Below are 56840 nucleotides of genomic sequence, written 5' to 3' on the forward strand. Positions count from 1 at the left end.
AACTCAAGGAGATCGATCTCTACGGCATGGAACAACACCGCTTCGTGCTGGAGCATCCACGCTGCCCGTATTGTTCGGGCTAAAACCTTCAGCTTGCTTGTTGTGTGCGCAAGCGCGCTTAACGCGTAGAAGCGATAATCTGCAAAACCTCCGCGCCGTAGCGCTCCAGTTTCGTCGGGCCTACGCCTGAGACATCAAGCAGTTCCGCTTCCGTGGCGGGAAGTGCTTCCGAGATAGCCTGCAAGGTGGCATCAGAAAAGACGACATAGGCAGGGACTTTAGAGTCCTTGGCCACCGAGGCGCGCCATGACCTCAGAGCGTTGAAGACGTCCTCGTCTCCTTCGTACTCGCACCATTCGTGGCGGCCCAATACCTTTTCCGCAGGGCTGGTGAGCTCGCTGGAGCAGACCCTGCAGCGCCGCGGGCGGTAACGGCGATTGCTCGACTCGCTTTCCTCAATGCCCGGCACGAGGCCGTCGAGGAAACGGGTCCGCTCGCGCGATGCCCGCGAACCGGTGGTCTTTGCTAGCGCCCACGACAGGGCCAGGTGCTCGCGGGCACGGGTAATGCCCACGTAGAACAGGCGGCGTTCCTCTTCCACCTGCTCATCGCCAGCCTTGATGGCATGGTTAATGGGAAGCAGCTTTTCGGTAAGACCGACGAGGAAGACCGCATCCCACTCCAAGCCCTTAGCAGCGTGAATGGTGGCCAAGGTAACCCCCTCCATGGTGGGGTTGTGCTTGTTTTCTGAGCGGCGGTGCAGCTCTCCCAGCACGCCGTTGAGATCAATGCCCTCGTGATCCTCCACGATTTGGGCAATGAGATCCACGAGTGCGCTCAGTGACTGCCACCTCTCTCGCGCCTGGGCACCCTGCGGTTCTGTAGCCGTCAGGCCCAGCTCTACAAAAGCTGCGCGGGCAACGGCAACCGGATCCGCCGGGAGGTCATCACGGCGCGACGCAGCAATAAGCACACGGATAGCTTCCAAGATTTCGGGGCGCCGGAAGAAACCCTCACCACCGCGCACTTGGTAGACAATTCCGGCGTCGGCAAGCGCCTGTTCAAACTGTTCCGACTGCGCATTGATGCGATAGAGGATGGCGATCTCGGAAGCTTTTACGCCCTGGTTAAGCAAGGTCAGTACCTGGCCCGCGACTTCCTTGGCTTCTACTTCCTCAGATTCATAAGCCTTGAAGGTGGGCTCCGGACCGGGCTCGCGCATACCCTGCAGCTCTAGCCGGGTGCCTGCGGCACGGCCGCTGGCCTTTGCAATGACCTCATTAGCCAACTGTGTAACCTGCGGCGTGGAGCGGTAGTCTCGCTGCAGTTTAATCATGGTGGCCTGCGGGTACGTGCGGGAGAAGTCCAACAAGTATTCCGGTGAGGCACCGTTAAAGGAGTAAATGGTCTGGTTGGCATCACCCACGACCGTGAGGTCATCACGGTCCCCCAGCCAGGCTTCAAGCACACGCTGCTGCAGTGGAGTGACATCCTGGTACTCATCCACGACAAACGTGCGGTACTGCTCACGGAATACTTCCGCTACCGATGGAACATTCTCAATAGCCCCGGCAATGTGCATGAGGAGGTCATCAAAGTCGAGGTACATGAGATCCGGGGTGGACTTCATGTCCTCATAGCGGCGGAAGACCTCGGCAACAGCCTGCGGATCCCCCGGGGCCTCGCGGTCTGTGCTTTCGATGACGCCCGGATAGCCCTCGGGGCCAATGAGCGATGATTTGGCCCACTCGATTTCGCCCAGGAAATCACGAATAGTGTCCTTGGTGTTGTCGAGCCCCAATGAGCGCACTGCGCGTCCGACAAGGCTGAATTTGTTATCTATGAGTTGCCACGGCAGGTCCCCCGCTACTTGCGGCCAAAAGTACTTCAGCTGCCGGCGGGCGGCGGCGTGGAAGGTTTGCGCCTGCACTCCCCCCACTCCCATCTGGTTAAGCCGCTCGCGCATCTCACTTGCTGCACGGGTGGTGAAGGTGACAGCGAGAACACGCTGGGGATTGACAAATCCTTGGTCCACCATGTGGGCAATGCGGTAGGTAATCGTGCGGGTTTTACCCGTACCTGCGCCCGCCAGGATGCATACCGGTCCGCGTGGCGCCGTAGCGGCGGCACGCTGGTCCTCATCGAGCAGGGACAGATCCGGTCTCATCACCGTGGAACCACTCCATAATCATCGTGTGTGCAATTGAGCCCTTGCGGGCAATGGTCATGCTCGGCAGGTCAGCGCGGGACACCCACCGTACTTCTGCGAGCTCTTCGTCAGTATCGCACACGGCCTCGACATCCTCCGTGACAGCGGAAAAGCCCACCATAAGGGACCCGCTGGGCGGCCACGGCTGGGAACCCCAGTACCGCACGGTATGCAGTCGGCGACCGGTTTCCTCGAGAGCTTCGCGCTCCATGGCAGCCTCAAGGGTTTCGCCTGGTTCGACGTAGCCTGCAATGAGTGAGAAGAATCCTGGCCGGTGGCGGTTGCGCGCCAGAAGAATACGCTCCGACTCTGCGTGGTGAATAATGCCGATCACCGCTGGGTCAAGACGGGGAAAGACATAGCGGTCACCAGCGCGCCCCACCACACCGGGAGCAGGGTACTGCAGTTCCTCACCCGTGCGCGGATCAAAGCGCGCTTCACGACGATTCCGGATCACATGCACGGCTTTGAGGATGTCACTCTGGCCGTTGAAGAACGCGGCATCCTGCAACGTGCCGAGTTTCTCGGCAGCTGCTGTATCCAGTAAGAAGGCGTCAACGTCGCCGGCTTCAACGAGAATGTCACCGGCAGGTTCTGCCACGAGGACTGGCTGGCCTTGGGCATCAACTGGGATGCGGCCGGTCTCGGTGACTGGCAGGTACATTACTTGTCGTCGTCCTCGTCCTCATCGGTATCATCGATGGCCTGCTGCATTTCGTGCTTGATATAGAGCAGGCGGTCACCTGGTTTGAGGGCATAGGCATCGGCGGTATCAACTCGGTGTAGCTCGTTATTGCGCAGGACCGCCAGCACAATATCCGCAAGGTGCCGCGGGTTAGAACCAACCTCAAACTCACGCACAGCGCGCTCGGCAACGGAGAAACCCTCGTTCGGGGAGAGCAAATCTTCCATCATCTCCACCACCGTCGGGGTGACGGTGGCAAGTCCAAGCAGACGGCCTGCAGTCTCCGCGGAGGTCACCACAGAGTCAGCACCCGATTGCAAGAGAAGGTGTCGGTTCTCGGATTCACGAACGGAAGCCACAACCTTAGCCTTGGGGTTGAGCTCGCGCACGGAAAGCGTACACAGCACCGCGGTATCGTCCGTGGATGGAGTCACGACGACGGACGAAGCATTTTGCACACCGGCAATGCGCAAAACATCCTGCTTGGTACCGGAACCATAGATGGTCACAAGACCGTGGTGCTCGGCGTTAGCCAATGCGGCGCGGTTGGTATCGACGACCACGATCTGGGAGGCAGGGACATCATCCGCAATAAGAGCGGCCACCGCACCGGCGCCCTTCGTGCCATAGCCGATAACGACAGTGTGGTTACGCAATTGCTTTCTCCAATTCTGGATTTCAAAAGTGCGACGTGCTCGGTCAGTAAGCACCGACAAGGTCGCTCCGACCAACAAGACAAGGAAGAGCAGGCGGGCCGGGGTAACAATGGCAAGGTTGATGAAACGCGCCTGCGGAGTAACGGGAACGATGTCACCATAGCCCACTGTGGTCAGCGAGACCGCCGAATAATACGCGGCATCGAGCAGCGACAGGTCCTCGCTGTAACCACCGCCGTCGAAGAAGACGACGATAGTGACGAAGACGAGAAGGCCAAAAGCCCACAGGACGCGGCGAGCCAGTTGCTTCCACGGGTTGGTGCTCTCCGTACGCGGGAGAGTAATGACGTCAATCAACGCATGATCAGGCTGCGAGGTTAACTCAATCTGCGGCAAGAAACGCGATGTCAAGCGTTTGCCTAAGTGCTTGGCCACTAAGCGCCAACCTCCCTTGAACGGACCGAATGTACCGTGAGACTACCTTAGACTTAACCCGGGCGGGGTGGAAACTGCAGAGTCCAGAAGCTCGGCAAGCCGAGCACCAGTAGGCAAGTCTTCCGGCTCCAGAAGGAAGTTCTCATGAACGTAGAAGAAGGCTGCGCGAACGGAGTCGACACCGTGGATACGGCGCCATGCTTCTGCGTAAACAGCAAGCTGGATCTGTGCTGAGGTCAGCGCAGCGCCCTGGGGACGCCGACCTGTCTTCCAGTCAACGATGAGCCAGGTTCCGTCAGGCTGCTGGAATACCGCGTCCATGCGCCCACGCACAACGGAATCACCGATGGTGATTTCAAAAGGTGCCTCAACGTGGGCTGGGGTGCGCTGTGCCCACTCGGAAGCCAAGAACGCTTCCTTGAGGGATTCGAGGTCATGATCTGGCTCATCGTGGGAGCCCGGTAGTTCATCCTCACCCAGGAGCGCCGGTGCGCCAAAGCGGTCTTCAAGCCAGGCGTGGAAGGCGGTACCGCGTTTGGCGTAGGAATTTGGTTTGAAGGGAATGGGGCGGCGCTGGCGACGCGCGAACTGAATTGGGTCAGCCGACATGGCCACCATGTCGGAGGCCGTCAACTCGCTCGGAAGCTCAACATCGACCACGGGAGCTTGCAGCGCCTTGTGCTCTTCAATAAGTGCGCTTGCCTCTTGTTCCCACAGCTCGAACGTCTCGCCATCACGCAATGCTGGAAGCTCCGCCAGTGCGGCGCGAACCGCAGCGGCAGCATCAACAGCCTGTGGTTGTGGAGTCAGCGACGGGAAGTGAGCTTCACGCTCCATGCCTTCTTCAGCCTCGACGGGAAGAGCCGGTACCTCCCAGTGGACAACAAGTTCTGGGTGCTTGTCTGCCAGTAACTGTAAATACGAGTACGGGCCCTTCTTGCTAGCACCTTTTGCTTTGTTTGTACCGGAGCCCGTCACCGTCAGCGTGGACTCTGTGCGCGTCATCGCTACGTAGAAAAGACGAGCTGCTTCCTCTGCTTGAAATTCTCGGTCAAGCTGCTTGAAGGCCTCACAGGCTTTACCGAATTCCGAGCGCTTCACCGCATCATCGGGCAGGTCAATGTAGTCATCATCGCCAGGTGCCTTCTCAATCTTCGTGAGGAAGGTCTCTGCCTGGGCTTTGTAGCTCGAGGAGTCTGCATGTGCCACGCATACGTGCTCCCATTCCAGTCCCTTGGCCTTGTGCACGGTCATAATCTGAACGCGGTTGCGCACAACCGGAACCTCGCCCAAGGCGAGCCCGTCCTCTTTTTCCTTGGCCAACTCGAAGTAATCCAGCAACGCGGCCAAACCATCTCCATGGAAGCCGGCCACGAGGTCAGCAAAGGCATCAAGGTGCGTTGTTCCTCCCGGCTTTCCGGCAGCGAGAACCTCAGTGCGCACACCAAAGACGAGCTCAATGTCAGCAAAAATGTCATTCAACGACTTGCCTAGCGAATATGTACGCAGGTAACGCAGCTTGGCGGCGACCTCCTCCATTCGCTCGAGGCCTTCTGCGCTGTAGCGTTCACGTTCGCCTAGATCAGCAAGGGCGTCCGCGAGTCCCAATACTTGGTCCGGCCCTTCAGCAGTGATGGACTCCACCTGAGCAGTGAGGTACTCCAGCGGGTCACCCCCTTCCCACCGAAGGCGGCCATCAGTAGTACCGGCCAAGTTCCGCTGACGTGAGTGGAGAGCCTGAATATCGGCGATGCCTAGGCCACACATCGGCCCCGTGAGCACGCGCAAAGCTGCGGTAGTGTCCTGGGGGCGAACCAGCAGCGTTGCAACTGCGACGAGGTCTTGAATCTCGGGGCGCCACAGAAGGCCACCGACTCCAAAAATCTCGTTTGGAACACCAACCTCATCGAGGGCTGCCGCGATGAGCGGTGATTGTTTGTTGGTGCGCACCAACACTGCCGCACTAAAATCTTCGCCCTCGGGAGTAGCTTCATAGAGCTCACGCAAGTGTTCCGCAATGAAGGTTCTTTCTTCTGTTTCCGTGGCAAAGTAGCCCAACTCGACGGTTCCTGCCGGTGCAGTCGGCTTGGGCGAAAGCTCATCGACGGGGCGCTCCCCTGGGCTTTCAGAGAAGAGCTTCGCAGCTACATCGTTGGCCAGCTCTAGTACCGAGGAGGGATTGCGCCACGAGGTGGTGAGCTGGTCTTTCGGTGCATCTGAACCATCCGGTTGTGGGAAGTCGGTGACAAAAGCCGCAAGGTTTTCCGCGGTAGCCCCACGCCAGCCATAAATCGACTGCATGGGATCACCCACTGCGGTCACCGACAGACCCTCGCGCGGCCCGCCGAAAAGAGAGCGCAGCAAGATGCGTTGTGCGTGAGAGGTGTCTTGATATTCGTCGAGCATTACAACGCGGTAGCGTGCGCTTTGCTGCTCGCCCAAGAGCGGGAAGTTCTTCGCCAAAGTCGCAGCAATAGACATCTGCTCACCAAAGGTGATGACTCCTCGCTCAGCTTGCTCCTTCTTGAGTGCTTTCACCAGAGGCAGGTATTCCAAGCGAAGACGCTGCGTGTCCAGGTAGCCCTGCACCTTGTCGCTGAATTCCTTGCCGTTCTTCTGAGTCTTCTCAAGGTCCTCCGCAGTCTTACGGAAAATCTCTTCGTGCTCACGCAAGGCATCAGGATCCTTGAGTTCGCCATCCATGGTTTGCGCGAGGTTCAACAAGGTGGCAGTCACCGTGGCCACTGAGTGATCAGTGCTCAAAGAACCGGCGTAGTTACTCACTACCTCATGAGCAATGGCGTAACGTTCAGCCTCCGTAATGATGCGAGCGCTCGGTTCCACCGGCATGAGTAGTCCGTATTCACGGACAAGGTCACCTGCGTAGGAGTCATAGGTGGACACCTTTGGCACAATATTTTCCACAGCTTCGGCAGCAGCGCTACCGGGGCTAAGGATGCCTGAAGAGCGCAAGGTCAACAATTGTCGGCGAATACGCTGCTCGAGCTGCTGTGCCGCTTTACGCGTAAAGGTCAATCCGAGGACCTGCTCAGGACGCACCAGTCCGTTGGCGACTAGGGACACGACGCGTGAGGCCATCGTCTCGGTCTTGCCCGCGCCAGCACCGGCAACGACGAGCTTGGGCCCAAGTGGGCCCTCGATGACGGCGGCTTGTTCCTCGGTAGGAGGGAAAGGCTTGCCTAGGGCAGTAGCCAGTTCCTCAGGACTGAAGTGGTGAGTGGGGTTCTGAGGGTGATTAGGCATTGGTCACCAGACCTCCTTCGTTCATGACAGGACAGATGGAGCGAATAGGACAACGATCGCAGCCGTCGTTCTCACGAGCAGTAAGTCCTGGCCCCCGCATTTCCGCGACGAGGGCTGGCAGCTGAGCTGCAAACTCCTCAAGTTCCTCCGGTGGCTTAGCCGTTTGTTCACGTACCGTCACGCTTGCTGCTGTAGTCCGTGGATACACCAACCGGCTCGTAGCGCGAGGTACACCTTCACCGGTGCGAATTGCCTTTACCTGTTCCTCATCAGCAGAGTCCTCCCTGACGAGTTCTCCGTGGGCAAGAGCTAACTGATAAGTCAGTAGCTGGGTGTTGTCTCGTGCGGCTTCCTTCGTTGCTGCCTGCGAACCAGTTTTGAGATCGACAACGGCGTACTCATCGCCTTCTTTCATGAGCCGGTCGATATACCCGCGGATAGTCACTTCCGGGGAAATGTCGACGGATACGGGGACCTCGACACCGACCGGTTCCAACGTGGTGGACAGCGACCAGCTATGGGTACGGTCGATGAGGCGCTCGAAATCAGCAAGCTCAGCATCGCGGCGCCACAACGGGCCATCGAGCATCGTCGCGAAGGCTTCTACCACGAGTTTCTTCGCTGTTCCTGGCTCAACACCGCGACCTAATGCTTCGAGGAAGGCATGGGCAAGGTTGCCGCGCACAAGGTTGATATTTGTTGTCTCTTCTTCAGCGAGATTGCCCAACACTGCGTTCAGTGGACAGGCCATGAGCGCCTCCACGCGGGAAGGCGACAAACTATTTGAACCGGTCAGCGGCTGTTCAGACGCCACCGAGCGCACATCCCACCATTGATCCGGATGGGCCCCGGGGACACCCGCCTCTGCGAGACGGGCAAGCTGCCGAACCGCCTGAGAACGCTCTGCCTCACCAGACTCTGGATCGGTAGCGCAGCGACGCAGCTGTGCCACGAAGGAAGAGACTGAGAGCACTGAGACCTCCAGCGGATCCAGTTCCTCATCAATGTCGGCACCACCTCGTAGGGTTACCAAACCTGTCTCCGGAAGGTCAAGGCCTAACTCGCGCGGCAATGCTTGCCGTGCCCAATGCTGACTGGTTTCCCGGCGCACTTGTGCACCGGGTACATCCACGCCACCGGCAGACAAGAACTCCTCAATGAAGCGGGACGGTTCTTCCACTTCATCGCTTTCTGGAGAATCCACCGCGACAACCAGCAAACGGTGGCGGTGACGAGTAGTAGCCACGTGGAAGAGGCGGCGTTCTTCTGCTAAACGACCAGATACATGGCTTACCGGTGTGCCCGGCGTGATGTCGCGGTCCAGCAGGTCAATGAGGTCCTCCTGTCCGAAGAGGGAGCCGGTCTCCCCCACTGAGGGCCACGCGCCTTCTTGGACACCCGCAACGATGACCGTGTCCCATTCCCGTCCAACAGCTCCATGCGCGGTGAGAATCTCCACGGCATCTGGCAGAGCCGAGCGGCGATCACGCACGCCGGTGGGGAGCTCTTGCTCGGTGATGTGGAGGATGAAGGACTCCAACGACGCAGAAGGGCGGCGTTCGGCGTAGTCACCAGCGGCATCGAAGAGAGCCATCATGGCATCTAGATCTCGGTCCGCTTGGGAACCGGCGGCGCCGCCGCGCAGGGCTGCGGCTTGGAGGCGGGTATCGAGCCCCGTAGCCTGCCACACCTCCCAGAGGATTTCCTCCACAGCAGCTCCTGCACGAAGAGCCTCGCGGCCAGCAGACAGGACGCCACGAATGCGGGCAAGAATGGCTTCCTCGCGTTCCGTAAGGAGGTTGTCGAAGTCAGGCACATCGCCCTCAAGCAACTCGCGCAAGGTGTCCATGCCACGCTGCTCCGGCTTCCATCGGCGCAAGCCGCGGATAAGGCGGCGCAGGGTCACTGGATCGGCACCACCCACGGGACCAGTAATAAGGTCCTCAAGTTCCACCGGATCTAGATCGGTTTCTAGTGCACGCAACGCCAGCAAGACGGCTTTGACCAAGCGCTGTTCTGCCAGAACCACATCTGTTGGGTTGATATGCACCGGAACTCCGGCGGCCAGCAAAGTCCGGCGGGCTGGACCAATGTCTCCCGTCGAACGCACAATGACTGCAATATCACGCCAGCTCACGCCGTCCTCGAGGTGGCGGCGACGGACAGTATTAGCCAGAACATCACGCAGGGTTCCACGGGAGTCAACAACGCTTACACAAGCAGGTGACGGCTTGCGGTGCGGTGCTTCTAAGTGCAGTTCATTTTCTGCTTCCCACGAGGTGAGAAATTCAGAATTGGCGCCGCGAAACGCAAATACTGCCTGATCTGGGTCACCGCCGATTACGGTCAGCCGGGCAGTTTTGGCTAGCTCAGAGATGAGCTGTCCGGAGGTAGGGTCGAGCAGCTGAGCATCATCCACCACGATGGTGTGCCATGGGTGATCCTGCAGCAATTCGGGGCGCAGGAGAACCTGGCTGACTAGTTCCGCTGCAGAGTAAGAATGAGAACCAGCAAGAGCCTGGGTGCGCTCGTACTCACGGAGGAAATCACCTGCGGCAGACCACATGGGACGTTGATAGCGGGAGCCAAGTTCTTCCAAGTCATTTGGACCAAGCCCGCGTTCAATCGCGCGCAGTAACAAGTCACGCAATTGCCGCGCGAAGCCGACGTACTCCAAAGCCGGGCGCACTTCCGCAGGCCACAAACCACGGCCATCCGCCGCATGGCCCGCCAGTAGCTCCCGGATGACAGCGTCCTGCTCCGCACCGGTAATCAGCCGCAGCTCCTCTTCACTGCCGCGGCGGAGCAACGCGAACGCCAACGAGTGCACAGAACGCACCATGGAAGCCTGTGCCGCATAATCATCGAGATGCTCAGCCAGTTCGCGGCGCAGCAATGAGCCGGATTCTTTCGACGGCGCGACAACGAGAATGCCGGAGGCATCAGCACCGCTGCTTAGCTGTCCCAAGACAACATCGATAAGCAAGCTCGATACCCCTGAACCCGCGGTACCCAAAACGCGCCACGTGCCTTCCTTCGGCAACGGCACGTCCCAGGAGCGTTGAGTGGCGCTCCGAGTTCGGGGAATAAGGCGGACGTCGGGCGAAGGAGGAAGGCTAACGCCGGCGCGGGCGGTGGACTGGCTGCTGTATTTCACGCCTTATAGTCTGTCAGATGCGGCGGACACGAGGGCCTCTTCCACCTTTTCGATGCTCGAACGCACCGTCGATTTTGAGTTCGGGTGCAGCACATTCACGTATCGGCGGTAAGCCACCGCACGTAACAGGAGCTGGTGCACACCAGGAATCGATTCAAAGCGAGTACAGATATCTGCATCGACAGCATCCGCAATCAATCCGTCCACCATCGCTATCGCTGCGGACCAACCCTGTGGGCGCGGTGCAGCGGAGGGAACGATATCGGTCAGCGCTGGCGGATTCGCACCAGAGAAAATCGCGGTACCCAGCACATCCATGTGCGCAGTCACCAAGGGAAGCTCGGAAAGCTCCTCATCGGAATATGCCTCGCCCGTCTCCTCCCACGCGGCACGTTCGGCGCGGGCAAAGATATCGTCACGCTGGCCTAGGCTCGGCAGCGGCATAGTGGCGAGAGCGCTATCCAACCGCAGCGCTAACTGCACCGCTTCATCAATACGCCCACGTACCTGACCGGGCACGAACTGCGTAGCTTTCCAGCCGGCGGCCGTGTAGCGCCCATCAGTGGTCAGTACAGGACGAGCGATTCGTACCCCTGGGACGCTGAGCTTGTCACGCACTTTGGCAGACCAGCCGGACCATTCGCGGGCCTCGGCAAAGACAACATCCCCCACGAGGATTCCATTATCCCAAGCGGGCCCCATCAGCTCGCCCTTCACGCGGCGCGGTCGGGTTTCAGCGTTAAAGGTGGCTAGAACGGGTTCGGGAGGCAGCGGCATGAGTACGTCTTCGTCTTTCTCGTCGGGCTATTCCGGCTTAGCGTGATCGTGGTCGGCTGAGATGGGATACGGCCACGGGTTGGGCTCACACGTCACATCCTCGTCCGGATAAACCTCTTCCGAATCCTTGGCATAAAGCTCAGCATTGTTCAGGCTCAGTGTTTGCTGCATCATGACCGGTGCAAGTTTGCCATCGCCACCGCACGGCTGGTGGGAGGCATAGCCGATAGCGTGGCCGAACTCGTGATTGATGAGGTACTGGCGGTAGTTTCCTAAATCGCCTTCAAAGGGAACTGCACCGCGTACCCAGCGCGATTCATTGAGATACACCGCTGATTCGCCCGTAATTGTCGTGTGGCAGGAAGTCTCTGATTGCAACTGCGCGCCGCACAGTTTTGCAGTCGTGCCCAGTGACGTGAGGCGAATGTGGGTATCTGGGTTGTCATCCGCTTTCACGTGGATGAATTCGTAATTCCCAGCGCCGGTCCAACCGCGGGGGTCGGCCAGGGTGGCGTCGACAAGCGCGACAACAGCACTGTCGCCCCCATAAGCGGCAGTATCCACGCCATCTTCAATCTCGACTGAGAACCGGATGGTTTGTGTTCCGCCCTTGCCCGCATGCATCGTCGACGGGCCGGCGTCACGGTAGGTTTCCTCGCCCTGCTCAGTGAAGGTCCCGCCTGCGGGAAGCTCATCCTTAGCTGCTTCAACGGCGCTGGCGTTTGCCGGGTCGGGCCCCTTCCGTGCGGATGTAGTGGCAGCAACACTACTCGTTGCCTGCTCCTCCCCTGCCGTCGGTTCAGGCGACTCTGCTGACGGCGAGCGGAGCACATCAACGAGAACCCAGACCGTGATGACAACCATGACGGGGATTGCCACGACCCGCCACCAGCCGTAGTCGCGTGCAAAACGCGTCAGCGCTGAGGTGTGCGGGGAATGCTGCTGCGGGCGCTGATCACTGTGCGCGGGATTGTCCATGGCCATTTAGGCTACCCGCTGGCGAAGCTCGTGCGTACTTAACCCGCGAATCCCACGGTATGGGCGCGGGCAGTGCCGATTTCGACGTAGACGACGCGGTCCGTCCGCACAATGAACTTACGCCCCTTAGCGTCTTCCAGTTCGAGAGTGGAGTTGTCCGCCAAAGCACCATTGATCGTCTTAGTCAGCTCTTCCTGGTCACCTTCAGCGTGAATAACCAGCTCGCGGGCGGTATCGGCGAATCCAAACTTGATGTCCATGCTGTGCATGCTCCTTCGATAATTCTTCAACGTCCTGCCGAAGAGGCGCGTTTTAGCACCCGTGCTCCGGCGCTCTAATGGCCCCACTATAGCTACGTCCTCTACTATCAAGGTGTGCATTCCCCGAAATCCTCGAACGCTTCCCGCGATCAGCGCGGGAATAACAGTGAATCGCCCACCTTTGCCGCACTTGGCGTCGCCGCAGAAATCTGCGATGCTTTGGCCGCGCGTGGAATCACGCACACTTTTGCCATCCAAGAACTGACTCTTCCCATCGCGCTCAGCGGCCAGGATCTCATTGGCCAAGCCCGCACCGGTATGGGCAAGACCTATGGCTTTGGCGTCCCACTGCTGGATCGGGTCTTTGATGATGCCGATATCCCAGAACTCGATGGCACTCCCCGAGCGCTGGTTATCGCTCCGACGCGCGAGTTGGCTATCCAAGTTAGTGGTGACCTCGAGGTAGCCGCCGCACACTTGCCGCTCAACGTCATTACGCTGTGCGGCGGCCGGCCGTACGAGGAACAGATTAAACAGATTAAAGCTGGCGCGGACGTCGTCGTGGGCACACCTGGACGTCTTCTCGATTTGTGCCAGAAGAAGCACCTGTCTTTTGACAAGGTCAGTGTCCTCGTCCTGGATGAAGCAGATGAAATGCTGGACTTGGGCTTTTTGCCAGATATCGAGAAGATTCTCACGCTTCTGCACGGAAATCCGCACCAGACCATGCTTTTCTCCGCCACGATGCCGGGGCCCATCGTCACGCTGGCGCGCACCTTCCTCACCAAACCAGTTCATATCCGCGCCGAATCCGGTGATGATCAGCAGACTCACTCCTCTACCCGCAAGATCACCTTCCAGGCTCACCGCATGGATAAGGTTGCGGTGTTGAGCCGCATCCTGCAGGCAGAAGGACGCGGACGGACCATCATCTTTACTCGCACCAAACGTGCCGCCGCTTCTGTAGCGGATGAGCTAGCACAGCGAGGTTTCAGCGTGGGCGCAGTCCATGGCGATATGGATCAGTCTGCACGCGAGCGCTCCCTTACAGCTTTCCGCGAAGGCACCGTGGAGATTCTTGTGGCTACCGACGTCGCCGCGCGCGGTATCGATGTCGATGACGTCACGCATGTCATCAACCACCAGGTCCCCGATGATCCCATGACGTTCGTGCACCGCATCGGCCGCACTGGCCGTGCGGGACATACTGGAACTGCTGTCACCCTCGTGGGCTACGATGAGCTGAGCAAATGGCAGATCATCAACGATGAGCTCGATTTGGACCAGCCCGAACCACCCCAGTGGTTTAGCACCTCGCCGGAGCTTGCCGCCGCCCTCGATATTCCCGAAGGCGTTGAGGAATCCGTCGGACCACCCACCAAGGTGCTGGGCGCACCGCGCCGGTCCAGCTCGAAGCATCGCACTGCCGCTGATTCAGCGCGTGCATCCCGCCGCACACGCACGACCCGCAAAGGAGGACGCCGATGAGCCCGGAGGCACAGGAGACGAGCTCCGCGCAGCCGCAGAAGAAGGCTTCGACGGCTTCGAAGACTTCACAGAAAGCCCCGATTCTGCGCTCCTCTAAGGCGGATTGGACGGCCGTGGGCGTTATCAGCGCGGTGTGCGCCATCGCCATCGGCGGCGCGTTTGTCACCGCCCCGATTCATAAAGCAGACCTCACCCCAGCAGTAGAGGCGGCTACCGATTCTGACCCGGAAGTTCTCTCTGCCATCCCTTCTGCACTGACCAAGTCCTTCTCGCTACCCAATGCCCTGGTGCCGGGTCAAGCTCGAGCAGTGTCGTCGAAGGGTCTTGTAGTGACTCACGAGGGCGATACCCTGACCGCCACAAATGCCGCGGGTGACGCGGTGTGGACGTATCAGCGCCGCGATGCAGACCTATGCTCACTCAGCACGGCATGGAACAAGGTCGTGGCTTCATACCGAACGGGAGTTGGCTGCGGTGATGTCGTAGCGATTGATGCCGCAACCGGTGAGTACTCCGATACGCGCAGCGCACGCAGCTCCGATGAGGTTGTCCCAATTTCCTCCAATGACCGGGTAGGAACTGTTTCTACCGAACGCATCGAACTCTGGCGTTCGGATTTGGTCCGCACGGTGGAATACGGCGATGTGGATGCCAAGCAGGAACCCAATATGCAGCCCCACGAGGACTGCGCCATTTCCTCCGCCCTGACGCGTACCGAATCGCTCGCCGTCACCGAGTCTTGCCCTGATTCGCCCAATTCGACGTGGCTGCGCATCCAGGAGGCTACCCCGGAAGACTCGCGTAAACCTGAGATCACCAAGGACATCGAGATTAATGATCCAGGCGCCCGCTTGGTCGCCTTTGGCCAGGAAGCCGCTGCTGTCTATCTGCCTGGGGGCTCGCCGCGCATTGTCTCCTACAATTTTGACGGCGAGCAGCTATCCACCACGGACGTCGAACCGTCCCAGGCTATTACGGATTCGGCCTCGCCCTTTGCACCAGCTGTCGCTGACCTTCCCCACCACATGACCTGGTTTGATGGTGAGCGTCTCTACTTGTTTACCCCGACTGAGTTGAAGGTGGACCATGTGCTGGATAACGCCTTGGGCACCGGCATTGCGCTCGACGAACGCCTCCTGGTCCCCACCGAGGAGGGCATCGACGTCGTGAACTGGTCGAGCGGTCAGACCGAGCGCACCATCCCCGTGGACCGTGATGGTTATACCGGCCCTGTTTCGCTAACGCTCGCGGGAACGGTGATTATTGAGCAGCGCGGCGACACGGCTGTGGCGCTGAAGGCTTCTTAGCCATAAACCCACTGCCGCCGCTGACTGGCATCTCCTTAATCCTTAAAAATTCCGCTCTGCCCACTGTGCTGTCTCCGGCACCGCCATAAGGAGGTAGAGCACAACGGCCGCGCTGGCTAGGGTCACGGCCCCCAAGACTGGGGAACCACCGCTAAACATCTGGAACGCCATTGCCGCCAAAATAAACTCAACAAGAACAATGGCTCCGCGCCCCCAGCGCCGCCCCTTCACAAAGGCCCGCGAGGCCACGATGACGAAGCCGAAGACGATGAAGAGGAAGATGGCCGTGCCCAATCCCACGTAGCCAGCTGCGCCCGAATCGGAGACCATCGAGGCATTCTCAGCACCAGTCACTTCGCGGACAATAAGGAAGATGCCAAAAATGATGACCGCGATGGATTGAATCACAGCAATGCCAGCGGACACGACAACCGAGCGCGGCGCGCGTGCCGTCGTGGTCTCCTTCGGCGCTGCTTGCGACTGCGCCTGAGTGGTCTTTCGGGAGGACGTCGAATTGCCAGTGTTTTTCTTCTTCTTAGTCACGTCTACTTAGTCTACTTCTACTGCCCACTTCCACTTCTTTCCGCGGCATTCACCTAACCGGCGGGCCGATAGCGGGGGCAGATCCTCAGTTTTGGATTTGACGCGATCCAGGTCACCACACTCACCTCAGAAAAGACATTACTCCAGGTAGAGGACTTTTTGACAGGATTCTTACAGCGCACCGACGGAAGCGTAAGTGCGTAGAGGAGCATTTATTTTAGTGACGTTGGACACTTTTTGGCGTTTACCCCTAGCGGACTTGGAGTAAACATGTCATTATTCTCAGGTAGCAAAAACAACGAGCTGTTAAACCAGCTCGAAACTCGGAGGAAAATCCGAGTAAACACAAGGTGAACCATGGCGGCGGCGACGCTGGCCCGACCTCGAGACAGGGCCCCACTGACCGCAGACCGGTCCACCTTCCCCCTCTAACACTCGGGGCAGTTCATTGCTGTGAATTACTACCGTGAATCACTGCTGCGAACTGTTCTTAGTGAGTCCACTGCTGTCAAAATTTTGTTAGGAGATTTCAATCATGGATTGGCGCCACGAAGCTGTTTGCCGCGACGAAGACCCAGAGCTGTTCTTCCCGGTCGGTAACTCCGGCCCTGCACTTACCCAGATCGCAAAGGCCAAGCTGGTCTGCAACCGCTGCCCGGTTGCGTCCTCTTGCCTCAAGTGGGCCCTTGAGTCCGGCCAGGATGCCGGCGTCTGGGGCGGCCTGTCTGAAGAGGAGCGCCGCGCTATCAAGCGCCGCAACCGCAGCCGCAACCGTGCCCGCGTGTCTGCTTAACCAGACCCCGATTTCCGCTTCGGCATACCCTGCCGCTACAGTTAAATAAGTTCATTTACCCTTAACAGAAGGAGTACGCGATGAGCAAGCGTGGCCGTAAGCGCAAGGATCGCCGTAAGAAGTCCGCTAACCGCGGCAAGCGTCCTAACGCATAACGTCAGCATTCAAGGCCCGTTCCCCACTACCGTGAACACACGGCGGGAACGGGCCTTTGCTGTATCCGTAGAAGGCGACGCATCGAGGCGGAGGCTTATCTTCTCTTATCCTTCGTCCCTTATCTCCACGTGATTTCAGTACGCGTAATTTGCACAGAAATCCGCTGACGTAAAGACTGCGGCGCTGATTGCCCACCACAGCACTTGCGAACGAGAGCTCTCACAACTTCTTCGCTTTCTAGGCGCTCCTGGCATGCATCGCATTGCGCGATGTGCTCGCGGATGGCCAGCGCCCGCGCGTAGCTCGTCGATTCATCGAGCAGCTCCCGAAAGAGCGCATTTACCTGCGGGGAGTTACACGCACCGCAGTTGCGTCCTGTTGCGCGTTCCATTACTTCTCCTCCGTCTTCGAATTCATGTCCGGGTGGTCGCGGCCAATGCCTTTTTCTCGTGCCACGTCCTTCAACGCGGTGCGGAGTAATTTTCTTCCACGGTGCAGTCGGCTCATCACGGTCCCCAACGGAGTGTCCATCACCTCAGCGATCTCCTTGTAGGCCAGGCCCACCACATCCGCGTAGTAGACCACCATGCGGTAGTCCTCGGGGAGATCGTTCATGGCGTCAGAAATTTCCGAGTCCGGCATCTGCTTCAGTGCTTCCACCTCAGCGGATTCGAGGCCGGTCGAATCATGGCCCGCAGTAGTGTACAGCTGGAAATCACTCAGCTCATCCGCCGAAGACTCCGTCGGCCGGCGCTTCGCTTTGCGGTAGGAGTTGATGTAGGTGTTCGTCATGATGCGATAGAGCCACGCCTTGAGGTTGGTGCCCTGCTTAAAGGAGCCGAAATTGCTGTAGGCCTTCAAATAGGTCTCCTGGATCAAATCCTCAGCGTCCTGCGGGTTGCGGGTCAGGCGCATCGCACCGCCGTAAAGCTGGTCCAGCAACGGCAGGGCTTGTTCCTCAAACAATCGCTGCTGTTCGCGCTGCTTTTCTGAGGTTTCGCTCGCGCTCGTCGTGTCTGTGGCCATGAAAACTATCCTAGCGCCCCCGACTAGGGTGGTTCCTATGGCAAAGAAGACCCCGCATGCAGCTACCCCCGCGCTCAAAGTCTTAGAGGAAGCCGGTGTTGAGCACCGCGTCACCACCTTCGACGGCGGCAGCGACCATTTCGGTGATGCGGCTATGAAGGCTCTCGATGTTGAGCCGGAACGCATATTCAAGACTCTTGTCATCGATCTCACCGCCGGTAAAGGTCCTAAGCGCCAGCTCGCCGTGTGCGTCCTTCCAGTGACTCACCAACTCAGTCTCAAGAAGGCCGCCGCTGCCTTCGGCGCTTCCAAAGCTTCCATGGCCGATCCTGCAGATGCCTCCAAGTCATCCGGCTACATCCCCGGCGGCATTTCACCTCTCGGCCACAAACACGTCCTCCCCACAGTCATCGATGAAACGGCGGTGCTGTGGGACACTATCTTCTTCTCCGGCGGTAAGCGCGGCCTCGACATCGAAATGAACGCCGAAGATTTCTCCCGGGTCCTCGACGTCTCCTTCGCCGACGTTCTAGCCGAATAGGCTCCCCGCCTCAAACACGCTACCCAGCTTTTAGAACAAGGTGCTCGGCGGTTGTTCTGCAATAAGCTCCGCATAGTCATTGCGAACGTTGCCCACCGCCGGATCCGCTGGGCGGGCGTTGAAGCCTTCTACGGAGCTCGGCTCGAGCAAGGCTTCCCCAGCGAGCCACGGCGCAATCTCTTCCTTGCGCAGGAACTTAGGCAAACGGTGGTGCAGCCACGCCATTTCTTCGGTGGCCTCAGTGGTCACCATCGTGGCCGACAACCTGTCCATACCCGTGGCCCACAGTCCCGCCGCCCACAGCAAGCCCTCAGGACCTGTGACGTAATAGGGCTGCTTCTTTGCCTTCGGGTCATCCCCCGCTTTCCATTCGTAGTAGCCATCCAAGGGGATAACGCAGCGCTGGGCCTTGAAAGCATCGCGGAAGAAGGGTTTCTTCGCCACGGTCTCAGCTCGTGCGTTGAACAGCGGTGGTCCATCCAGGTCCTTCTTCCAGTGCGGGAGAAGTCCCCACCGTGCTGGTTCAACGCGCGCGGTGGTGTCCTCAACACGGACGATGGCTACCGGTTGGGTCGGGGCTATGTTGTAGCGAGCGGGAGGTAAGCCCTCGGGCGCATGGACTTCGGTGATAGATTCCCACTCACCGACCTCGTCGAGGAGGGACTCGGTAAACAGTACAAATCTTCCGCACATGCCCCCTATTATGGACTATATGTCTGATTTCTGGAGTGCGCCTCAACCCACCGGTCCCCTGTCGTGGACGCAGGAGATCCCTGGTTCGAAGTCGATGACCAACCGCGCCCTCATCCTTGCCGCGTTGGCGGACTCCCCCTCCATCATCTACAACCCGCTCGTCTCTCGTGATACCGACCTCATGAAGGAAGCCCTCGTAGCCATGGGCGTGGGTATCTCCGAGTGGGGACCGCACCTGCGCGTGACACCGCGCCCGCTGCACGGCGCGGAGGTAAATTGTGGCCTGGCCGGCACCATTATGCGTTTCTTGCCACCGGTAGCTGCCTTGGCGGATGGGCCGGTGCTTATCGACGGTGACCCGTACGCCCGCAAGCGCCCCATGTCCACCATGACGGCGGCACTTCGTGAGATTGGCGTCGACGTCGAAGGCGATAGTTTGCCTCTACGCATCACGCCACGCGATGTGCCGGATGCGTACGAGGTTACGATCGACGCCTCCTCATCCTCCCAGTTCGTGTCCGGTCTCCTCCTGGCTGCTCCGCGATACCGTAATGGCCTCGTCGTGCACCATAAGGGAGACCCTGTCCCCTCCCAGCCGCACATTGCGATGACCATTGCTATGCTGCGCGAGGCCGGCGTCTATGCTTTCGCAGCGGAGAACAAGTGGGTCGTCCATCCGGGCCCCGTCAGGGGCCGAGAGTGGTCCATCGAGCCCGATCTCTCCAATGCCACGCCCTTCCTTGCCGCCGCGGCCGTTGCTGGTGGCAGCGTGAGCATTCCGAACTGGCCAGAGGACACCACGCAACCTGGCGATGCTTTTCGCGGCATCCTGGAACAGATGGGCGCTACCTTCGAGTACGTCCCGCAGGCTCCCCGTAAAGAACCGCACCTCACGGTGACCGGCCCGGCGGAAGGTGCCGCTGCCCTGCGTGGTGTTGACCTTGATATGGGGGATATCGGAGAGCTCACCCCGACCGTCGCAGCGCTGTGCGCGTTGGCCTCCACTCCTTCGACGCTGACGGGGATCGCGCACCTGCGTGGCCACGAGACGGACCGCCTGGCGGCCCTCGCGGCGGAGATTAACGGTCTGGGAGGCAACGTCACCGAGCTTGACGACGGCCTCCGCATCACCCCTGCCCCACTTCATGGCGGGACGTGGCGTGCCTATGCGGATCACCGTATGGCCACAGCTGGAGCCATCGTCGGACTGGTCGTCGAGGGCGTCGAGGTCGATGACATCGAATGCACCTCAAAGACTCTGCCCGGCTTTGCCGAAATGTGGGAGGCCATGGTTCGTGGCTAGACGCGCACGCAGTTATGACGAGTCCGATGTTCGCATCCGCCCAGGCAAAGGCTCTCGCCCCCGCACCAAAGACCGCCCCCAGCACAAGGACGCCAAATTCGGCATGGTCATCACCAAGGACCGCGGCCGCTGGGGCGTGGCCCTCGATAATGATGGTCCCGTCGTCACCGCGATGCGCGCACGAGAGATGGGCCGCACTCCTGTCGAGGTCGGTGACCGCGTCGGCGTCGTGGGCGATACCTCGGGTAAGAAAGACACGCTCGCACGCATCGTGAAATTGGAGGAGCGCACCTCCGTCCTGCGCCGCACCGCCGACGATACCGATGCCTACGAGCGAATCGTCGTGGCCAATGCCGACCGGCTCCTCATTGTGTCTGCCGTGGCGGACCCGCCACCGCGCTCTGGTTTTGTGGAGCGCGCGCTCATCGCCGCCTTTGCCGGCAATATTCACCCGGTTTTGTGCCTGACCAAGACAGATCTCACCGATCCCGCTCCTTTTGCCAAGGAGTTTGAGGACTTGAATGTCACCGTCGTGGAGGCCGGTGTGGACGATGACCTCACAGAGGTCTGCCAGGCTATCGACGGCCACGTGACCGCCCTAATCGGGCACTCCGGTGTGGGCAAATCGACCTTGGTCAACCGCCTTGTCCCCGATGCCCACCGTGAGACGGGTGAGGTCTCTGCTGTGGGCAAAGGCCGCCACACCTCGACGCAGTCAGTCGCGCTGCGCCTGCCTGCTTCTGGAGATACGCCTCACGGCGGTTGGATTATTGATACCCCCGGCATCCGCTCCTTCGGCCTAGCTCACATCGATGCGGAAAACGTCATCGAGGTGTTCGAAGACCTCGCGGAGGCCATCGAGGATTGCCCCCGTGGCTGCACCCACGCCGGTCCCCCAGCAGACCCCGAGTGCGGCTTGGACCTCAACATCGCGGACGGCACCGCCTCAGCTCGCCGCCGCGACGCCGTCCGCGGTTTGCTGGCGGCCCTGCGCACTAACGTGGACTGGGCCTAACCTTCAGCCGCCTAGCCAGAGTCTTAAGCCGGAATCATGTCTGCCAGCTGCGGCGGCAGAACCGTCTTGAGGAATGGGCCAGCAGCGCGCAGAGCCATCAGGATGACGGTGAGAGCACCGCTGACACCGAGGAGAATGGCACCACCCTTATCGATGTTGGAGGAGGTATTGTCGCCGTCCGAGTCCTTCTTCTTGTTGAACTCTTCTTTCTTCGCACACGCGTTGAGCGCCTTGACATACTCCGGTGCAATGTCGCGGAAGGTCTCGGCTACCTTGATGTTGTTCTTGGCGCGCTTTACAGCGTCTTCGTCACCAAGCTCGGCATCAGTCTCGAAGTCTGCGAGGTCACGGTACAGCTCATCGGACTGGTTCTGGACAGCACGCGCACGCGCCTCGGCATCCTTCGGAAGAATCTCGTAGTCATCCTTGAGCAGACCAGAATCCACATCGTTGTCCTTGGACTCGGCGTTGGATAGGTCGGTCGACTCCTTCTCACTCAAAGTGATGGTGCACTTATCGTTCTTGATGGAGGTGGTCACTGCACCGGCAGTCGGGGCAACGACACCGCCAGCCACAAGCGCGACGGACAAGGTCGAGGTAGCCACCACACGGCGAAGACGGGAGGAAGACATTGTTGAGAGCCTTTCGATCGAGCTGAGTTTTACCTAAGCAGACTATCAACAATCAGCCCAGCTTGGGCAGGTACTCCCCAAATTGCTGGTAAATGGCCATACCGACGCTGATGATGCCGAAAAGAATCGCGATGATCACACCAGCCGGCCCCTGGGAGGATCCTTCTACGATGCGCAGCCACGGCGTGGTGGGCTGCTCAGCGACACCTGGGTCCTGCTTTTCCGTACCGGAGGCGGTGCTGTTGGTGCCGCTTTCCGACGCCTCAGCCGCAATCTTGGCGGGCACGGCTGCTTCTTCTGCCCCAGCGGCAGGGGCACCAAGAGCAGCGGTGGACAGTGCGGCAGTAGTAATCAGGGCAGAAAGACGGGATGCCTTCATAGGGTGGTGACTCCTTAAATTCACAGCCTTACGTGGGCAGCAGAGCCGGCAAGGACGGATAGTGGAATGAGTGTGAGTCTAGAGCAGCTCGACGAGGAAAGGTAGCTCCGTCGGGTCATAGAACGCCATAAAGTTATCTAGGGCATCGCCAACGGCGAGCTCAGCATCCTCATCACCAAGGTCCGCACTATCGATGGCCTCAATGGCCTTTGCCGTGGCCGCTTCAGATTCCTCGATATCGACGTGAATGGCCTGCAGGTTATCCTTGGTGATGATGGCTGGGCTCAGTGCCACTACAGACTCACCCATATCTGGCTTCGGGGTAATGACCGACTCATCAACATCCACAGAGATCACAACACGGCGATGCGGAAACTTCTCCTCGTCACCAATGGCCAGCAAGCGCAAAGAGGCCATGGAGGCTTCGAGGAAGGCAGAATAAGCAATTTCTTCTTCATCCCCGCCTTCGGTATAAAACTCGCGTAGAGCTGGAGTCACCATAAAACCCCATCCACTGCGCGCAGCGAGCTGACCGGTTTCTTCCAGCTCGCTGAGCATAGCGAACGTGGCGGGCAAGAAGACACGCACGTCTGCGGACACTTAGAACTCACCTTCAATGTCGAAGACTGCCTGGACCTCAACGCTGGTGCGGTCGAAGACCGTGTAGAGCATACCGACCATGCCATTTTCCACAGCGGCGCGGACATTCACGATGGAATCATCCACCATCACGCAGTCATTAATAGGCAGGTCGATAGCATCGGCAGCTGCCTGGAAGGCGGCACGATCCGGCTTTTCGGCACCGATCTCGCCAGAAAGGACCACGGCGTCAACGATGCCACGGTATTCCCATTCGCGAATGTGCTCAGCACCTGGGCCGCCCGGATCGTTGGAGAGAATAGCGGTAGCCACGCCATTGGACTTGGCTGCAGCAAACAGTGCACGCCAGCGCTTGACGTCTTCCTCGGTGCCATCCAGCACACCTACAAAATCGACGATGAGTCCACGCATAATCTCTATCCTTCACCCTTCGCGTTGAGCTGTGTATATCGTCCGAAAGTATAGCGAACATACAGTGCGAACGCTCCTACCACCCAGCCCTGCAGCAAGGTAGCCGCTAAGGCCAGCAGCATGGCACAATGAAGAGGCGTCCAGCTCTCCTCTCCCCCCCTTCTGCGCCGCTCACCGCTGGGAAGGAAAGCTCTTGTGTACATCCCTATCCCCGGTATGAGCCATCTGCAGCTCTATGCCGCTCCACAGCGCATCCGCTACGAGCGTGAACCCACCGCCAGTGACCTTGCCACGCGCGAAGAAATCCGTGGTCTGGTCGTCATCGTCTTGGAAGTTGCCGCATCTCTGCGGCCATTAAGTCATCTCGACAGCGCGCGTTTTGCGCCGGAAATCTCCACGCACATACGGGCTTGGAAAAAGGCTCAGCCCGCAAATGACAGCCGCGGGCGCATAGCTCTGAGTAGTTTGCATGCGCGAGCCAATGGTGAATACTTCGGCTCCGCCGTCGTGGGCGGGCAGCAGCGCGCGTTTACGGGTGCCGCGTCCGGCCGGCATTTGCGTTCATTTCGCATGCTCACAGTAGGGCCCCGACCCCCACTGTAAGACGTCCTAGAACCAGGACCCCAGCTTGATCAGGATCGGGGTCCAGTCGATTCCTGCGAAGGCAGCCGAAGCGCTAATAAGTGCCAAGCTGATTCCACCGAACATGGTGGCCTGGGTAGCTGCACCTGTTACGGGGGCGGAAGAGCCGCCGACAGCTGGGGCGTCGGCAGCAGCGCCGCACTCGGCAGCAACAGCGTTCTGAGAGCTCAGACCAGCAAGGGCATCAGAGCTCTCAGCAGCGGTGCCGTCCTCAGAGTTGAGGACGGAAGACAGCTGGCACTGCTCTTCCGGCGCTACCTCAAAGGCGGAGGCAACTGCGCCGCCGCCCAGCAGGGTGGCGGAGGCAAAAACGGACAAACCTACTCGCATAGAGACGCGGCGCATGGTGATGAGGACCTCCGAGACACGAAATGAATAATATTCTGACAGTATATAGCTAAGTGCTTCCAATGAAAAGACGCCACGGGGAACTTACCCCGCAGCGTCTTCTCAGGATGCTGTGCGCTTGGCTTTAAGCCTCGGCGTCACCGGCGCTGGCAGCAGTACCGGCCTCGCCGGATTCAGCAGCTTTAGCTTCTTCCTGTGCCTTAAACTGCTTGCGCAACATAAACAGCTGGCGCACAGTTTCTTCCTTCACGCCATCGTTCATAGCGTTGAACATGTCGCCGCCCTCCTTCTGGTACTCCACCAGAGGATCGCGCTGTGCCATGGCACGCAGGCCAATACCTTCCTTGAGGTAGTCCATCTCGTAGAGATGTTCGCGCCACTTTTGGTCGATGATCGGCAGGATAATCATGCGCTCAGTGTTGCGCATCTGGCTCTCGCCGCCAATCGCGGTGACGGAGTCTTCCAGCTTGTCGTACTCCGAGTTGGCGTCGGCAAGCAAGGCGTCACGAAGCTGCTCCGCGGAAAGCTCACCGGCGGAGCCGTACTCAGTTCCTTCGACAAGCGACTCGTGCGACATGGTCGGCCCATAGAGGGACTCGAGCGCGTTCCACAGCTCATCCAGGTTCCAGTCCTCGACATAGCCGGTCGCCGTTGCGCCAGAAACATAAGCGGAGACGGTGTCATCAATCATGCCGCGGATGTTGTCCTTGATGTCACCGGCATCGAGGATGTCGTGGCGGGTAGCGTAGACAACCTTGCGCTGCTCGTTGAGAACCTCATCGTACTTGAGCACGTTCTTACGCATCTCAAAGTTCTGGTTCTCCACCTGCGCCTGCGCGCCCTTAATGGAGTTGGAGACCATCTTTGCCTCGATCGGAACATCATCCGGCACGTTCAAGCGGTTCATCATGTTCTCCATGGACTGGCCCACAAAACGCACCATGAGCTCATCGCGCATGGAGAGGTAGAAGCGGGTCTCACCGGGGTCTCCCTGACGGCCGGAACGACCGCGCAGCTGGTTATCAATGCGGCGCGACTCGTGGCGCTCGGTGCCCAGAACGTACAGACCACCGGCCTCACGAACCTCGTCACCAAGCTTCTTGGAGCGTTCCTTCTCCGCATCGATCTCGGAGTCCCACGCCTCCTGGTACTTTTCCTCATCCTCGAAAGGATCAAGGCCGCGCTCACGCAGCTTCTCATCGAGGATGACTTCGGGGTTACCACCGAGCACGATATCGGTACCACGGCCGGCCATGTTGGTAGCCACAGTCACGGTGCCGGGGCGACCGGCGCGGGCAACGATCTGGCCCTCTTCCTCGTGGTGCTTTGCGTTAAGCACCGAGTGCTTGATGCCACGCTTGCTCAGCAGCTGGGAGAGATACTCGGAACGCTCCACAGACGTGGTACCTACCAGAACCGGCTGGCCCGCCTCGACATGCTCAGCGATGTCATCGACCACGGCGGCGAACTTTGCTTCCTGGGTCTTGTAGATACGGTCGGAGTGGTCGATACGCTGGTTCGGCTTGTTCGTCGGAATCGGCACCACGTCGAGGCCGTAGATGGAGTGCAGCTCGGCGGCCTCGGTCTCGGCGGTACCGGTCATGCCGGAAATCTTGTCGTAGAGACGGAAGTAGTTCTGGAGAGTGACGGTAGCCAGCGTCTGGTTCTCGTTCTTAATCTCCACCTGCTCCTTGGCCTCGATGGCCTGGTGCATGCCCTCGTTATAACGACGACCCGCCAGGACACGGCCGGTGAAGCTGTCCACAATCATGACCTCGCCGTTGCGGACGATGTAGTCCTTGTCGCGGGTAAAGAGCTCCTTAGCCTTCAGCGCGTTGTTGAGGTAGGACACCAGCTGCGAGTGCTCCGGGGCGTACAGGTTATCAATACCGAGCTGATCCTCGACGAACTCGACGCCATCCTCCAGCACACCGATGGTGCGCTTCTTGTGGTCCACCTCGTAGTGGATACCCTCACGCATCTTCGGCGCCAACTGGGAGAAGACACTGTAGAACTGGGAAGATCCGTCCACCGGGCCGGAAATGATGAGCGGGGTACGGGCCTCATCAATAAGAATGGAGTCCACCTCATCGACGATGCAGTAGTTATGGCCGCGCTGTACGGTGTCATCGAGCGAGCGGACCATGTTGTCGCGCAGGTAGTCAAAGCCCAGCTCGTTGTTGGTGCCGTAGGTGATATCGCAGGCATAAGCCTCTTTACGCTCCGGCGGGCGCATCTCGGAGAGAATGACGCCAACGGAAAGACCGAGCCAGCGGTGCACACGACCCATCATTTCCGCGTCACGCTTAGCCAGGTAGTCGTTAACGGTCACGATGTGCACGCCCTTGCCCTCGAGCGCATTGAGGTAGGCCGGCAGCAGCGAGGTCAGGGTCTTACCCTCACCAGTGCGCATCTCCGCAACGTTGCCGAAGTGCAGGGCGGCACCGCCCATGATCTGCACCTTGTAGTGCTTCTGATCCAGCACGCGCCAGGCAGCCTCACGCACGGTGGCAAAAGCCTCAAGCAGAATGTCGTTGAGCTTCTCACCCTTGTTCAGGCGCTCCTTAAACTCCTCCGTCTTCGCCTTTAGCTCATCATCGGAGAGCTTGGCAAAGTCATCCTCGAGGGCAATAACATCATCAGCCATCTTGGCTAGGCGCTTTACGGTGCGTCCCTCACCGGCGCGGAGCAGCTTGGAAAGTCCAAACACGTCTAGATAGTCCTTCTTGTCGCGACAATATAGTTAACTCGTCGCCATTGTACTCACTAGGTTTTAAGCCTCGCTGCAGGGCTAGCCCAAAGTCTCTCTACCCTGCCCCACTCCACCGCGAGTTCGACGTTCGCTCAGTACCACTTGTTAACGATCCCGTGGAAGACAACGATTTCTTTACCAAAGGTGAATTACGTTCATCTTGATCCTCTTGCTTCCCCGAGGAATGTCCACTCCACGCCCTACACGAAAAGGACTAAACCATGAAGCTTTCCAGGTTTGCCGTGGCCGCAGCCACCTCTATTGCCCTGGCAGTAAGCACGCTCACCGCTCCTGCCGCCTTTGCTGCCGAAGACGATGCCCCACAAGGCGGAAGCGCCATGTGGCTCTACAGCACCATTATGACCAGCGCAGTTCACATCGCTGAAAGCTCCCACGCCCCTAATACGCATCCGACCGAAAACTTCGGCACGGACTTGCTCATCGTTGGCCCGGTAGCTATCGCGCTGATTCCGCTCCAATTCTTGGCCGAGCAAGAAGTCCGCCTATCGAGCCAATTTTCCCTCTAGGAATCCGCCTAACAGCCACAGAGTAAGAAGGCCCTCGCCGCACAGTTCACAGTGCAGCGAGGGCCTTGAATCTTCGGCGACCAGTATGCGCTTGACTTACGCAACTAGACGGGAAGGCGCGAGAGCTTAGCTCTCTTCATTCTCCTCAGTCAGAGAGATGAGGCCGTAGTCGTAGGCATGACGGCGGTAGACCACAGACGGCTTGTTGTTCTCCACGTTGACAAAGAGGTAGAAGTCGTGCCCGACCAGCTCCATCTCACTGAGGGCATCATCGACAGACATCGGGGTAGCCGGGTGCTCCTTGAAGCGCACGATCTGGCCCGGGCGGACATCTTCGACGGTCTCTGCGTACGGATCGATGTAGCGATCTTCCTTGGCAACCTGAGCCGCCTCAGCCTCAGCAACCATCTCAGCGGCAATCTCGCCGGTACCCTTCTGGGCACGGTGGCCGGACTTGACGTTCTCGCGGCGGACCTTGACCTTGCGCAGGGAGCGCTCCATCTTGCTCAGGGCCGTCTCGAGGGCAGCGTAGAAGGAGTCTTCCTTAGCCTCGGCACGTGCAATATGACCCTTGCCCGTGGCAGTGATCTGCAGGCGCTCAGCCTCGGACTCGCGGCGCGGGTTCGGCTCGTGCATCAGCTCTACATGGAAGAACGTCAGAGTCGGATCAAGGCGCTCAATCTTGGCCAGCTTACCGGCGACGCGCTCCTGGAAGTGTTCCGGAACTTCCACGTTACGGCCCGTGATGGTGATTTGAGCGTTGGTCTGCTGGGACATGTAAATGCCTCCCTTTACTCGTGGGGACTGAATGACGCACATTCTGCGGACTATGAGAAGTCCTGTGATGAAAGCTTCTCATCCGCTTCCCTGTGACACCCCTCATGCTACCACTGGTCATAACCAACGGATCGACCGGCCCCCTATTTGCACACTTACAACTGCCGCTTGCTAGGCATCTGCCAGCACAATTGCTCCAACCACGTCACCCCCGACGGCCCTAATCCGCGCGGCGCTCGCGCGCAAGGTAGCACCGGTGGTCACGACATCGTCGACAAGCAGCACCGCGCGGCCCCGAAGCTGCCGCGCGCAGGGACGAAGCAGTACTGCCGCACGCATGTTATCCACGCGTTCACCTGCGGAAAGTTCCGACTGGTCCGCGCTCGATTCGGACGTAGCCAGTGCCTGAAGTGTGCACCAACCGGGAAGCCGCGACGCAGCTGACTCGCACAGTGCGGTAACCGGATCACCACCGCGAGCACGCGCCGAGGACGCCCGAGTTGGCGCTGGGACGAGCAGGGCTGTCTCGGGAATATCGCCGCGCGCACGTAAATAATCGATACCGGCTGCCACCACAGCACCCATATGCCCACGCACCGCGTGATTACCGCGTTCTTTCATCGCGATGATAACGCCACGGCGGGTATCGGAATACGGCCCTAAAGCCCACGTAGGAAACCCCAATGGAATGGGTCGCTCAACTCGGCGCGGCACCTCACGCAGGTGTTCCTGGCAGCGCGGGCACAGCGCCCCACCCGCCTCGGTCTCATCACCGCAGCCGGCACAAGGGCGCGGCAGAATAAGCTCCACGAGCGAAGCCGCAAGCTCCCCTATCCCCCAATTTTTCGGCATGCTGCCTACTTTAGCCGCGGCCATGGAGGCACGCAGAGGGCTGGATTTAGCGCGGAATGATGGGAGAAGAACGCACGCCGCGCAGCCCATCGACCTCACGCCAGTAGGAGCTCTCCGAGCCTCCTGCCGGCAGCTGCAGGAGGGCGTGCGCATCGGTGACGTACAAGGTCGAGGGTGAGGCGGCCACCGCAACCACCGGTGCGGTGATGTTACCGGTCGGCAGCGTCGTAGCTGCGGAACCATCTTGTTCCACGCGCCATACCGGAGAATTGGAGGAGGACGTGCCGACCAGTAGCGAACCATCGGACTGCCACTCCACGGACAGTGCCGAACCAGTGAGCTCCGGACCGACCTGGTGGACGTTGACGATGCGCCGCTCACCGGAAGTAGCTCGGGCGACGACACCGGTGTAAATGCTGCCATCAATAATCATGGCGATGCGTGCGCCCGTAATGGACAGGCGGATGACGGAAATCTCGCCATCGATAGCGTCCAAGGCAGAGGTATCCACTTCCGAAGTACTGAGTTCACCCGTGGCTGGCGAGCGTGTCACGCGAACAACGTGCTCGCCATCGACAACGGTCCACGCCACTTGGCCACCCACTTCGAAAGTAGGGCGAGCGAGCGTTGACCCGGTGACGGAATCACCGAGGTCTTGGCCGAATTCGCCCATCGATAGTTGCGACTCGTCCTTGGAGCGTTTGCGCACTGCAGCCACGACGCCTTCATCGGAAATGTCGGCAGATTGGATGTCGTGGATCTGTCCGGCCGGCCCGGAAAGCTCCACGGGTCCGTCCGAGGCGACATCAAGCAGGGAGCCATCATTGACGGCGTAGAGCTTTGCCACTGACTGCGCAGCCACCTCAGGGTTAAACTCTGCAAAGTCATCGATGGTCATCTCTTCCATGCCGTCAACCATTGGGCTGCCATCGATCGTGGCCCGCACGGTGCTGGCCACCTCCGCATTGTTGAGCGTCCACACCAGCTGGGCCGCGAACTTTAACCGTTCTTCTTGCGACATCCCTGACATGCCACTGAACTCATAGACCCCCTCATTGAGACCAAGGAACGTGGCGTCCTTGGGTACGAGGGAGGAAATAGCCGGGGCAATATCGGAGGATGGGCCTTGGAGCAGCAACGTCACCAATTCGGCAGCGATGGAATCTCTGCCGGTGTAGAGCCACCTCCGGTCCGCCACCAGCATGCGTTGGGTGACATCGTAGAAATACAAGGACTGCGGACGGTAGCGGTTGCGCAGCTCCGTGCGCTCAATGACAGCACCGGTGGGAAGATCCGTAATCCGCCATTGACCATCGAATTGGCGCAGGCGGACGGTCGCCTCAATCCGCGAGTTATCGGGCACATAGGCGCCGCCATCCGCGAGGCGGCCAATAATATTGCCGCGAACCGAGTACTCCAGCGCTCCATCTTCCATCTTGGAGGTCACGAGGTCGATGGAATCGACAACCAAGACGGTATTAGTGGGGTCCCAGGTATTCGCAATATCGGAGGCCAAGAAGGTACGCGCAGCGGCATAATTACCTGCCGGGATAGCAGCAGCGGAATAAAAGTCACGAATGAGCAGGTCCGGGTCGCTATCAGTGCGCGGCTCCACGATGGCATCCTCTGCCCGCTCGTGTGGGACGAATGTACCGATGACTTGGGGATCGGTGTTGCTGGGCAGCGTCGAACATCCCACGAGAGCAGTCAGCGACACACAGCTGAGTACCGCCAAGATACGACGAGCGGGGATCATCGCTGGGCCTCCTCATCGAAATCGGGCACGTTCTCCTGGTTAAACGGCGTCTCGTCCTCTACCACTGTAGGGCGGGACTGGCGTTCCGAGGGCCAGACAATTCCAGCATCGTCACCAGTGGCCTTGGTGCCTTCTTCCGGGCCCACTTCAGGATCGTTGTGTGATGGGAAATCTGCATCCACCGTGACAGCGCTTCCACCACGGTCCGTGGCGCTTTCTGCACCGGACATGCTGTCCGTGGCCAAGCCGGCAGCGCTCACACCATACGGCAGCGCCGCCTGTTCCTCAGCTTCCACTGCCGCCGGTTGTGGTGCTCCCGGTACTTCCAAGGCAATGGGCTCGGACTCTATGGACTGGCCTGGGGTGCGCGGAAGAATGAGGCGGAAGCGCGAGCCGACGCCAAAGTAACCGATGGCGTCGAGAGTGCCGCCGTGCAGCATAGCGTCCTCACGTGCAATAGCTAGGCCAAGCCCAGTTCCGCCCGAATGGCGCTTGCGCGACGAGTCCGCACGCCAGAAGCGGTTAAACACAAGCTCCTCTTGGCCTTCCTTGAGGCCGACACCGGAGTCGGTAACGGCGATTCCGACGGCGTCGTCAGTCGTGGCAACATCCACCGTTACGGGATTTCCCTCAGAGTGGTCGATGGCATTGGCAAACAAGTTACGCAAGACTCGCTCAACTCGGCGCGAATCGCACTCCACTGCCACCGGCTCCGCTGGTGCGTTGATGCGGACCTCGACGCCAAGCTCTTCTGCCAAGTGCTCCACTTGGCTCATCGCCGAATCAATGCAGGAGCGGATGTCAATGGACGCAGTAGACAGGTCCGCCACGCCGGCATCGTGACGCGAAATCTCCAGTAGGTCCGCCAAGAGCTCTTCAAAGCGATCCAGCTCCTTGATGAGCAACTCTGCCGAGCGCTTGGTGTAGGGGTTGAAATCATCGGCATCAGCAGCAATGACATCGGCGGCCATGCGCACTGTGGTCAACGGCGTGCGCAGCTCATGGGAGACATCTGAGGTGAACTGGCGCTGCAGGTCACCGTATTCCTCCAGCTGCGCAATCTGCTTGGAGAGCTTGTCGGCCATGTCATTGAAGGAGGAGGCCAGGCGGCCCATCTCGTCATCGGAGTTAACCACCATGCGCTCGCGCAGGTGGCCGGCGGCAAGACGCTGTGCAATACGTGAGGCAGAACGAATCGGGGTAATAACCTGCTGGGTAGCTAGCCATGCAATACCCACGAGCAGCACCACAACGACCACGCCGGCAGCGGAGAGCAAACCGCGCATCAGTGCCATCGTGGATTCCTCTGACTCCATCGAGAGCACGAGGTAAACCTGCGTATTCGGAATATCACACTCGATGGGCGTGCCGACCATCAGCGCGTTATAGGTCGCGCCCGATTGTTGGTCCACGGTGGCGTATTGCTGCACGATTTGCCCTTGGCCCACGAGCTCACGCATTCCATCTGGGATGCGGTAGCCCTCCGGCGAGGTTGTCGCCGTGCCATCAGGATTGTCCACCACCACAACGGGTTCGTAGACCGCTTGGGCATCGTTTTGTTGCGCCGACATCTGCCCCAATGCTGCGCGCGCTGAGTTGATACGCACCTGCGTCGAGTTTGCGGTACCCGTGGCATCAATCTGCTGTTCCACGGCCACGCGCGCACGGTCGAGCTCCTGCAGAGCAGTCTCTTCCTTCTGGCTTACCAGCTGCTGCGTCAACACCGACACCAGCGCGTACGCCAAAATCAGCATGACCACCGCAGAGGCCACGAGCATCATGCCGATGACGCGTGTCTGCAGGGATGTACGCCAGCGCTCGACGACGCCATCCCTGACTCGCCTCAACCCATCAAAAATAACGGCTGTCCTTTACTCGCCGACTTTGCCGGTCTTATATCCCACACCACGCACGGTGAGCACAATCCGCGGGTCTTCTGGGTCGTGCTCGATCTTCGCGCGTAGACGCTGCACGTGCACGTTAACGAGGCGAGTATCGGAGGCATGGCGGTAGCCCCACACGGACTCCAGCAAAGCCTCACGGGTGTGGACCTGGCCAGGTTTACGGGCCATCTCCAGCAAGAGATCAAACTCCAGCGGGGTCAAGGAAATTTCCTCGCCGCCCTTGCGGGTGACGGTGTGTTCGGGAACGTCGATAAGCAAGTCCCCGACCTCAATCATCTCACCGGAGGAAGAATCCGAGCGACGCAAACGCGCGCGGATACGGGCAATGAGCTCCTTCGGCTTAAAGGGCTTGGTGATGTAATCATCCGCGCCCGATTCCAAGCCCAGTACGACGTCGACGGTGTCCGTCTTCGCGGTGAGCATGACAATCGGCACGGAGGACTCGGTACGGATGGCACGGCAAATATCCACACCATTCATGCCCGGCAGCATGAGGTCCAGCAAAATCAGGTCTGGGTCATGGTCGTGGAAAGCCGGAATGGCCTCATTGCCGTCATTGACGGCTACAGGCTCCAATCCTTCGGCTTCAAGCACGATGGTGAGCATTTCGGCAATTGCCGGGTCATCATCCACAACCAAGATTTTCGGTGCCACGTTACTGTTCTCCTACGAGGTCCTTGACAGATTGAATAATCATATCGGCATCCGCGGTGGCGATCCACCGTCCTGCCCACTCCTGCTGCGCGAGGCGCCGGTAGGCTGCCGCCGTGCGGGCTTGCAGCCCGGCATCGCGCTCATATCGGTCCCGGGTGCGGCAATCATCGTCGGCAGCGCGGGCTACGGCACGCTGGCCAGCGACAGCAACGTCGGTATCGAGGAAGATCTGCAGTTGCGGAACTGGCAATCCCAAACGCTCAAACTCCAGCTCATAAATCCAGTCAACGACAGATTCTTCGCCCACCCGGGCAGCCGAGTATGCAGCATTAGAGGCCACGTAGCGATCGAGGATAAGCAGAGAACTCGTGTCTTCTGCGGCGGCGAGAAGCTGCTCTTTGGCGCCAAAGCGGTCCAGCGCAAACAGCGTGGCCATGCCGTAGGCAGAATCGGTGAGATCACCCATCTTTCCGTACAGCGCCTGCTGCGCCAGCTGCGCGTGAATGGAGTCCTCATAACGCGGGAAGCTCATGACTGAGACCTCACAGTCAAGTTCCTTCCGCAGGCGTTGGGTGACGGTGTTTTTTCCGGCGCCGTCAATGCCCTCAATACTAATCAGCATGCTGAGTGAAAACCCTTTGAGTGACAACTCTTAAAAATGTACAGTCCGCACATACGCATGCGGACCCCAACAACGGATGTCTAGGACAGTGCCTCAATGAAGGCTTCGAGATCATAGTCTTCCTCGACTCCTTCGAGCAGTTCCAAAGCATGCTCGTGGAGGTTTTCACTTCCAGAACCTGCGAGGTCGCGGATGAAGGGGTAATCCTCCACAACTTCACCGGCGCTGAAGGGAGCGCCTGCCCAGATGGCGGCGATGGTGGCGGCTGCCAGTGCGTTGCGCTGTTCCTCTTCGGTCTGGTCTTCACCGGAGACCGCTAGCGCGCAGGCGTCGTCGACTGCAGCCACAATCTCTTCGTCTTCGAGATCTGACAGCTCATCAAGAAACTCGACGTTAGCCTCGTCAGTGAAGATATCTTCATCCCATGAGCTCATTGGTTTCTCCTTTTACCTAATGCCTGATGCTGAAATCTGAAACTGTGGGGTCGTAGGGCGCCGGCACGGCACCACACCGCTAGGTGAGGTCTCTTACCCACTTTTTACCATTCTTTGGACAGTGTCACGCAGGTCTCCGCAGTTCCGTGTCTAGGGCCACGGTAGTGCACAACTCTGCACCAGCGAGCACAAGCCCGCCTGCACTTTTCTGTCAAAAGCCTGTATGCGAGCAGGGATTATAAGGTGAATCCTTGGGTTCACCAGGTTTCATGCTATCGTTGTTACCGACTTGTGACCTTGTGCGAGGAAAGGAGATTCAGGATGACCAGCACCCCACGCCGAGTCCTCGTATTTATTGCGGCCGGTCTCCTTCTCGCTGTTGCCATTGGCACGGTGGTCTGGCGCACGAGCGCCCCGAACTCCGTTGTCACAGAACCTTCGGCAGCCACGGCTGAGACCAGTTCTTCGGCGCCGCAGACTTCCTCTTCTGAGCATTCCTACACCACCACGTCCTCCGCCCCGCAGCAGAAGACGTCCCAGGAGCAGATTGCAGCCCCCGCAGAAGATCCCTACTTGGCACCGAACGCTGTCTTGGACCGCACGGAGCCAGCTCAACCCACAGCTGTCTACCGCCCGGATAACGTCTCATCGCTACACAATCAGCAACCTCAGGACACTGCGCAGTCACAGGCTACGAACAATCCGCAGGTACCTAATAGCTCACCGGAATCTTCTGCTGCTGCTAGTGCTACTTCCTTGCCTGGTGCACCGACCCCAGGTTCCACCAACAACGGCACCCCGAGCACTGAGCCCACCGCTCAGCCAGCGCCGCACACTGCATCTCCGCAGGATGCGCCGGATGCGCAGCACAACAACCGCGCTGAGCCTGGCAGCGCGGAGCCCCAGGTGTCCACTGCTCCGGAGCACACCCACGCTCCGGATGCCCCTGAAAACTCTCGGGACACGCAGCCAGCGGGCCTCGCCCAGGAGGCCCCAAAGCCTCAGGAAGAACCGCACAGCGATGTAAGGTTCAGGGAACCGACTGCCGAGCAGGAGAAGGCTCAAGACTCGCAAGAGGCGCAACAGGAGATTGCGGATAAGCTCGCTGAGCTGGAACGCGAGCGTGAACAGGATGCTTCCCGCACAAACGAGGCACCTAAGCCTGCTGCTCCTACCGACGATGCCCCCGCGGCCGACGAGCCTGCTGCTGAGCAGCCAGATTCGGCTGAGCCTGCCGGGGACAAACCCACTGCAGACGCCCCCCACGCTGGAGCAGCCGACGACCGAGGAACCGTCCGCACAGATAGCGTCCACTGACTCTGAAGGGACGCGAACGGACTCGGCTGCCGAAAGCAACTCCGCTAAGGACGAGGACAAGGCACCCGTAAAGGCCGAGGTCCCGGTGGCACCGGAACTTCCCTCCTCCCCAGAGGAATTGTCAGGACTGTCCGGCCGCGCTTAGAAATCGCCGCCGCAGCTGGTGAGTTGTCGCAGCGCTCAGGTGATTCGTGTCGCGTTTATACGCGGGCGATGAACACCTGCGCGCTGTTCTTACCCGCAGCTCGCACGGAGGCAGCTGGGTCGCCGGCCGGAATCCAAGCGGCATGGCCGGCGCTGAGCGCAACACTCTCATCGCGCTCGTTGTTGACGTCAACGGCGCCGGAGGTGCACAGCACGATTACGGGGCCGTCAAAATCAACGTCAACAGAATCCTCACCGGACAGCTCCACGCGGTCCAGTGCGAACTCCTCAATCGGCACCGGATAGGACCATGCCTGAGCGCCGTGGACGTTGCTCTGAGCTGATTTATCTACCTGCGGCACGCGCGGGTCCTTCGCGGCGGAGTAGGTAAGAACCTTGACTAGCTCCGGAACGTCCACAAACTTTGGAGTCAGACCGCCGCGCAGCACGTTATCGGAGTTGGCCATGATTTCCACGCCGAGGCCAGAGACATATGCATGCAGCTCACCAGCATTGAGGTAGACCGCTTCGCCCGGCTGCAGCACGATGTGGTTCAGCAACAGTGCGCCGAGGACGCCAATATCACCCGGGTACTGCTCGTTGAGCTTAGCCACGGTCCCCATGACCATGCCCATCCACTCTTCGCCTGCGCCTTGGTCGCGGAGGCGCTCACCGGCGGCCACGACGGCAGCGATAAGCTCCTTGCGCTTAGCGCTCGGAATGGTAATCCACGTGGTGAACAGCGCGCGCAGATTATCGCCCTCTGCTTCCGGCTCGTCCGCGAGCATGCTGACGTAGTGATCAAGCTCGGGGCACTCCAGGGTGGTGAAGAGACGGCGGGTCTGCTCCAAAGGACGGAAACCTGCCATGGCGTAGAACTCTGTCAGCGCCACGATGAGCTCAGGTTTGTGGTTGTCATCCTTGTAGTTGCGGTTGGAGGCTGTCAGCTCAATTCCTGCTGCGTTCTCACGCGCAAAACCTTCCTCCGCCTGCGCCTTCGACGGGTGCGCCTGCAAAGAGAGCGGCTCAGCCGCGGCAAGAATCTTCAACAGGAAGGGCAAATTCTCCCCGTACTCACCCGCCACACGTGCACCTACCTGGCTTGCTGGGTCGGCGGCAATGATGTCATCGAGGCGCTCACCATCCACTGTGGACGGGTCCGCCGGGTGCGCGCCAAACCACAGCTCCGCCACGGGGCTCTGTGCTTCGGGTTCTCCCAGGAGGGCAGGAATCAGTGTGCGCGAACCCCAGGAGTAGTTGCGGGCAGCGCTTTCGAGCAGCTTCATCGATATCCTCTATTTCACGTCATAGGCGGTCGCGGCATAGCTCCGCGTAATCAACTGCAGCGCGCGGGCCAGATCCCCACTGGAGGGGTCGGCGCTCGCCGCAGCGAATGAATGGGGCAGGTTCGCCTCTTCCTGTCCCCATAAAACAATTTTCAAGGGTACCAAAGGCTCCCCATCTTCAAAGGGGTCGTGGAAGATGTCAGTCGGCGCGTCTTCCAGAATCGGCCCTAGGCCTTCCGCATCCACGACCGAGCCACCCAGGCCATGCGTTGCCCAGATAGCGCCTGCCATGCGGGCAACGAGCGCGCCTAGATGCACGCGCGTTCGTTCCTCAGAGAAGGCATAGGGGTCTGGGCCACTGCTGTGGATGACGCGGCCGCCCTCAGCAAACTCACGCAGCGCACGGCCTGGGTTCGTGGTGGAATCCCGCTGTGGGGACAGGGCTTCGATTTCTCGATCCACGGCCTCCGCCACGTCCTCCAGACGGCGCGCAACCAGCTCGGGGTCTTCGCTCAGCACCGCCTGTACCGCATGTAATGCCACGATAGCCCGAACGGGGGAGGTTCCCTCCGCCGTGGGAAGTTGGTCTATCACGATGGTGCTGTCAGGAGCATCCTCCACCTCGTTGAGGAGAATGGTGGTGGCGCCGCGCCGAGCAGCGTCGTGCAACGCGCGTTCTGACCACGGGCTCTCCCCCGCCACGACGACCACGTCGAGTGCGCCGACGAAACGTGGCAACGATTCGCTGACCGCAATGGGCACGTCTGCAGGTTCTGCAAGCCCCATTGCCACGTGCGCAGCGGCCCGGGATATCTGGTCCGCAGCGAGGATGACGAGGGAACGCGGACGCATGCCGCTCAATAACCGGGCAAGGTCTGGCACGGCGGAGGCTACGACGCGGGCTTGGGCACCTTCGTGGGCAACGTCGAAGAAGCGCACGGTTTCGGGGTCATAGGATGTCATGAGCTCGAGCATAGCTAGGATGAGGGACCATGAGCATTCATCCGGTAGTCCTCGTTGGCGGCGGCCCGGGCGCGTGGGACCTCATTACGGTGCGCGGCATGCAAGCTCTACAGGCTGCGGACGTCATTGTGGCCGATCACCTCGGCCCCACTGCACAGTTGGACCAGTTGTGTGATGTGGACGCCAAGGAGCTTATCGACGTCTCCAAGATCCCCTACCACAAGCAGGTTGCGCAGGAGCGAATCAACGAGATCCTCATCGAACATGCCCAGGCGGGCCGCCGGGTGGTCCGTCTTAAAGGCGGCGATCCTTATGTCTTTGGCCGCGGTTTCGAGGAGCTGACCGCGCTTACGGAGGCTGGCGTTCCCGTGGAGGTTATCCCCGGGGTAACCTCCGCCGTGGCGGTGCCGGCGCTGGCGGGCACTCCCATCACGCACCGCGGCATGGTGCATGCTTTCACGGTGGTCTCTGGCCATCTCCCGCCGGGCCATCCGAAGTCATTGGTGGATTGGGCAGCTCTTGCCCGCTCTGGGGCGACGCTCTCGGTCATCATGGGTGTGAAAAACGCTGCAGCTATTGCCGCGGCGCTTATCGACGCCTCCTTAAGCCCCCACACCCCCGTCCACATCATCCAAGAGGGCTCGCTGGCTGAGGAACGTGCATTCCGGTGTGAGCTGGCCGAGCTCGGCACCACGATGGAGGCTCATTCCGTGGCACCGCCGGCTGTCATCGTTATCGGCGAGGTCGCTGGACTTTAATCCGAGCTCGCGGCCGACACCCCGACGCGGGCTGTTTCTGCCGTGTCCGCAGAGCTAGCGGCGGAGCCATTCGGCTCCGAGGAGCTCACGACGCGGCTGCCTCCACGCGTTGGGCTCGAGGGGTGGCCCTCGTAGTTCTCTTCGCGCTCGTGGCGCTTGCGGCGGCGGTTAGCCCACACGGTAAGGGTGACGCCTAGCACCAGTGCGGCGATTTGCAGGCCCACAATAACGCCGTGCGGCAGCGCCCAACCCACGGCTTTAGGCACATTGAGGGCGACAATAGCCGTACCGACGAAGCCGCCCAGCAATGCGGGGTTAATGCGGGAAATCAGCCACGCCGCGATAGGTGCAGTGATCATGCCTCCGATAAGAAGCGCCACCACTGCTGCCGCATTGGCAACAATCTCATGCCACAAGCCCACGATGAATCCGGCAGTAGCACCGAAAGTTACGAGGAATTCCGCGGTGTTCACCGTGCCGACGATGCGACGCGGCTGTTCACGGCCGACCGCCATGAGCGTCGACGTGGAGATTGGCCCCCAGCCGCCGCCACCGGAGGCATCCACGAAGCCGCCCACAATGCCTAGGCCGGTAAGGAATGGGGTGGAATGCGGTCGCGAGGTGGAGGTTTTCTTTGGGCGGAGACGGGAGAAACGCCACACCAAGTTGATGCCCAAAATGAGGAGGATGGTGGAGGTAACCGGTGCTGCGGATTCTAGGGAGAGGTTGGACAGAACTGTCGCGCCCACGAACGCTGAGATGGCGCCTGGGACCCCGAGCTTGAGCACCGTTGGCCAGTGCACGTTGCCGAAACGCCAGTGGCTGATACCGGAGACGAGGGTCGTTCCCAACTCCGAGGTGTGGACTATGGCAGACGCCGTTGCTGGGCCGAGGCCCGCAAGGAGCAAGATGGTCGTGGAGGTGACACCAAAGCCCATGCCGATGCCGCCATCAACGAGCTGTGCAGCGGCACCCGCAAGGGCGATGAGAATGAGGCTACGCATGAGCCACCTCCTGGAAACGTTGGGACACGATGTCCGCTAGGGCTTCCCCTAGCGGTGGTAGCACCGTTCGGTGCTGTGGGGTCGATGGATTGTCGGAATGGGGAGCAAGGCGGTCAAGCAACAAACCAGAGCTGACGAACAGCGGCAAGACCACTTCGCTATGCGAACTAGCACCGCGATTTCGATTCTTACTGCGAGACGCGTGAGCGTCTCGCGTGGCATAGGCGGCTTCAGCCTCACATCCGGTGAGCTCACCCACGCGACGGGCGAGATCCGCAACAGCGGCATTAGCCTGTTCGTCGGAGGAACCAACGGAGTAAACCACTACCTTATCGGCGCCGGCAGGAACCCGCGCGGCGAGAAGCTGGGCCATATCCTCACCAGTGCCGAGGCCGCGGGCTCGACGCAGAGGAAGACCAGACGATGCAGTGGCACCGTTTATCGCGGCGGGCACGTCCACGCGCTGGTGATAGCCCTCAGTAAAGAGCAGCGGGACGACAACTGCATCACGTACACCGCGCTGAGCCATCTCCTGTGCTGCGGCCTCCAGGGTCGGTTCATTGAATTCGAGGTGCGCGGCCTTAGCCGGAACGCCGGCAAGTTCACCTGCGGCGCGGGTCAGGGCCTCCACGTGTGGTGCGGCTGCGGGGTGACGCGAGCCGTGCGACAACGTAATGAGTGCGGTCATGTTGGCTCTCCTCAGTTAACGGTTAGGCCTGCGGCGCGGTGGAGTGACCGCGTCGAGCTAGGGAACGCTTAAGTGCTTCGTTGGCGGACACCGTCGGCGCGGGAGCCACCGGGGCATCGTCCTGGCCGTGGAAGCGCAAAGAGAAGATACGCAGGCACTCGTGGCACTTCCAGGCAAAATCGTCTTCCTCATCCGGGAAAAGGTCGGTGCCGGCGCAGTAGGGGCAGTACGCCGGGTGGTTGCGGTTGGGGTTGGGCTCGCGGCGGAAATTCACTGCAGGTCCTCCTCGTCAGCGCGCAGGACCCAGTGGCGGAACTCCTCGCCGTCGTCGCGCTGCTCCTTGTACTTGTTCACAAGGCGGATGACGTACTCCGGTACCTCGTCGGCCACGACCTTGTGACCGCGCAGCTTGCGGCCCCAGTCCGGGGAGAGACCCAGCGCGCCGCCCAAGTGGACCTGGAAACCTTCCACGCGGTTACCGTCCTCATCAGTGACAATCTGGCCCTTAAGGCCGATGTCAGCCACCTGAGAGCGAGCGCATGCGTTCGGGCAACCGTTGAGAGCGATAGAGAGTGGAACATCGAGATCACCCAAGGTGTCTTCCAAGATGTCCACGAGCTCGATGGCGCGAGCCTTGGTGGTCACGTGCGCAAGCTTGCAGAACTCCAAGCCAGTGCAGGAGATGACGCCGCGACGGAACTCCGAGGGCTGGGAGTACAGTCCCGTCTCATCAAGCGCACGAGAGAGCTCTGGAATGTCTTTTTCTTCCACGTCGAGGAAAAGCAGCTCCTTCATCGGGGTCGTGCGGATACGCGTAATGCCAAAATTCTCTGCCACGTCCGCGATGGCAATGAGCTGTTCGCCTGTCGCGTGGCCCACGGTGGGCTTTACGCCAACGTAGAACTTGCCGTCCTGCTGGCGGTGCACGCCGACGTGGTCACGGTTGCCGGGAGCGACGGGGAGCGGGAGGCCGTCGAGAAGCGGCTCGTCCAGGTATTCCTCTTCGAGGACCTGACGGAACTTCTCAATGCCCCACTGCGCCACGAGAAACTTCAGGCGCGCACGGTTGCGGTTGCGGCGGAAGCCGTAGTCACGGAAGATGCGGGCCACTCCAGCCCAGACCTCCGGTACACGCTCGAGTGGGATCCAGGCACCGAGGGACTGCGAGAGCATCGGGTTGGTGGACAGACCGCCGCCGACAAAGCAATCGAAGCCGGGACCGTACTCAGGGTGGTTGGTGCCAACGAAAGCGACATCCTGGATTTCGTGGGTAACGTCCTGGCGGGCGTTGCCGGAGATTGCGCTCTTGAACTTACGCGGCAGGTTATGAAACTCATCTCGCAGCAGATAGTCGTTCTTAATCTCTTCGATGGCTGGGGTGGCATCGATAATCTCATCCGCTGCTACGCCAGCAACAGGAGATCCGAGAATGACACGAGGCACGTCGCCGCAGCCCAGCAGGGTATCGAGGCCTACGGAGCGTAATTTCTCCCAGATGGCGGGGACATTCTCAATCTCAATCCAGTGCAGCTGGATGTTCTGGCGATCGGTGAAGTCAGCCGTCGACCGAGCATAATCGCGAGAAATCTCTCCCACTGCACGAAGCTTGGCGGGATCGGCGCAGCCACCATCGAAGCGCACGCGCATCATGAAGTACTCATCCTGCAGCTCAGCGTTGGAGAGCTTGGAGGTCATCTCTCCGCCCAAGTTCTGGTTGCGCTGGGTGTAGAGGCCCAGCCATTTAAAACGTGGGGCAAGGTCTTCGGGTGGAATGGAGGAAAAACCCTGCTTGGAGTAGATGTCGATAACGCGCTGGCGCACCGCGAGGGCGTCGTCAGCCTGCTTAATCTCTTCATCCCCGTTGAGCGGGGAGGTACCATCAATCTTCCACTGACCTTCCGGCTTCTTCGCGCGGGGCTTTCGCTGTGTGGCGGTGGTCATAGTCTGCTGCCTTTCGTCGGTTAGTGAAAACCTACCGGTCTAGACGCAACAGACAAAGCAGTCTTTTTTACTTTCGGAGCAATATGCGAAGCACGCTGCGTCTATGCCACAATGATCTCCGAATGTAATTAGGCATAGTTGCCCAACAGCAGACAAGACGGTTCAATAAAGCCCACGCTTGTTAAAGAACTAAGCTTTCGATAGTTAGTACAACACTCCGAAAGGTCATCCATGACTCAGCAGCCCCTGAAAGTAGCCGTCATCGGCGCCGGCCCAGCCGGCATTTACGCATCCGACATTCTGGTGAAGAAAACCGGCGGCAACGTTCAGATCGATCTCATCGAGCAGATGCCCGCACCGTTTGGCCTCATCCGCTACGGCGTGGCACCGGACCACCCGCGCATTAAGGGAATCGTCAACTCCCTGCACCGCGTGCTTGATTCCGAACAGATCCGCCTGCTATCCAACATCACCGTGGGCCGCGATGTTACCGTCGCCGAGCTCGAGGAGTACTACGACGCTATCGTCTTCGCTACCGGTGCCGTCGGCGACTTGGGTATGACCATCCCCGGCTCTGACCTCGAGGGCGTGCATGGCGCAGGCGAGTTCGTTGGTTTCTACGACGGCAACCCGCGCTTCGAACGCTCCTGGGACCTCTCCGCCAAGGAAGTCGCTGTCATTGGCGTGGGCAACGTCGGCCTTGACGTGGCCCGCATCCTGGCCAAGACCGGCGATGAACTCAAGGAAGCTACCGAAATCCCCGACAACGTCTACGAGTCCCTAGCTAAGAACCAGGCCACCACCGTGCGTGTCTTCGGCCGCCGTGGCCCGGCGCAGGCCAAGTTCACCCCGCTGGAGCTCAAGGAGCTTGACCACTCCCCGACCATCAACGTGGTCGTGGACCCGGAGGACATCGACTACGACGAAGCCTCTCTCAAGGCCCGCGAAGAGGCCAAGTCCTGCGACTTGGTCTGCCAGACCCTAGAGGGCTACGCCATCCGCGAGCCCAAGGATGCCCCGCACACCCTACAGATTCATCTCTTTGAGCAGCCGGTCGAGTTTATCGGTGAAGATGGCAAGGTGACTGCCGTGAAGACCGAACGCACCGCCCTCAATGGTGACGGTTCTGTCTCCGGCACCGGTAAGTTCACCGAATGGCCAGCCCAGGCTGTCTACTTGGCCGTAGGCTACCGCTCCGATGCCATCGAGGGCGTGCCTTTCAACACGCAGAAGAACGTCATTAACAACGACGGCGGCCACGTCGTTGGTCTCGACGGCACCATCGTGCCGGGCCTCTACACCACCGGATGGATCAAGCGTGGTCCGGTGGGACTTATCGGCAACACCAAGTCCGACGCCACCGAGACCATCGGCATGCTGCTTGACGACGCCCAAGCGGGCAACCTCTCCCACGAGCGCGAGGAGGACATCGTGGAACTCTTCAAGTCCAAGGGCTTGGAGCACCTGACCTGGGAGGGTTGGAAGAAGCTGGACGCCGCCGAGCGCGCACTGGGCGAGGCCGAGGGCCGCGAGCGCAAGAAGTTCGTCGAGTGGGAAGAGATGGTTCTCAACTCGCGCGACTAGCCCGCCACCCACGGCTGGGCCCCATGGCCCAGCCCCACAGCCCAGCCCCGACGGCAGATCCTCGCCGCCAACGGCAAGGCCTCCTGAACTAAAACTGCCCTATCTGACGAAACTCTCGCCTCCGCCACAATTAACGCGGAGAAGATCGTCAGTTAGGGCAGTTCTTGTCTCAAGGGCTGCGCGTGAAGGCACTTGCCCTCACGCTACGCGCGGATGATGGCGAGAACCTCGTCGACGATGGCCTGCACCTCGTCGGCGGTCTTTGCTTCAACGTTGAGGCGCAGCAGCGGCTCGGTGTTAGAGGCGCGGACGTTAAACCACGCATCGGTGCCCTTCAGCTGCACGGTGACGCCATCGAGCTCGTCAACGGACTCAATCTTGTCTGCAAGCTCATCGAGCACGCGCTGCGTCGTGGCCTTCTGGTCCTCCACGGTGGAGTTGATTTCGCCGGAGGCCTCGTAGCGTGAGTACTGCGCCATGAGCTCGCTCAGCGGCTTGTCCTGCTCGCCCAGAGCGGCGAGCACGTGCATGGCAGCAAGCATGCCGGAATCAGCATTCCAGAATTCCTGGAAGTAGTAGTGCGCCGAGTGCTCGCCACCAAAGACTGCCTTCTCCTTGGCCATCTGAGCCTTGATGAAGGAGTGGCCCACGCGGGTACGCACAGCCTTGCCCCCCTTCTCCGCGATGAGCTCCGGCACGGTCTTCGAGGTAATCAAGTTATGAATGATGGTGGTGCCTGGGAACTTATCAAGGTAACGTTCCGCCACCAGCGCACAAATGGCTGACGGCGAGACCGGCTGGCCCTTTTCATCCACCACGAAGCAACGATCCGCATCGCCGTCGAAGGCCAGACCAATATCCACCTTCTGCTCTACAGTGAACTTTTGCAGGTCCACCAGGTTCTTCGGATCGAGCGGATTAGCCTCGTGATTCGGGAAGGTGCCGTCGAGTTCAAAGTAGAGATCACGGACGTCGAAAGGCAGGCCCTCGAAAACAGCCGGGACGGTGTGGCCGCCCATGCCATTCGCGGCGTCGACAGCCACAACGAGTGGGCGGGAGTTCTCCAATGGCACCAGGCCGCGAAGGAATGCCGCGTAGTCCGGCAGAACCTCACGCTCGGTGACGGTGCCCGGCTCGCCGTCAAAGGCCGGGGTGCCGTCAATCAGCATGTCCTTGATCTGCTCCAGGCCAGTCTCCTGTCCCACCGGAACAGCACCGGCTCGGCAGAGCTTGATGCCGTTGTACTTCGCCGGGTTGTGGGAGGCGGTAAACATGGCACCCGCGCAGTTGAGGTCGCCGGCGGCAAAGTAGAGCTCATCAGTAGAGGTCAGGCCCAACATAATGACGTTGACACCTTGTGCTGCAGCGCCTTCGGCAAAGGCTGTTGCCAGCTGTGGGGAGGACGGGCGCATGTCATGGCCCACCGCCAGGGTGGTTTCGCCTTCGCCGCGCAGAATGGCGGCGTAGGCTGCGCCGGTATCCCGTACGAAGGTCTCATCGATATCCTCGCCCACAACGCCACGGACGTCATAAGCCTTAATCACTGCATTGAGCTGTTCACGAGTTCGCATAGCCCTACAGCATACTCATGTCCTCTGGCGCCTCTGCGCTGGGAAACACGGTTGACAAGGAAACCCACGAGGCTCGCGTCGCCGAGCGCTAGTCGGCGTCTGGCACCACCGTCAGGTGCGCGCGGCGGCGCTGGCGGGCGTCGTGGACTCTCCTGGTACGGAAGACCGGGTGGTTGGAGTTGCGCGGGTCCGCGCCGTCGAAGTTGGCGGAGTAGTCAATGGGATCGGCTCCGGAGCCGGTCGTGGAGTCGTCGACAAGCCCGGTGGTTACGCGGCCAGCCTCGCGCACGGCCTCAGCCAGAGCGGTGAGGTCATCATCCTCATCAAGCTCGATGCGGTCCACGCGCACCATTTCCCACCCTTGGGGCGCGGTGATGCGCTCGCTGTGCTTCTCGCACAGGTCCCACGCATGGGGATCAGTATCTTCAGACAGTGGGCCCACAACGGCGGTTTGCTGTGCGTAGGCATAGGTCAACGTCGCCACGGCGGGACGGCCGCAGCCGGGGCGGGAGCAACGGCGGGAGCTATTCACGGCCCCAAGTCTAAACCCAAACTTGAGATTTCGATAGTCCTACACGGCGCGCCCCTTGCCCAAGCATCGCCACCGCACCTTAAACTAAGCCGCATGAGCACGCCCCGCCCCCACATCCGCCCGGCCCGCCACCGTCATGGCCGCGGCGCTCGCGGGCCGCTACTGCCCCATGCAACGCCCCGCTACCGCAGTAGCGCTGAACGCTTCGACATGGCCGTGCTCGAAGCTTATGCACCAATCCAAAACGCATTCGCCGAACAGCTCGCTGGCCTAGACTTGGCCGTCGACACTGTGCCCCGCATGCGACTATCCGTGGACATGACGGTCATGCCGGATGAGATCATCGCCGACGGACCGGTTCCCTTGGGGCGCATCGTGCCTGCCGGAGTCGATTCAGCAGGGCAACCGACCCGTGCTCGCCTGGTCATCTTCCGCATGCCAGTGGAGGAACGCGTGCACTCAGCCAGGGAGCGCGAAGAACTACTCTCCACCGTACTCACCGCCCTTGTGGCCAATTACCTCAACGTAGATCCAGAAGATATCGACCCGCGCTTTAGCTGGTAAAACGCAATTCTCCCCCGCCATGCCCTGCGGGAAGCAAAGGTATGACGAGGGAGAAAAAGATGCTGCACTACCAGATCCGCTGCGCTAGCCGATTTCACGTTTTAATCGGCGGCGCTCACGGTCTGACAGCCCACCCCAAATTCCGAAGCGCTCATCGTGCTCAAGCGCATACTCAAGACATTCATCACGCACAGCGCAGGCCTGGCAGATGCGCTTAGCCTCACGCGTTGAGCCTCCCTTTTCCGGGAAGAAGGCTTCCGGGTCCGTCTGGGCGCACAGCGCCTGGTCTTGCCACTCCTGCTCGACGGCACCAAAGAGTTCATCGAGCGACATCTCTGCAGCAGCACCGCCACGGAGAATAGCGCTGTTATTCGTTGTATTGTCCACGCCGCTTCCTTTCTCCGAGGTCGTTTCTCTCTCTTAGTCGATGGCACCGACCGTACACCGAAAGTTACTTTCGGTGCCGTGCCCGCCGTGCCGTTGATTACACTGATGTCATTTCACACCGGATCACTAAATATCGTCAACCTGTCGGGAGTCATTTTTCCGCAATCTCGGCAAAAACGCTGCACACGATCCCCAAATTTCACATCAGTCACAACCCGCCAGTCGAGGGGGTGAACATCGGGGGTACTACATGTAGTGCCCACCCCCTACCCTGTGAACAATTCCAAGGTTCCTTCGGCGTGTCGCCACCCACCCGCGCAGATCTCGTGGATCTCAATCGCACCACTAAAACCATCCGTCACGGCATAAGAAGAGGCGCTGGGAAGGCATTTTCCCAGCGCCGAGCTTTACGATCGCTTCGTAGTTGCGCCTAAACGCTAGCCACAGCTTTGCGTTTAGGCATCCGAACTGAAACGCACTCCCGCGTCCGGAAGGGTCACGCCTGGGAAGACGCGCATGCCGCCCTGCAGCTCGCAGCGCGCACCAATCGTCGCGCCTTCACCGATGACGCAGTTATCGATGTGCGCATTGGCACCGATGTGCGCGCCAGACGCGATGATGGAATTGCTAATAATGGCGCCTGGCTCAATGGTCACGCCATCGAAGACCACGGTGCCATCAAGACGTGAGCCCGCGCCGATGACCGAGCCACGCCCCACAGCAGTGCCTGAGAGCAACAGCACGCCGCCAGCGATGCCGGCAGACTCGTCCACCACGGACTCACCGGTGCGGCCGGTCAGCAGCGGCGAGTGAGCAATGCCGCGCACTAGGTCAGAGGAACCACGCACGAAATCATCCGGGCGGCCCATATCGCGCCAGTAGGAGTTGTCCACGTGGCCCACGACGAGATGACCGGACTCCAGAAGCTGCGGGAAGGTCTCACGCTCAACAGAGACCACACGGTCAGCCGGGATGGTCTCAATAACCTCACGCTTGAACACGTAGCAGCCAGCATTAATCTGGTTCGTCGGCGGATCCTCGGTCTTCTCCAGGAAGGCGGTTACTCGGCCATTGGAGTCCGTAGGAACGCAACCAAATGCGCGCGGGTCCGCCACGTTCAGCAGGTGCATCGTGACATCAGCCTGCTTGGAGTGGTGCGTATCGAGGATGCCGTTGAGGTCCATGCCGGAGAGCACGTCACCGTTGAACACCATGACGGTGTCCTGGCGCAGTTTGTCGTAGACGTTGCGGATACCACCACCGGTGCCCAGCGCGGTCTCCTCCACCACGTACTCAATCTCCAGACCCAAATCCGAGCCATCGCCGAAGTACTCCTCAAAGACCTCAGCTTTGAAGGACGTGGAGAGCACAACGTGCTCAATCCCAGCCTCCTTGATACGGGCCAGCAGGTGCTGAAGGAAGGGGTAGTTGGCCGTCGGCAGCATGGGCTTCGGCGTACCAATCGTCAGCGGGCGCAGGCGGGTGCCGCGGCCTCCCACCAGAATGACGGCATCGGCCGTCGATCCCCACTGGGGTGCTGATTCAGTCATATCGATCCTTAAACTCTCACAGATAAGTCACCGTTAGTGTATAGGCCACAAGGCCTAGGACCCGTCGCGGCACGCGCTCAATGCCAGCCCACGTACCCGAAGTCCCAGCCACAGTGCCGCGCGCAGCGGTGCCTCGAACCAGTGCGGGTACCGATCCGCCTGGAATCGGTAGGCGGAATCATGATGAGCTCGCAGCATCGCACCGCGGTGCGCCTTCGTCGAATGGCCTTTGGCGTGCGTAATAACGGCCGACGGGCAGAAGATATTGCTCCAGCCTGCCCGCGTAAAACGATCACCCAGGTCCACGTCTTCCATATACATAAAATAGCGCTCATCAAAACCGCCAATGGCGTCAAAGGCTTCCCACCGCACGAGGAGACAGGAGCCGGAAAGCCATCCGGCCGGGCGCTCGCTACTCATGTCCGCATCATTGCGGTAGGCCTTCGACCACGGGTTAGCTGGCCACACCGTTCCGAAAAGCGCGTGACCAATTCCAGTGCTCAGCGTCGGCACCGCACGAGCCGAGGGATAGTTCGTGCCATATGGCTCCACGATGCGCGGGCCCACCGCCGCAGCCTGAGGATGGCGGCGTGCACAGGCGATGAGCTCGTCTAAAGAACCTTCACTAAACGTCACATCCGGGTTAGCAATGAGAAAAAACTCCTCATCCACTCCCCTCGTACGTGCGAAACGCGCGCCTGCGTTCATGCCAGCGCCATAGCCACTGTTGCCGCCGGTATCGAGGAATTCCACGTTCTCATGATCCCGCGCGGCGGCTTCGGGCACGCCATCCGTGGAGCCATTGTCGGCGAGGATAGTGAGGGTTGGGTGGGACGTCGCCAAGCACAGCGAGGATAAAAAGTCACTAAGGTAGCGGCCCGGGGAGAACGTCACCGTGACCACTGCCAGGGGTTTGCGTAATTCTTTCACGATGGCATCGAGCGTACCCAACGGCGACGCGCGCACGCGCACGCGACACTGCTTCACGTTTTCGGCACCTACTCCCTTAAACTATTGCCGTGACTTCCCCGAACTCCCCGCGCGCCGCCCGCCATATCCAGGCCGCGCCGTCGCAGTCCGCGCCCGCTACCCAGCACGGCTCCACGCCGGTCAAGGCCCTCGTGGCTTTCCTTTCCGCAGTGGTCCTCGTGCTCTCCGGCGTGGGCTACTTCACCGTGGGCAAGCTGGGCAATGACATCTCCTCGGCGTCCAACTTGGCTCTGGGCAACGACGGTGGATTCAAGGACAAGGGCATTGATGGTGCCGTAGATATCCTGCTCGTGGGCAAGGATTCCCGCACCGACGCCAAGGGCAATCCCCTCTCCGAGCAGGAGCTGGCGGACCTACATGCCGGCGTGGATGAGGGCGAAGAGAATACGGACACCATCATGGTCATCCGCATTCCGAACGACGGTTCCCGTGCCACGGCCGTATCCATCCCGCGTGACACGTATGTGCACGATAGCGAGTTTGGCAACACCAAAATCAACGCCGTCTTTGCGCTGCACAAGTCCGCCAAGATGGAAGAGCTGCAGCAGGAGAATGCCGAAGCAGAGGCCCTGGGCAAGAAGGCACCGCATACGGAAAAAGAAATGGAGCAGGCCAGCACTGAGGCTGGCCGCACCGGCCTGATTTCCATGGTGCGTACCCTTACTGACGTCAGCGTTGATCACTACGCCGAGGTGGGACTGCTGGGCTTCGTGCTGCTTACCGACGCCGTCGGGGGCGTCGACGTCTGCCTCAACGACGATGTGGACGACCCGATGTCCGGTGCGAACTTCCCGAAGGGCCGCCAAACCCTGCAAGGAGCAGAAGGCCTGTCCTTCGTGCGCCAGCGCTACGAGCTTCCCCGCGGCGACCTCGACCGTATCGTGCGCCAGCAGGCCTACATGGCCTCTCTGACCTCGAAGGTCCTGGATTCTGACACTCTGACCTCGCCCGGCAAGCTCAATAAGATTGCCGATGCCGTCGAGCGTTCCGTCGTCATTGACAACGACTGGGACATCATGGGCTTCGTAACCCAGCTTGCCGGCTTGGCCGGTGGCAACGTGACCTTTACGACCATCCCGGTGACCTCCATTTCCGGCACCGGCGATTACGGCGAGTCTGTCGTTACCATCGACGCCGCCGAGGTACATCGCTTTATGGATGACCTGGCTAAGTCCCAGGAAGCTGCTGACGACGACAAGCAATCCGAGGAGGCTGCCGCTGACGAGGGCGCCAACGACGGTGAGAAGCCCGTCGCTGAGGGGCTCAACCTCCACGTTCTCAACGCCGGCACGGTAGACGGCATGGCCGGTGGTATTGGCACCTGGCTTAAGAATGTGGGCTATACCGTCGAGCGCACCGCCAACGCGCAGTCCGGTATCTACGCCGAATCGCAGGTCGTGGCTGCGGATGCCAACGACGAGCGTGCCCTCGCTCTGGCTGAGCAGCTGGGCGGCTTGCCGGTCACCGCGAACGAGGAACTCGAACCGGATACCTTCATCGTCGTGGCTACCGATGACTACGCCGGTCCAAAGGATGACTCCGCCATGGAGCAAGAAGCCGAAGCGGAATCGAACCAGGTGGCCGAGGACCAGCAGGTAGGTACTCCGGGCGATGACTTCGGCACGGCTGAAGTGGCGCCGGAAATTGATGCCGGCGGCGACGGCCCTCGCTGCGTGAACTAAAGAGCCCGTGGCGGGCTTCGTGCCCGCCACCTACGATGGGCGGACATGGAACTCCTTCAGCATCTCCTGTCCGCCGATGCCTCCGCACCACGCCTGAGCGTCTACAACGAGGCCGACGGCACACGCATGGATTTCTCAGCTCAAACGCTGGAAAACTGGACCTCCAAAATCGCCAACATGTTGCTGGAGGAGCTCGACCTCGAGCCCGGCACCGATTCCCGCATCCTCATCGACCTTCCGGTGTCCTGGCAGGCAGCCGTCATCGCCCTCGGCGCGCTCGCTGCTGGTGTTCCCTTTGACGTCACCGACGGCGCGGCTGTCGAGGATCAGCCTCGCCCTGACTCTGTCGCGGTGCTCTTTACTTCCCCGGAGGCTTGTGCCTCAGGCACGTCCGTTCCCGGCGCGGATACCGTGCTCGTGACTCAAGACCCCTTTGGGCGTGGAGTCGTCGAAAGCGGTGGTGAACTGCCAGTCGGCACCATTGACTTTGGCCCTACGATCCGCTTTTATGGCGATCACTTCTATGGTTCCACCACTCCGCTTCCGGAGCTTTTCCCCACTGACTTAGGTGCTGAGCGCGTGCTGTCTCCAGGGTGGAGCGACACCGCTTCCTTCCAACGTGCTGTGTTAGAGCCACTGGCTGCGGGCGGCTCGGCTGTCATCGTGGCGGGCCTGTGCTCGGCGGACCGTTTGGAGGAAATCGCGGGCAACGAGAAGGTCACTGTCCGCGCTTAAGCAGCACCGTGAGATAGTGGAGCAATGTTCAGCTGGCTCTATGTATTTATCGGCGTGCTCATCCTCGTGGGCACAATCTGCCAGGGCACCATCGGATTCGGGCTGGGCACCATCGCCACCCCTATCTTGGCGCTCATCAAACCGGAGCTAGTCCCCACGCTCATTCTTCTGTTAGCTTTCGTCATCTCCACGACGACCATGCTCAAAGCCCGCGCCGCAGTGTCCTGGGACATCGTGGCCATCTCCTCCATCGCGCGCATCCCCGGCTCCCTGCTCGGTGCGTGGGCAATTGCCTCGCTTTCGCACCGCGGACTTTCCCTGTTTATAGGCTGCGCCGTCATCTTTGCCATGACGTTGTCCAGCCTCGGCTGGTCCCCCAAGCGCACCACCGCCAACATCGCGGTGGCGGGTGTGACCTCCGGCTTCTTGGGTACCTCCACCTCCATCGGCGGCCCACCCATGGCGTTGGTCTTAAAGGGCTACGACCCTGCCCGCATTCGAGGTACCTTGTCAGGCACCTTCATCATCGGCTGCACCATCTCGCTGGCCATCTTGGGCTTAAGTGGGCAAATCACCCAACTACAGCTCACCGCCGCCGCGGCCTACCTGCCGGTAGCCATCGTGGGCCTCATCGCCGCCGGCTACCTCAACCGCTTTATCAACGCGAAGGTGCTCAACCGCATCGTGTTCGTGGTGGCCATCAGCGCGGCCTTGGCGCTCATTGTTGAAGGACTCGTTGCAGCCTAGCGTCCGCACCCTGCTGTCGGGCTCAACTGCCAGGATCACGCTCCACACTGCCCGATCTGCCAAAAACACCGCCTCCGGTTCAAGATCTGGTAAAAACTTCGTCAACTAGGGCAGTTAGGTGACTCTGGGAAGTCAGGGGGTTCAGGCAGGTCCGGCGGAAGATACCCCAAGTGCTCGCTGTACTCCCAGGGCTTTGGTTTGGGCGGCAACACTCCCTCGTGCCAGAAGCCGATGAACTTGAAATAGCGCTTCTCAAAGTCCGGATTCCTGGCATTGGCTATCTGGTCGATGACATAGTCCAGGTGGTGCGCCACGCAATGACCTGTGTAGCGCAGCGTTAGCCACCCAATCAGTGCACCTTCGTTGTTTTTCCAGTGGTCCCGCAGCCATGCCTCTTGCTGGGAATGAAATTTCATCCCGTTGATTTCTACCGCAACTTTGAGCTCTGGGAGCACAATGTCCCAGGTGTAGTGGCCGATAACAACGTTGCACTCAACCTTGAGCCCACGCCTTTTCAATCCCTTGGCCACCTTGACCTCCGCACCAGAGTCCGTGAACAAAGCGGCCTGCTCCAGCATCCGTTGACTTGCAACAGGGGTGACCTTGAGTGCTTCGCGGTGATTATCCAGGCGCGCCCGCCCAGCCTTTGAGGAATAGATGGACTCAAAAACGCGAATTCCCAGCTCAGGACTAACTTTCTTCATTGCGACAAGAGGATTAAGGACCCGGATCCCAGACAAGGTAACAAAGCTTTCGACACTCACCCGCGAGTGCACATAAAAGGTTGATGTCGGCATTCTCTCCACACTGGCGAGCTTCAGTGGAAAAGTGACAGTCTCGCCAAGGAGTACCTGAGCAGCCGTTGTACCTGTCACCTTAAGGAAGGGCCGGTGCTCCTGTAACAGCTTCAATAGTTCTAATGCCTCGGGCCTGCCCCATACGTAGAGCCCCTTGGCAAGACGCGTAATCTCTCCTCGGCGCACCCGAGTTGCAAGCGCACCTTTAGATAAGCCGCGCACAATGCCGTGTTTCATGTCATTCCCCCCGGAAAGCTCGACCCCAAGCTAACACGGCGCACCGCTGAGCGCAGAGCAACTGCCTTATCTGCCAAAGTTACCGCCTCTGACTCAAGATCCAGCCAGATCTTTGGCAACAAGGGCAGTTGTATCCACCGCACACTAGGAGTGCACCGCCCAGCGCCAAGAAAACAGCTCTAGCGAAGAGAGCCCTCAATAAAACTGCGAAACCGCCGGGCAATCTGGGCAATCTCATTTCCGGCGAAGTGGCCCGGGCGCCACGCAGCGACAAGGGGCACACCGCCGACTGCCTTGTCGCCATCGACCACGTCGAAGCCCACTAATCGCACCGGACGCAGCTCCGTCATTAGGGCTACGGCCTGGCCTGAGCGGGCCAAGGCGCTCAAGGTTGCGGTGTCATCACACTCGACGTGAGAGCCAAGACTCAAACCTGCCCTTCCTATAAAGGAATCCAGCACTCCGCGGGAAACGCTGCTTCGCGACGGCAAAGCAAGACGCTCCTCGAGCAAGCGAGCCACATCCACACTGGTCGAGCCTGCGCACTCCAACGCCAGCGGATGGGCCGGCGGGACCCAGGCACGCACGGGAACCGAACCTAAAGGCAGCGAGGCCACATCAGGTCCTGGCGGAATGGGAGCAATGACGAGGTCGGCGGTGCCCTCCAATGCCGCGAACACATCGTAGTGCGAGACCGGACACGTGGTGAGCAAAGGGATGGAGGAACCAGCTGCTTCAATGAACGGCGCGAGCAGGGTGGAGATTGTCGTCGGCGTCGCCGCTACCCGCAGTGCGGCAACATTGCCAGAGCGCAAGGCTTCCACCGCCTGCCCAGCACGCGCGGATTCGGCGAGGAGGCGCCGGCAGGTGGGGATGAGGGCATGGGCGGCGTCGGTAAGCACCAGCGCTGACCCGGCGCGCGTAAAGAGCTCGAGGTCCAGTTCCTTCTCAAAGCGGCGCAGCTGGCGGCTTAATGCAGGTTGGGTGATTCCCAGCTGCGTGGCGGCGGCCGTCACCGTGCCGGCGTCCGCGAGCGCGAGGAAATATCTGGCTTTCACCATGTCCATTCTCCTATTTCTACCACCAACTATGCCTTAAAGGCATAAGTTTCCAACTTTTTAGACATTAGACAACATGAAACAAGAACAGAATAATGAGATGACTACCACATACACCCAAGGGAGGTTCTCCATGTCACATGTCGGCGCCGCCATTGCCGAATCCCTCGCCGCCCACGGCGTGAGCCGCGCATTCCTCGTTCCCGGCGAAAGCTTCTTGCCCGTCCTCGACGGGCTTTATGACAGTCCCGTCGAGGCCATCGTTACCCGCCAGGAAGGCGGCGCTTCCTACATGGCAGAGGCGCACGGCAAAGCTACGGGCCAGTCAGGTGTCGCCATGGTGACACGTGGGCCCGGCGCGGCCAACGCTTTCGTGGGCATCCATACCGCCTGGCAGGATGCCACCCCGCTCGTCCTTTTCGTGGGCCTTATCCCCCACGCTGACCGCGACCGCGAGTCCTTCCAGGAGTTTGACCCCAAGGCCTGGTTCGGCACCCAGGCCAAGCAGGTCTTTGTCCTCGATGACCCGTCGCGCGCCTCCCGCGTCGTGGCTGAGGCTTTCTTCCAGGCCCAGCAGGGCCGCCCCGGTCCCGTCATCGTGGGTTTGCCCGAGGACATCCTGCACCGCGAATTCACCGGCACCATCCACCCACCCATCCCGGTGTCGGAGGGCGCGCTTTCCGACGATCACCTGGGCCTCCTCTCCCGCGAACTCAGCCACGCAGAGCGCCCGCTCATCTTCGCCGGCGGTCCGCGCTGGACCCCGGAGGCCGCGGAGAAGATCACTCGCTTCGCAGAGGAGCACCGCATCCCCATCATTCAAGATTTCCGCGCCGCTGACCGCGTGCCGTTTGACTCCCCCGCCAACGCTGGCTGGTTGGGTTATGGCCGCGATCCGCGCGCGGCGCAGCTACTCGAAGACGCCTCTCTTGTCATCGAAGTCGGTGCCGTTCTTGGTGATGTCCCCACCGACGGTTACACCTTGCGCCAATCGCCGCAGGCACGCAACATCGCCATCAACCCCGATACCAGCCTGCGCGGTCACTCGGTGGCGCTGGACGAGCACATCGTGGCAAGCCCTGTTGCCTTTGCGAACGCCCTGGAACGCCTGAACGTCGAGGGCGCGGACAAGCGCGGCGAGTGGTTCGACTCCGCACATGCCAACCATCTCGAGTTCGCCACCTTGCCCTCGCCGGCTGACTACCGCCCAGGCAAGGATGGCACCGCCCACATGGAGGCCATCCTCGCAGCACTCCATGAGCAGCTGCCGAAGGATTCCCTCTACACCTTCGGCGCCGGCAACCACTGCATCTGGGCGCAGCAGTTCTTGCGCTCGACGGTCTATCCTTCGCAGTTCAGCGTGCGCAATGGTTCCATGGGCTACTCCGTGCCAGCTGCGGTGGCTACAAAACTGCAGTTCCCTGAACGCACCGTCGTCACCATTGCCGGCGATGGCGAATACCTCATGAACGGCCAGGAGCTGGCCACCGCTCTGCAGTACGGCGCACCATTCCTCATCATCGTCATGTCCAACGGCGAATTCGGCACTATTCGCGATCACCAGAAGAAGCACTTCCCCGATCGCGTTTCCGGCACGCAGCTGGTGAACCCTGACTTCGCGGCCGTCGCCCGCGGCTTCGGCGCTCACGGCGAGCTCGTGACCGATGATTCCCAAGCACCGGAGGCCGTCGCCCGTGCCCTAGCCGCCATCCAGGAAGAAGGTATCCCC

Annotated in this window: 56 protein-coding genes (2 of these 56 only partly in view); 18 read left to right on the forward strand and 38 right to left on the reverse strand. The window is 60.2% G+C overall.

Annotated features, from left to right (window positions below):
• On the forward strand, positions 1-83 hold the 3' portion of the coding sequence (locus QP922_RS06260) for a TOMM precursor leader peptide-binding protein (RefSeq protein ID WP_284808402.1). It extends 745 nt beyond the left edge of the window; only the last 83 of its 828 coding nucleotides appear in the window; its start codon lies off the left edge, out of view; it ends in the stop codon at positions 81-83.
• Positions 84-118: 35 nt separating this feature from the next.
• Here the strand turns inward: QP922_RS06260 and QP922_RS06265 are convergent, their stop codons facing one another.
• The 8 genes from QP922_RS06265 to QP922_RS06300 are packed head-to-tail and all read right to left on the reverse strand — an operon-like array spanning position 119 to position 12421.
• On the reverse strand, positions 119-2170 hold the full coding sequence (locus QP922_RS06265) for an ATP-dependent DNA helicase UvrD2 (RefSeq protein ID WP_284808403.1): 2052 nt from the start codon (positions 2168-2170) through the stop codon (positions 119-121).
• Complete coding sequence (locus tag QP922_RS06270) at positions 2139-2873, reverse strand: NAD(+) diphosphatase (protein ID WP_284808405.1); 735 nt, start codon at positions 2871-2873, stop codon at positions 2139-2141. Before QP922_RS06270 ends, QP922_RS06265 begins: the two co-directional genes overlap by 32 nt.
• Positions 2873-3985, reverse strand: a complete 1113-nt coding sequence (locus tag QP922_RS06275; RefSeq protein WP_284808406.1) for a potassium channel family protein — start codon at positions 3983-3985, stop codon at positions 2873-2875. Before QP922_RS06275 ends, QP922_RS06270 begins: the two co-directional genes overlap by 1 nt.
• A 42-nt stretch (positions 3986-4027) precedes the next feature.
• Complete coding sequence (locus tag QP922_RS06280; RefSeq protein WP_284808407.1) at positions 4028-7249, reverse strand: ATP-dependent helicase; 3222 nt, start codon at positions 7247-7249, stop codon at positions 4028-4030.
• Entirely contained in the window at positions 7242-10406 is a 3165-nt protein-coding gene (locus QP922_RS06285) for an ATP-dependent DNA helicase (RefSeq protein WP_284808408.1), read from the reverse strand. Before QP922_RS06285 ends, QP922_RS06280 begins: the two co-directional genes overlap by 8 nt.
• A 3-nt stretch (positions 10407-10409) precedes the next feature.
• Entirely contained in the window at positions 10410-11183 is a 774-nt protein-coding gene (locus tag QP922_RS06290; protein ID WP_284808410.1) for a hypothetical protein, read from the reverse strand.
• Between the two features lie 27 nt (positions 11184-11210).
• Positions 11211-12161: a DUF3152 domain-containing protein gene (locus QP922_RS06295; protein WP_284808411.1), complete on the reverse strand. Its 951-nt coding sequence runs from the start codon at positions 12159-12161 to the stop codon at positions 11211-11213.
• A gap of 38 nt (positions 12162-12199) precedes the next feature.
• A complete protein-coding gene (locus QP922_RS06300; protein WP_039674240.1) occupies positions 12200-12421 on the reverse strand; it encodes a DUF3107 domain-containing protein in 222 nt (73 codons plus the stop codon).
• Positions 12422-12535: 114 nt separating this feature from the next.
• On the opposite strand from QP922_RS06300, the gene QP922_RS06305 reads away from it, so the two are divergent.
• Together QP922_RS06305 and QP922_RS06310 are read left to right on the forward strand one after the other, a co-directional pair.
• Entirely contained in the window at positions 12536-13909 is a 1374-nt protein-coding gene (locus QP922_RS06305; protein ID WP_284808412.1) for a DEAD/DEAH box helicase, read from the forward strand.
• Positions 13906-15216 carry an Rv3212 family protein gene (locus QP922_RS06310; protein ID WP_350309351.1) on the forward strand — a complete coding sequence of 437 codons (1311 nt, stop codon included), beginning with the start codon at positions 13906-13908 and terminating at the stop codon, positions 15214-15216. Before QP922_RS06305 ends, QP922_RS06310 begins: the two co-directional genes overlap by 4 nt.
• 42 nt (positions 15217-15258) lie before the next feature.
• Here QP922_RS06310 and QP922_RS06315 read toward each other — a convergent pair whose 3' ends face one another.
• Positions 15259-15759, reverse strand: a complete 501-nt coding sequence (locus QP922_RS06315; protein ID WP_284808413.1) for a hypothetical protein — start codon at positions 15757-15759, stop codon at positions 15259-15261.
• A gap of 535 nt (positions 15760-16294) precedes the next feature.
• Here QP922_RS06315 and QP922_RS06320 point away from each other — a divergent pair.
• Positions 16295-16552, forward strand: a complete 258-nt coding sequence (locus QP922_RS06320) for a WhiB family transcriptional regulator (protein WP_039674232.1) — start codon at positions 16295-16297, stop codon at positions 16550-16552.
• Positions 16553-16632: 80 nt separating this feature from the next.
• Complete coding sequence (locus tag QP922_RS12985; protein ID WP_100227335.1) at positions 16633-16707, forward strand: 50S ribosomal protein bL37; 75 nt, start codon at positions 16633-16635, stop codon at positions 16705-16707.
• Positions 16708-16826: 119 nt separating this feature from the next.
• Here QP922_RS12985 and rsrA read toward each other — a convergent pair whose 3' ends face one another.
• Complete coding sequence (rsrA, locus tag QP922_RS06325; RefSeq protein ID WP_083311909.1) at positions 16827-17099, reverse strand: mycothiol system anti-sigma-R factor; 273 nt, start codon at positions 17097-17099, stop codon at positions 16827-16829.
• On the reverse strand, positions 17099-17734 hold the full coding sequence (locus QP922_RS06330; protein ID WP_070672801.1) for a sigma-70 family RNA polymerase sigma factor: 636 nt from the start codon (positions 17732-17734) through the stop codon (positions 17099-17101). Before QP922_RS06330 ends, rsrA begins: the two co-directional genes overlap by 1 nt.
• Positions 17735-17771: 37 nt before the next feature.
• Between QP922_RS06330 and ybaK the strand changes: the two genes are divergently transcribed.
• Positions 17772-18275, forward strand: a complete 504-nt coding sequence (ybaK, locus tag QP922_RS06335) for a Cys-tRNA(Pro) deacylase (protein ID WP_284808414.1) — start codon at positions 17772-17774, stop codon at positions 18273-18275.
• A 30-nt stretch (positions 18276-18305) separates the two neighbouring features.
• On the opposite strand, the gene QP922_RS06340 is transcribed toward ybaK, so the two are convergent.
• On the reverse strand, positions 18306-18968 hold the full coding sequence (locus QP922_RS06340) for an SOS response-associated peptidase (protein WP_284808416.1): 663 nt from the start codon (positions 18966-18968) through the stop codon (positions 18306-18308).
• On the opposite strand from QP922_RS06340, the gene aroA reads away from it, so the two are divergent.
• Positions 18967-20271, forward strand: a complete 1305-nt coding sequence (gene aroA, locus QP922_RS06345) for a 3-phosphoshikimate 1-carboxyvinyltransferase (RefSeq protein WP_284808417.1) — start codon at positions 18967-18969, stop codon at positions 20269-20271. The two genes, QP922_RS06340 and aroA, sit on opposite strands and share 2 nt — an antisense overlap.
• Positions 20264-21286 carry a ribosome small subunit-dependent GTPase A gene (gene rsgA, locus QP922_RS06350; RefSeq protein ID WP_204098784.1) on the forward strand — a complete coding sequence of 341 codons (1023 nt, stop codon included), beginning with the start codon at positions 20264-20266 and terminating at the stop codon, positions 21284-21286. The genes aroA and rsgA overlap by 8 nt, the downstream gene beginning before the upstream one ends.
• Positions 21287-21309: 23 nt before the next feature.
• Here rsgA and QP922_RS06355 read toward each other — a convergent pair whose 3' ends face one another.
• The 4 genes from QP922_RS06355 to QP922_RS06370 form a co-directional block, all read right to left on the reverse strand.
• Positions 21310-21918 carry a hypothetical protein gene (locus QP922_RS06355; protein ID WP_284808419.1) on the reverse strand — a complete coding sequence of 203 codons (609 nt, stop codon included), beginning with the start codon at positions 21916-21918 and terminating at the stop codon, positions 21310-21312.
• Between the two features lie 52 nt (positions 21919-21970).
• Positions 21971-22297, reverse strand: coding sequence for a hypothetical protein (locus QP922_RS06360; RefSeq protein ID WP_284808421.1), 327 nt, complete (start codon positions 22295-22297; stop codon positions 21971-21973).
• 78 nt (positions 22298-22375) lie between these two features.
• Complete coding sequence (locus tag QP922_RS06365; RefSeq protein ID WP_284808553.1) at positions 22376-22885, reverse strand: DUF6912 family protein; 510 nt, start codon at positions 22883-22885, stop codon at positions 22376-22378.
• Positions 22886-22897: 12 nt separating this feature from the next.
• The gene (locus QP922_RS06370) at positions 22898-23308 is read right to left on the reverse strand and encodes an HAD-IA family hydrolase (RefSeq protein WP_039674214.1); all 411 of its coding nucleotides are present in this window, start codon (positions 23306-23308) and stop codon (positions 22898-22900) included.
• A gap of 195 nt (positions 23309-23503) precedes the next feature.
• On the opposite strand from QP922_RS06370, the gene QP922_RS06375 reads away from it, so the two are divergent.
• Positions 23504-23911 (forward strand): hypothetical protein, encoded by a 408-nt coding sequence (locus QP922_RS06375; RefSeq protein ID WP_284808423.1) that lies wholly within the window; start codon positions 23504-23506, stop codon positions 23909-23911.
• 6 nt (positions 23912-23917) lie between these two features.
• Here QP922_RS06375 and QP922_RS06380 read toward each other — a convergent pair whose 3' ends face one another.
• Positions 23918-24295 (reverse strand): hypothetical protein, encoded by a 378-nt coding sequence (locus QP922_RS06380; protein WP_284808424.1) that lies wholly within the window; start codon positions 24293-24295, stop codon positions 23918-23920.
• 127 nt (positions 24296-24422) lie between these two features.
• Positions 24423-27008 carry a preprotein translocase subunit SecA gene (gene secA, locus QP922_RS06385; RefSeq protein WP_284808425.1) on the reverse strand — a complete coding sequence of 862 codons (2586 nt, stop codon included), beginning with the start codon at positions 27006-27008 and terminating at the stop codon, positions 24423-24425.
• Between the two features lie 263 nt (positions 27009-27271).
• Between secA and QP922_RS06390 the strand changes: the two genes are divergently transcribed.
• On the forward strand, positions 27272-27577 hold the full coding sequence (locus QP922_RS06390; protein WP_284808426.1) for a hypothetical protein: 306 nt from the start codon (positions 27272-27274) through the stop codon (positions 27575-27577).
• Between the two features lie 126 nt (positions 27578-27703).
• On the opposite strand, the gene hpf is transcribed toward QP922_RS06390, so the two are convergent.
• From hpf to QP922_RS06425, 7 genes are all read right to left on the reverse strand, one after another.
• The gene (gene hpf, locus QP922_RS06395) at positions 27704-28354 is read right to left on the reverse strand and encodes a ribosome hibernation-promoting factor, HPF/YfiA family (protein WP_284808427.1); all 651 of its coding nucleotides are present in this window, start codon (positions 28352-28354) and stop codon (positions 27704-27706) included.
• A gap of 171 nt (positions 28355-28525) precedes the next feature.
• Complete coding sequence (locus tag QP922_RS06400; RefSeq protein ID WP_284808428.1) at positions 28526-29206, reverse strand: ComF family protein; 681 nt, start codon at positions 29204-29206, stop codon at positions 28526-28528.
• Between the two features lie 46 nt (positions 29207-29252).
• Positions 29253-30962 (reverse strand): MtrAB system accessory lipoprotein LpqB, encoded by a 1710-nt coding sequence (gene lpqB / locus QP922_RS06405; RefSeq protein WP_284808429.1) that lies wholly within the window; start codon positions 30960-30962, stop codon positions 29253-29255.
• On the reverse strand, positions 30959-32743 hold the full coding sequence (mtrB, locus tag QP922_RS06410; protein WP_502869591.1) for an MtrAB system histidine kinase MtrB: 1785 nt from the start codon (positions 32741-32743) through the stop codon (positions 30959-30961). The genes lpqB and mtrB overlap by 4 nt, the downstream gene beginning before the upstream one ends.
• 90 nt (positions 32744-32833) lie before the next feature.
• A complete protein-coding gene (gene mtrA, locus QP922_RS06415; protein WP_070672838.1) occupies positions 32834-33520 on the reverse strand; it encodes an MtrAB system response regulator MtrA in 687 nt (228 codons plus the stop codon).
• A 1-nt stretch (position 33521) separates the two neighbouring features.
• Positions 33522-34142 carry a dTMP kinase gene (locus QP922_RS06420; RefSeq protein ID WP_284808430.1) on the reverse strand — a complete coding sequence of 207 codons (621 nt, stop codon included), beginning with the start codon at positions 34140-34142 and terminating at the stop codon, positions 33522-33524.
• Positions 34143-34222: 80 nt separating this feature from the next.
• Positions 34223-34576 (reverse strand): DUF4259 domain-containing protein, encoded by a 354-nt coding sequence (locus tag QP922_RS06425; RefSeq protein WP_115021364.1) that lies wholly within the window; start codon positions 34574-34576, stop codon positions 34223-34225.
• A gap of 321 nt (positions 34577-34897) precedes the next feature.
• Between QP922_RS06425 and QP922_RS06430 the strand changes: the two genes are divergently transcribed.
• The gene (locus QP922_RS06430; RefSeq protein WP_284808431.1) at positions 34898-35893 is read left to right on the forward strand and encodes a DNA-directed RNA polymerase II; all 996 of its coding nucleotides are present in this window, start codon (positions 34898-34900) and stop codon (positions 35891-35893) included.
• A 200-nt stretch (positions 35894-36093) separates the two neighbouring features.
• Here the strand turns inward: QP922_RS06430 and manA are convergent, their stop codons facing one another.
• Both manA and QP922_RS06440 read right to left on the reverse strand, forming a co-directional pair.
• The gene (gene manA, locus QP922_RS06435) at positions 36094-37323 is read right to left on the reverse strand and encodes a mannose-6-phosphate isomerase, class I (RefSeq protein ID WP_284808432.1); all 1230 of its coding nucleotides are present in this window, start codon (positions 37321-37323) and stop codon (positions 36094-36096) included.
• A gap of 9 nt (positions 37324-37332) precedes the next feature.
• Positions 37333-38286, reverse strand: a complete 954-nt coding sequence (locus QP922_RS06440; RefSeq protein WP_284808433.1) for a MurR/RpiR family transcriptional regulator — start codon at positions 38284-38286, stop codon at positions 37333-37335.
• A gap of 29 nt (positions 38287-38315) precedes the next feature.
• On the opposite strand from QP922_RS06440, the gene cobA reads away from it, so the two are divergent.
• Positions 38316-39044, forward strand: a complete 729-nt coding sequence (gene cobA / locus QP922_RS06445; RefSeq protein WP_284808434.1) for a uroporphyrinogen-III C-methyltransferase — start codon at positions 38316-38318, stop codon at positions 39042-39044.
• On the opposite strand, the gene QP922_RS06450 is transcribed toward cobA, so the two are convergent.
• Genes QP922_RS06450 through QP922_RS06465 form a run of 4 tightly spaced genes read right to left on the reverse strand, consistent with a single transcriptional unit; the run spans position 39041 to position 42677 of the window.
• Positions 39041-40048: a sulfite exporter TauE/SafE family protein gene (locus QP922_RS06450; RefSeq protein ID WP_284808435.1), complete on the reverse strand. Its 1008-nt coding sequence runs from the start codon at positions 40046-40048 to the stop codon at positions 39041-39043. The genes cobA and QP922_RS06450 overlap by 4 nt on opposite strands.
• Positions 40041-40736, reverse strand: coding sequence for a sirohydrochlorin chelatase (locus QP922_RS06455; RefSeq protein ID WP_284808436.1), 696 nt, complete (start codon positions 40734-40736; stop codon positions 40041-40043). Before QP922_RS06455 ends, QP922_RS06450 begins: the two co-directional genes overlap by 8 nt.
• Before the next feature lie 22 nt (positions 40737-40758).
• Positions 40759-41010, reverse strand: coding sequence for a hypothetical protein (locus QP922_RS06460; RefSeq protein WP_284808437.1), 252 nt, complete (start codon positions 41008-41010; stop codon positions 40759-40761).
• The gene (locus QP922_RS06465) at positions 41007-42677 is read right to left on the reverse strand and encodes a nitrite/sulfite reductase (RefSeq protein ID WP_284808438.1); all 1671 of its coding nucleotides are present in this window, start codon (positions 42675-42677) and stop codon (positions 41007-41009) included. Before QP922_RS06465 ends, QP922_RS06460 begins: the two co-directional genes overlap by 4 nt.
• A gap of 231 nt (positions 42678-42908) precedes the next feature.
• On the opposite strand from QP922_RS06465, the gene QP922_RS06470 reads away from it, so the two are divergent.
• Complete coding sequence (locus tag QP922_RS06470) at positions 42909-44261, forward strand: FAD-dependent oxidoreductase (RefSeq protein WP_284808440.1); 1353 nt, start codon at positions 42909-42911, stop codon at positions 44259-44261.
• Positions 44262-44464: 203 nt separating this feature from the next.
• Here the strand turns inward: QP922_RS06470 and QP922_RS06475 are convergent, their stop codons facing one another.
• Both QP922_RS06475 and QP922_RS06480 read right to left on the reverse strand, forming a co-directional pair.
• Positions 44465-45832 carry a phosphomannomutase/phosphoglucomutase gene (locus tag QP922_RS06475; RefSeq protein ID WP_284808442.1) on the reverse strand — a complete coding sequence of 456 codons (1368 nt, stop codon included), beginning with the start codon at positions 45830-45832 and terminating at the stop codon, positions 44465-44467.
• Positions 45833-45920: 88 nt separating this feature from the next.
• Positions 45921-46364: a DUF3499 domain-containing protein gene (locus QP922_RS06480; protein ID WP_083280742.1), complete on the reverse strand. Its 444-nt coding sequence runs from the start codon at positions 46362-46364 to the stop codon at positions 45921-45923.
• A 93-nt stretch (positions 46365-46457) separates the two neighbouring features.
• On the opposite strand from QP922_RS06480, the gene QP922_RS06485 reads away from it, so the two are divergent.
• Entirely contained in the window at positions 46458-46928 is a 471-nt protein-coding gene (locus tag QP922_RS06485) for a metallopeptidase family protein (protein WP_284808445.1), read from the forward strand.
• 84 nt (positions 46929-47012) lie between these two features.
• Here the strand turns inward: QP922_RS06485 and QP922_RS06490 are convergent, their stop codons facing one another.
• From QP922_RS06490 to QP922_RS06500, 3 genes are all read right to left on the reverse strand, one after another.
• The gene (locus QP922_RS06490) at positions 47013-47261 is read right to left on the reverse strand and encodes a WhiB family transcriptional regulator (RefSeq protein ID WP_005528147.1); all 249 of its coding nucleotides are present in this window, start codon (positions 47259-47261) and stop codon (positions 47013-47015) included.
• Positions 47262-47770: 509 nt separating this feature from the next.
• Positions 47771-48865, reverse strand: coding sequence for a mannose-1-phosphate guanylyltransferase (manB, locus tag QP922_RS06495; RefSeq protein ID WP_039674171.1), 1095 nt, complete (start codon positions 48863-48865; stop codon positions 47771-47773).
• 54 nt (positions 48866-48919) lie between these two features.
• Positions 48920-49831, reverse strand: a complete 912-nt coding sequence (locus QP922_RS06500; RefSeq protein WP_284808555.1) for a glycosyltransferase family 2 protein — start codon at positions 49829-49831, stop codon at positions 48920-48922.
• A gap of 53 nt (positions 49832-49884) precedes the next feature.
• Between QP922_RS06500 and QP922_RS06505 the strand changes: the two genes are divergently transcribed.
• Genes QP922_RS06505 through QP922_RS06515 form a run of 3 tightly spaced genes read left to right on the forward strand, consistent with a single transcriptional unit; the run spans position 49885 to position 53019 of the window.
• Complete coding sequence (locus QP922_RS06505; RefSeq protein ID WP_284808448.1) at positions 49885-51537, forward strand: LCP family protein; 1653 nt, start codon at positions 49885-49887, stop codon at positions 51535-51537.
• A 45-nt stretch (positions 51538-51582) separates the two neighbouring features.
• Complete coding sequence (locus tag QP922_RS06510) at positions 51583-52272, forward strand: TIGR03089 family protein (protein ID WP_284808450.1); 690 nt, start codon at positions 51583-51585, stop codon at positions 52270-52272.
• A gap of 24 nt (positions 52273-52296) precedes the next feature.
• A complete protein-coding gene (locus tag QP922_RS06515) occupies positions 52297-53019 on the forward strand; it encodes a sulfite exporter TauE/SafE family protein (RefSeq protein WP_284808451.1) in 723 nt (240 codons plus the stop codon).
• A 101-nt stretch (positions 53020-53120) separates the two neighbouring features.
• On the opposite strand, the gene QP922_RS06520 is transcribed toward QP922_RS06515, so the two are convergent.
• Together QP922_RS06520 and QP922_RS06525 are read right to left on the reverse strand one after the other, a co-directional pair.
• The gene (locus tag QP922_RS06520) at positions 53121-54053 is read right to left on the reverse strand and encodes a type IV toxin-antitoxin system AbiEi family antitoxin domain-containing protein (protein ID WP_284808452.1); all 933 of its coding nucleotides are present in this window, start codon (positions 54051-54053) and stop codon (positions 53121-53123) included.
• Positions 54054-54232: 179 nt separating this feature from the next.
• Positions 54233-55114 carry a LysR family transcriptional regulator gene (locus QP922_RS06525; protein WP_284808453.1) on the reverse strand — a complete coding sequence of 294 codons (882 nt, stop codon included), beginning with the start codon at positions 55112-55114 and terminating at the stop codon, positions 54233-54235.
• A gap of 130 nt (positions 55115-55244) precedes the next feature.
• Here QP922_RS06525 and QP922_RS06530 point away from each other — a divergent pair, with 130 nt between their 5' ends.
• Positions 55245-56840, forward strand: partial view of a thiamine pyrophosphate-dependent enzyme gene (locus QP922_RS06530; protein WP_284808454.1) — the 5' portion only. 51 nt of this gene lie beyond the right edge of the window; 1596 of the gene's 1647 nt are visible here — the first part of the coding sequence; the start codon lies at positions 55245-55247; the stop codon falls past the right edge of the window.

It is taken from the genome of Corynebacterium sp. MSK218 (assembly GCF_030232655.1).
In the GTDB taxonomy this organism is placed as follows: Bacteria; Actinomycetota; Actinomycetes; order Mycobacteriales; family Mycobacteriaceae; genus Corynebacterium.

Excerpts from the sequence above, each read along its gene's own strand:
- QP922_RS06390 (WP_284808426.1), top strand. The coding sequence starts at position 27,272 with ATGAAGCTTTCCAGGTTTGCCGTGGCCGCAGCCACCTCTATTGCCCTG.
- ybaK (WP_284808414.1), top strand. The coding sequence starts at position 17,772 with ATGGCAAAGAAGACCCCGCATGCAGCTACCCCCGCGCTCAAAGTCTTA.
- QP922_RS06425 (WP_115021364.1), bottom strand. The coding sequence starts at position 34,576 with ATGAGCTCATGGGATGAAGATATCTTCACTGACGAGGCTAACGTCGAG.
- QP922_RS06430 (WP_284808431.1), top strand. The coding sequence starts at position 34,898 with ATGACCAGCACCCCACGCCGAGTCCTCGTATTTATTGCGGCCGGTCTC.
- QP922_RS06470 (WP_284808440.1), top strand. The coding sequence starts at position 42,909 with ATGACTCAGCAGCCCCTGAAAGTAGCCGTCATCGGCGCCGGCCCAGCC.
- lpqB (WP_284808429.1), bottom strand. The coding sequence starts at position 30,962 with ATGATCCCCGCTCGTCGTATCTTGGCGGTACTCAGCTGTGTGTCGCTG.
- QP922_RS06295 (WP_284808411.1), bottom strand. The coding sequence starts at position 12,161 with ATGGACAATCCCGCGCACAGTGATCAGCGCCCGCAGCAGCATTCCCCG.
- rsrA (WP_083311909.1), bottom strand. The coding sequence starts at position 17,099 with ATGGAACGCGCAACAGGACGCAACTGCGGTGCGTGTAACTCCCCGCAG.
- QP922_RS06320 (WP_039674232.1), top strand. The coding sequence starts at position 16,295 with ATGGATTGGCGCCACGAAGCTGTTTGCCGCGACGAAGACCCAGAGCTG.
- QP922_RS06300 (WP_039674240.1), bottom strand. The coding sequence starts at position 12,421 with ATGGACATCAAGTTTGGATTCGCCGATACCGCCCGCGAGCTGGTTATT.
- QP922_RS06440 (WP_284808433.1), bottom strand. The coding sequence starts at position 38,286 with ATGACATCCTATGACCCCGAAACCGTGCGCTTCTTCGACGTTGCCCAC.
- QP922_RS06515 (WP_284808451.1), top strand. The coding sequence starts at position 52,297 with ATGTTCAGCTGGCTCTATGTATTTATCGGCGTGCTCATCCTCGTGGGC.
- QP922_RS06380 (WP_284808424.1), bottom strand. The coding sequence starts at position 24,295 with ATGCGCCGCGTCTCTATGCGAGTAGGTTTGTCCGTTTTTGCCTCCGCC.
- QP922_RS06370 (WP_039674214.1), bottom strand. The coding sequence starts at position 23,308 with ATGCGTGGACTCATCGTCGATTTTGTAGGTGTGCTGGATGGCACCGAG.
- aroA (WP_284808417.1), top strand. The coding sequence starts at position 18,967 with ATGCCCCCTATTATGGACTATATGTCTGATTTCTGGAGTGCGCCTCAA.
- QP922_RS06475 (WP_284808442.1), bottom strand. The coding sequence starts at position 45,832 with ATGCGAACTCGTGAACAGCTCAATGCAGTGATTAAGGCTTATGACGTC.
- QP922_RS06360 (WP_284808421.1), bottom strand. The coding sequence starts at position 22,297 with ATGAAGGCATCCCGTCTTTCTGCCCTGATTACTACTGCCGCACTGTCC.
- QP922_RS06510 (WP_284808450.1), top strand. The coding sequence starts at position 51,583 with ATGGAACTCCTTCAGCATCTCCTGTCCGCCGATGCCTCCGCACCACGC.
- cobA (WP_284808434.1), top strand. The coding sequence starts at position 38,316 with ATGAGCATTCATCCGGTAGTCCTCGTTGGCGGCGGCCCGGGCGCGTGG.
- manA (WP_284808432.1), bottom strand. The coding sequence starts at position 37,323 with ATGAAGCTGCTCGAAAGCGCTGCCCGCAACTACTCCTGGGGTTCGCGC.
- QP922_RS06485 (WP_284808445.1), top strand. The coding sequence starts at position 46,458 with ATGAGCACGCCCCGCCCCCACATCCGCCCGGCCCGCCACCGTCATGGC.
- manB (WP_039674171.1), bottom strand. The coding sequence starts at position 48,865 with ATGACTGAATCAGCACCCCAGTGGGGATCGACGGCCGATGCCGTCATT.
- QP922_RS06290 (WP_284808410.1), bottom strand. The coding sequence starts at position 11,183 with ATGCCGCTGCCTCCCGAACCCGTTCTAGCCACCTTTAACGCTGAAACC.
- QP922_RS06465 (WP_284808438.1), bottom strand. The coding sequence starts at position 42,677 with ATGACCACCGCCACACAGCGAAAGCCCCGCGCGAAGAAGCCGGAAGGT.
- mtrB (WP_502869591.1), bottom strand. The coding sequence starts at position 32,743 with ATGATGCTCGTGGCCTCTGCGGTGGTCATGCTGATTTTGGCGTACGCG.
- QP922_RS06450 (WP_284808435.1), bottom strand. The coding sequence starts at position 40,048 with ATGCGTAGCCTCATTCTCATCGCCCTTGCGGGTGCCGCTGCACAGCTC.
- hpf (WP_284808427.1), bottom strand. The coding sequence starts at position 28,354 with ATGTCCCAGCAGACCAACGCTCAAATCACCATCACGGGCCGTAACGTG.
- QP922_RS06270 (WP_284808405.1), bottom strand. The coding sequence starts at position 2,873 with ATGTACCTGCCAGTCACCGAGACCGGCCGCATCCCAGTTGATGCCCAA.
- QP922_RS06330 (WP_070672801.1), bottom strand. The coding sequence starts at position 17,734 with ATGGCCACAGACACGACGAGCGCGAGCGAAACCTCAGAAAAGCAGCGC.
- QP922_RS06340 (WP_284808416.1), bottom strand. The coding sequence starts at position 18,968 with ATGTGCGGAAGATTTGTACTGTTTACCGAGTCCCTCCTCGACGAGGTC.
- QP922_RS06490 (WP_005528147.1), bottom strand. The coding sequence starts at position 47,261 with ATGTCGCTCGATGAACTCTTTGGTGCCGTCGAGCAGGAGTGGCAAGAC.
- QP922_RS06520 (WP_284808452.1), bottom strand. The coding sequence starts at position 54,053 with ATGAAACACGGCATTGTGCGCGGCTTATCTAAAGGTGCGCTTGCAACT.
- QP922_RS06355 (WP_284808419.1), bottom strand. The coding sequence starts at position 21,918 with ATGTCTTCCTCCCGTCTTCGCCGTGTGGTGGCTACCTCGACCTTGTCC.
- QP922_RS06400 (WP_284808428.1), bottom strand. The coding sequence starts at position 29,206 with ATGCCGAAAAATTGGGGGATAGGGGAGCTTGCGGCTTCGCTCGTGGAG.
- QP922_RS06525 (WP_284808453.1), bottom strand. The coding sequence starts at position 55,114 with ATGGTGAAAGCCAGATATTTCCTCGCGCTCGCGGACGCCGGCACGGTG.
- QP922_RS06310 (WP_350309351.1), top strand. The coding sequence starts at position 13,906 with ATGAGCCCGGAGGCACAGGAGACGAGCTCCGCGCAGCCGCAGAAGAAG.
- QP922_RS06280 (WP_284808407.1), bottom strand. The coding sequence starts at position 7,249 with ATGCCTAATCACCCTCAGAACCCCACTCACCACTTCAGTCCTGAGGAA.
- QP922_RS06455 (WP_284808436.1), bottom strand. The coding sequence starts at position 40,736 with ATGACCGCACTCATTACGTTGTCGCACGGCTCGCGTCACCCCGCAGCC.
- QP922_RS06420 (WP_284808430.1), bottom strand. The coding sequence starts at position 34,142 with ATGCTGATTAGTATTGAGGGCATTGACGGCGCCGGAAAAAACACCGTC.